Below are 57,671 nucleotides of genomic sequence, written 5' to 3' on the forward strand. Positions count from 1 at the left end.
ATGGATGCTTGGCCCCGCTGTCTGGAACGTCTCGAAGCTGAATTCCCGCCCGAAGACGTCCACACCTGGTTGAAACCCCTGCAAGCCGAAGACCGCGGCGACAGCATCGTGCTGTACGCGCCGAATGCCTTCATCGTCGACCAGGTCCGTGAGCGCTATCTGCCGCGCATCCGTGAACTGGTGGCGTACTTCGTCGGCAATGGCGAAGTAGCGCTGGCGGTCGGCTCGCGTCCCCGTGCGCCAGACCCGTTGCCGGCGCCGATGGCCGCGCCCAGTGCACCGGCTGCCGCACCGATCGTGCCATTTGCCGGCAACCTGGATTCGCACTACACCTTCGCCAATTTCGTCGAAGGCCGCAGCAATCAGCTCGGTCTTGCCGCGGCCATCCAGGCCGCGCAGAAGCCAGGCGACCGTGCGCACAACCCGCTGTTGCTGTACGGCAGCACCGGCCTGGGCAAGACCCACCTGATGTTCGCTGCCGGCAATGCGCTGCGCCAGGCCAATCCGGCTGCCAAGGTGATGTATCTGCGCTCGGAACAGTTCTTCAGCGCGATGATCCGGGCGCTGCAGGACAAGGCGATGGACCAGTTCAAGCGCCAGTTCCAGCAGATCGATGCGCTGTTGATCGACGACATCCAGTTTTTCGCCGGCAAGGACCGCACGCAGGAGGAGTTTTTCCACACCTTCAACGCGCTGTTCGATGGTCGCCAGCAGATCATCCTCACCTGCGATCGCTATCCGCGCGAAGTCGAGGGCCTGGAGCCACGTCTGAAGTCGCGCCTGGCCTGGGGCCTGTCGGTGGCCATCGATCCGCCCGATTTCGAGACCCGCGCGGCGATCGTGCTGGCCAAGGCGCGCGAGCGCGGCGCCGACATCCCGGACGACGTGGCGTTTTTGATCGCCAAGAAGATGCGCTCCAACGTGCGCGACCTGGAAGGCGCGCTCAACACCCTGGTGGCGCGTGCCAACTTCACCGGGCGCTCGATCACCGTGGAATTCGCCCAGGAGACGCTTCGCGACCTGCTGCGCGCCCAGCAGCAGGCGATCGGCATCCCCAACATCCAGAAGACCGTGGCGGACTACTACGGCCTGCAGATGAAGGATCTGCTCTCCAAGCGGCGCACCCGCTCGCTGGCGCGTCCGCGCCAGGTGGCGATGGCGCTGGCCAAGGAGCTCACCGAACACAGCCTGCCGGAGATCGGCGACGCCTTTGCCGGCCGCGACCACACCACCGTGCTGCATGCCTGCCGGCAGATCCGCACGCTGATGGAAGCCGACGGCAAGCTGCGCGAGGACTGGGAAAAGCTGATTCGCAAGCTCAGCGAGTGAGCCGTTGCGTCCCTTGACGGCCCGCTTGGAGAAAAGCGTGGAAACGTTGGGGTCAAATGCGGGAGAATCTGTGGATAACGTTGCGTCGCGGTTCGAGCGAAAAACTATCCACAGGTTTTACCGCTAGACCAGGGGCACTAGTCCAACGACTTTCAAGCGCTGAAATGTCTTTGGAAACAAACAGTTATGGTGGTTATCCGCTGAAAACGGCCCTACCATCACCACCAAGCTTTTGATTTATTCCATTATCTTTTAAAGCATAGGGGCACGGAACCACATGCGTTTTACACTGCAGCGCGAAGCCTTCCTCAAACCGTTGGCCCAAGTGGTCAATGTGGTCGAACGCCGTCAAACCCTGCCTGTTCTGGCCAACCTGCTGGTGCAGGTCAAGGACGGGCAGGTCTCGTTGACCGGCACGGACCTGGAAGTGGAAATGATCTCGCGCACGATGGTGGAAGACGCGCAGGACGGCGAAACCACCATCCCGGCCCGCAAGTTGTTCGACATCCTGCGCGCCCTGCCCGACGGCAGCCGCGTCACCATCTCGCAGACTGGCGACAAGGTCACCGTGCAGGCTGGGCGTAGCCGCTTCACGCTAGCTACGCTGCCTGCCAATGACTTTCCGTCGGTGGATGAAGTCGAGGCTACCGAGCGTGTGGTGGTGCCGGAAGCTGGGTTGAAGGAGCTGATCGAGCGCACCGCGTTCGCCATGGCCCAGCAGGACGTGCGCTATTACCTAAACGGCCTGCTGTTCGATTTGCGCGACGGCCTGCTGCGTTGTGTGGCCACCGATGGCCACCGTCTGGCGCTGTGCGAAATGGAGCTGGAGAAGGCCGGCGGCGCCAAGCGCCAGATCATCGTGCCGCGCAAGGGCGTCACCGAATTGCTGCGCTTGCTGGAGGCGGCGGATCGCGAAGTCGAGCTGGAAGTTGGTCGCAGCCATATCCGGGTCAAGCGCGGCGATGTGACCTTCACCTCCAAGCTGATCGATGGCCGCTTTCCGGATTACGAGGCAGTGATTCCGATTGGCGCCGATCGTGAGGTCAAGGTTGACCGTGAAGCGCTGCGTGCCTCGCTGCAGCGTGCTGCAATTCTGTCGAACGAGAAGTACCGCGGCGTGCGTGTGGAAGTCTCTCCCGGTCAGCTCAAGATCAGCGCGCACAACCCCGAGCAGGAAGAAGCGCAGGAAGAGATCGAGGCCGATACCAAGGTCGACGACCTGGCGATTGGCTTCAACGTCAACTACCTGCTCGACGCCCTCTCCGCGTTGCGCGACGAGCATGTAGTGATCCAGCTGCGCGATGCGAACTCGTCTGCATTGGTGCGTGAAGCCAGCAGCGAGAAGTCGCGTCATGTGGTGATGCCGCTGCGTCTTTGACGTCGTTCCACGTGGAACACGAGAGGCCCGGCAATGCCGGGCTTTTTTTGTTTTGAGGACAGCACGCCTGAAGCCGGTGCTGTATCGGACTATCGAAAACAAAGGGATCCTGGTCTGCAGCGACTCTCGTTTCATTGCCGCGTCGCAGTTGGGTGCCTGTCCGATGTCGGTGGTGCACCGCATTCTGAAGCGAGGCTGCCAACGGTGAGGGTTAGGTCGTGCTTAAGGAGTTAGTGCTCGGCCTGTAACAGCGCGCCGTCGGCCAATCGCGGTTAAGAGCAAGATGACATCTGCGCCTTAAATCTGAACAAGTTCACTTTCGGGCTATCAGGAACATCGGCGGCTGAGGCGAACCGGTGTCTTCCATCGTCCGATCTTGTGGGCATTTCAAGTACGTTTTTGACTTATGCACATCTGGCTTTGCTTTTAAATCTAGAAATAACTTAAGAGCTTGGTGGTGATGGTAGGGCCAGATTTCGCCGAAAACTACCTTAAGTTATTGTTTCAATGAGATTTTTAGGTCTCGAAACCCTGTGTTTTCAGCCCTATTTACCGGTCTGTAACCTGTGGATAAGCTAAAGGGCGCTCCTGAGCCTCGAACTTATCCACACGTTATCCCCTGCCTGTCCTTGCCCGGCTTTCACAGGCGTTTGCACGGAATCGGCAGCGATCACGTATCCTGCGCCCCGACCGGGACGCCGGATTAGCTCAGAGCAAACCGATCGATGCACGTTGTGCGGTTGTCCATTCATCGACTTCGTCGTTTCCAGACCGTCGAGCTTCATCCCGCCAGTTCCTTGAACTTGTTTACCGGCGATAACGGCGCCGGCAAAACCAGTGTGCTCGAGGCGCTGCATTTGATGGCCTATGGCCGCAGTTTCCGTGGGCGGGTGCGCGATGGGCTGATCCAGCAAGGCGCCGAAGATCTGGAACTGTTCGTGGAATGGCGCGAGCGCAGCGGCGAGACCAGCGAACGCTCGCGTCGCGCAGGTCTGCGCCATAGCGGCCAGGAATGGACCGGCCGGCTGGATGGGGAAGATGTCGCGCAGTTGGGCTCGTTATGTGCCGCTCTGGCGGTGGTGACGTTTGAGCCGGGCAGCCATGTCTTGATCAGCGGCGGTGGCGAACCACGCCGACGCTTCCTTGACTGGGGCTTGTTCCACGTGGAACCTGACTTCCTGGCGCTATGGCGGCGTTATGCACGTGCGCTCAAGCAGCGCAACGCCTTACTCAAGCAGGGCGCACCGCCGCGCATGCTCGATGCCTGGGATCACGAGCTCGCCGAATCCGGTGAAACCCTGACGTCGCGGCGCCTTCGCTACCTGGATCGCCTGCAGGAACGTCTGATTCCCGTTGCAACCGCGATCGCCCCCTCGCTAGGGCTGTCTGCGCTGACGTTCGCGCCGGGGTGGAAGCGCCATGAGGTCTCGCTCGCCGACGCGTTGCTGTTGGCACGGGAGCGCGACCGCCAGAATGGCTATACCTCGCAAGGGCCGCACCGCGCCGACTGGACGCCTGCATTCGACGCGCTGCCGGGAAAGGATGCACTTTCGCGTGGCCAGGCCAAGCTGACTGCCCTCGCCTGTCTGCTGGCGCAGGCGGAAGATTTCGCCCACGAACGGGGCGAATGGCCGGTGATTGCATTGGACGATCTGGGTTCTGAGCTGGATCGACACCACCAGGCGCGCGTCTTGCAGCGGCTCGCCTCGGCGCCTGCGCAGGTACTCATCACCGCGACCGAAATGCCGCCGGGGCTTGCAGACGCAGGCGAACTGCTCCATCGGTTCCACGTGGAACACGGGCAAATCGCCGTTCAAGCCGCGTCGGCGTAAGCAACCACGGCACACGTGGGCCGACTGGTATAATTTGTGCGCTATCCCCCTTTTCCCACGGCGCGAAGCGGCTCCTGCCGCCCTCGCCCGTGTTGTGGAGCTAACGGCACGCGCATGACCGAAGATCAAAACACCCCGACCACACCCAACAGCACCTACGATTCCAGCAAGATCACCGTGCTGCGTGGCCTGGAAGCCGTCCGCAAGCGCCCCGGCATGTACATCGGCGATGTCCATGACGGCACCGGCCTGCATCACATGGTGTTCGAGGTGGTCGACAACTCGGTCGACGAGGCCCTGGCCGGCCATGCCGACGACATCGTGGTCAAGATCCTGGTCGATGGCTCGGTCGCCGTGTCGGACAACGGCCGCGGCGTACCGGTCGATATCCACAAGGAAGAAGGCGTGTCGGCGGCCGAGGTCATCCTCACCGTGCTGCATGCCGGCGGCAAGTTCGACGACAACAGCTACAAGGTTTCCGGCGGCCTGCATGGCGTGGGCGTGTCGGTGGTCAATGCGCTGTCCGAGCACCTGTGGCTGGACATCTGGCGCGACGGCTTCCACTACCAGCAGGAATACGCGCTGGGTGAGCCGCAGTACCCGCTCAAGCAGTTGGAAGCCTCGACCAAGCGCGGCACCACGCTGCGCTTCAAGCCGGCCGTGGCGATCTTCAGCGATGTCGAGTTCCATTACGACATCCTGGCGCGGCGTCTGCGCGAGCTGTCGTTCCTCAATTCCGGCGTCAAGATCGCGCTGATCGACGAACGTGGCGAAGGCCGTCGCGACGATTTCCATTACGAAGGCGGCATTCGCAGCTTCGTCGAGCATCTGGCGCAGCTCAAGTCGCCGCTGCACCCGAATGTGATCTCGGTGACCGGCGAGCACAACGGCATCGTGGTAGACGTGGCCCTGCAGTGGACTGACGCCTACCAGGAAACCATGTACTGCTTCACCAACAACATCCCGCAGAAGGATGGCGGTACCCATCTGGCCGGTTTCCGCGCCGCGCTGACGCGCGTGCTCAGCAACTACATCGAGCAGAACGGCATCGCCAAGCAAGCCAAGGTCGCGCTGACCGGCGACGACATGCGCGAAGGCATGATCGCGGTGCTGTCGGTGAAGGTGCCCGACCCCAGCTTCTCCTCGCAAACCAAGGAAAAGCTGGTCAGCTCTGACGTGCGTCCGGCGGTGGAAAACGCCTTCGGTGCGCGTCTGCAGGAGTTCCTGCAGGAGAACCCGAACGAAGCCAAGGCCATCACCGGCAAGATCGTCGACGCCGCGCGTGCTCGCGAAGCCGCGCGCAAGGCGCGCGATCTGACCCGCCGCAAGGGCGCCCTGGACATCGCCGGTCTGCCGGGCAAGCTGGCCGACTGCCAGGAAAAGGACCCGGCGCTGTCAGAACTGTTCATCGTCGAGGGTGACTCGGCAGGTGGCTCGGCCAAGCAGGGCCGTAACCGCAAGAACCAGGCGGTGTTGCCGTTGCGCGGCAAGATCCTCAACGTCGAGCGCGCGCGTTTCGACCGCATGCTGGCCTCCGACCAGGTTGGCACGCTGATCACCGCGCTCGGCACCGGTATCGGTCGCGACGAGTACAACCCGGACAAGCTGCGCTACCACCGCATCATCCTGATGACCGACGCCGACGTCGACGGCTCGCACATCCGTACCCTGCTGCTCACGTTCTTCTACCGGCAGATGCCGGAGCTGATCGAGCGCGGCTATATCTACATCGGCCTGCCGCCGCTGTACAAACTCAAGCAGGGCAAGAGCGAGCTGTATCTCAAGGACGACGCGGCGCTCAACGCCTACCTGGCCAGCAACGCGGTCGAGGGCGCGGCGCTGATCCCCGCCACCGATGAGCCGCCGATCACCGGCGAGGCGCTGGAAAAATTGCTGATGTTGTTCACCGGTGCCAACGAAGCGATCGCGCGCAATGCGCACCGCTACGACCCGGCGCTGATGACCGCCTTGATCGACCTGCCGCCGCTGGATGTGGCAAAGCTGCAGGCCGAAGGCGACCAGCACCCCACCCTGGACAAGCTGCAGGCGGTGCTCAACCGCGGCACCCTAGGCACGGCGCGCTACCAGCTGCGCTTCGACCCGGCCACCGACAGCACCTCCGCCACGCTGGTGGCGGTGCGCAAGCACATGGGCGAGGAATTCACCCAGGTGCTGCCGATGGGCGCATTCGAAAGCGGCGAACTGCGTCCGTTGCGCGAGGTGGCGCTGGCGCTGGATGGTCTGGTGCGCGAAGGCGCGCAGATCGTGCGTGGCAACAAGACCCACCCGATCACCAGCTTCGCGCAGGCGCATGCCTGGTTGCTTGAAGAGGCCAAGAAGGGCCGCCAGGTGCAGCGCTTCAAGGGCCTGGGCGAAATGAACGCCGAGCAGCTGTGGGAAACCACGGTCAACCCGGATACGCGTCGCTTGCTGCAGGTACGCATCGAAGACGCGGTGGCCGCCGATCAGATCTTCAGCACCTTGATGGGCGATGTGGTCGAACCGCGCCGCGATTTCATCGAGGACAACGCGCTGAAGGTGTCCAACCTGGATATCTGAGCCTTCCGTCGTACGCGCGCGCGTCGCCTTGGCGATGCGCGCGCGGGCGCGGTTTTTCGCAGGACGACGATGAGCGCAGATTCTCCAACGACCCCGGTTCCGGCCTCCGCTGCCGGCAAGTCCCGGTTGTTTCCCGCACTGCTCGGCTTCTGGATCGACGTGCTGATCGCCACCGGCCTGCTGCTGACGCTCAGCGTGGCCGGCTTTGCGCTGTGGGGGGCGGTACGCGGCTTCAGCCATGTGCAGGCGGCCAAAGCGCAGGGCCTGACGCCCTCCTCTGCGCAGATCATGGCCGCGATCGGTCAACCCGGCGTGCTGGTGCAGTTGCTCACTGCACTGGTCAGCACCGCCACGCCAGCGATGCTGCTGTACTACTGGCGTCGCCGGGCCACCGCCGGCGAACAGGCCGCCTCGCGTGCCGCCACGCGGCGTGCCTCGACCTGGGGCTGGACCGGCCTGATCGCCGTCTCCGTGTTCGTGCTGAGCAATCTGGTCAGCGTCGCGGCATCGGCGCTGGGCATCAAACCGGTGCCGACCAACCTGCCGCTGATGGAAGAAGCGATCAAGCAATGGCCGTTGGCGCTGGTGGTGTTCGCCGTGGTCATCGCCCCGGCGTATGAGGAATTGCTGTTCCGGCGCGTGCTGTTCGGCCGCCTGCTGGCCGCCGGGCGCCCGTGGCTGGGCATTGCGCTGAGCAGCGCGATCTTCGCGCTGGTGCATGAAGTGCCCGGCATCAGCGGCAACGGCCCGGCCGCCATCGCCCAGTTGTGGCTGATCTACGGCAGCATGGGTGCGGCATTCGCGTGGCTGTATTGGCGTACCGGCACCCTGTGGGCACCCATCGCCGCGCACGGCATCAACAACGCAACAGCCCTGGCCGCGCTGTACTTTTTCGGGGTCGGCTGACCCGTTTGACGAAAAGTTAAGACGAGCCTGCCAAAATGCCCCCAGGGTTCCAGGGGGATTGAATGAAAGCCAGGCTGTTGATCGTTGTTGCCGTCCTTACGTTGACGGCATGTGCCACCACAACTTCGCCGACCGGCCGCCGACAGGTGGTGGGAGGCGTCACGCAAGACCAACTCGACAAACTTGGCGCGGAGTCGTTTGCGCAGACCAAGGCCAAGGAAAAGGTCAGCACCGACGGCAAGCAGAACGCCTACGTGCAGTGCGTGGTCAATGCGCTGGTGGCGCAATTGCCGCCGCAATGGCGAGAAACCCGGTGGGAAACCGCGCTGTTCGTCGACGATGAAGCCAATGCGTTCGCGCTGCCCGGCGGCAAGGTCGGCGTGAACACCGGTATCTTCACCGTCGCCAAGACCCAGGATCAGCTGGCCGCCGTGCTCGGTCATGAAATCGGGCATGTGATCTCGCGCCACCATGAAGAGCGCATCACCCGCCAGCTCGGTGCGCAGACCGGCCTGGGCATCATCGGCGCGCTGGCGGGCGCGGCCTACGGCGATGGCGCAGCCAGCGCGGTGAACCAGGTCGGCGGGATGACCGCGCAGACGGTGTTCCTGCTGCCTGGCTCGCGCACCCAGGAGAGCGAGGCCGACGTGGTCGGACAACGCCTGATGGCGCAGGCCGGCTTCGACCCTGCCCAGGCGGTCACGCTGTGGCAGAACATGATGGCCGCCAGTGGCAACCGCCAGCCGCAATGGCTGTCCACTCACCCCGATCCGGCCAATCGCATCCGCGAACTGCAGGCCGACGTCAATCAGCTCGAGCCGGTCTACAAGCAGGCGCGACAAGACGGCCGAGCGCCACGCTGTGGCTGAAACCGCCCCTGATACGTACCGAATATCGCAACACAGCATGGAAACCGTTTTCGGGAACTGAGACTTTCTGCTAAGTTTGCCGGCTCAGATTTTTCGTACAGCTTCCATTCCGCTTTTCGTACCGCCCGACGGCGGCTCGTCCGAGGTGAATCATGAAACTGCTCAAGCGCAAGCAAGCCCTGTTGTCCCTGTTCATCGCCGCGTCGCTGGGCGGGGCTGTCGTCGCCGATGCGGTCGCGCAGTCGGACCGCTCGTCCGAGCGTGCCAGCCGCAAGTCCAAGAGCAGCGGCAAGGCCGAAGAGCTGTACCCGCAGTCCACCCGCGCCGCGCCGACGATCAAGCCCTCGTCCAAGCTGGGCAGCAAGCTGCAGAAGTTGATCGAAACCTTCAACAAGGGTGAGGACTACCCTGGCGTGCGCACCCAGGCCGATGAAATCCTGGCCAATTCCGCCGCCAATGAAGCCGACAAGGCGCTGGCCGCGCAGCTTGCTGCACAGGCCGCGTACAACACCGACGACACCGCCGCTGCCAAGAAATACCTGCAGCAGGCGATCGGTCTGAATGCGCTGGACAACAACGGCCAGTTCCAGTCGATGCTGATGCTGGCGCAGTTGCAGATGCAGGACGACCAGCAGGCCGAAGGTCTGGCCACGCTGGACAAGTACCTGGACGAGAGCAAGTCGCAGCGCCCGGAAGATCTGATCCTCAAGGGCCAGGCGCTGTATCAGGCCGAGCGGTACAAGGAGGCGATTCCGGTGCTGAAGCAGGCCATCGCCGCTTCGCCCGAGCCGAAGGACACGTGGAACCAGTTGTTGATGGCTGCCTACGCCGAGGCCGGCCAGACCGGTGAGGCCGTCGCGACCGCCGAGGCGATCGCCGCCAAGACGCCGAACGACAAAAAGGCCCAGCTCAATCTGGCCAGCATGTATATGCAGGCCGACCAGATGGACAAGGCCGCAGCCGTCATGGACAAGCTGCGCGCTGCCGGGCAGTTGACCGAGGAGAAGGAGTACAAGCAGCTGTACTCGATCTACGCCAACACCGAGAACAAGGAAAAGGACGTCATCGCTGTCATCAACGAAGGTATGCAAAAAGGCATCCTCAAGCCTGATTATCAGACATACCTCGCGTTGGCGCAGTCGTATTACTACAGCGAGGACGTGCCCAAAGCAGTCGAGAATTGGCAGAAAGCCGCACCACTTTCCAAGGACGGCGAGACCTATCTGAATCTGGCCAAGGTGCTGCATTCGGAAGGGCGTATCCCCGAAGCCAAGCAGGCTGCCCAGCAGGCGATCGCCAAAGGCGTCAAAAAACCTGAAGACGCAAAGAAGATCATCAACCTGAAGTAAAAAAGAAAATAAACCCCCGAAATCCCTGTGTTTTTAGTGGTTACAGGACTCGGGATTGGTATAAGCTTGGGAGTTCCTGCGGTGTCAAAGCCGTCCGAAAACCTGGGGATCATCACCGTGATCCGGGGCCCCCACTGAAAGAGCCATTGGCGCATGACGGAACAACTCGTTATCCACAGGCATGACTATGATGCCGGGAACCAGGGTCTGAGCTGGGCCCGCATTATCGGCATCGCGTTTGTAATTGCTTTGCACCTCACTGCACTGATGATGTTGCTGATCCCTGCAGTGGCGCCGAAGGCTCCGGCTGAGAAGGAGCGCACCACCATGGTCACCTTGGTGGATGCACCGCCTCCTCCCCCGCCGCCGCCGCCGCCGCCGCCGCCGGAAGACAAGCCGCCGCCGCCGGTCAAGAATCTGTCGCCGCCGAAGCCGTCACCGGTTCCGCCGCCGCCGGAAGCTCCGGTAGTCGACGTTCCCGAACCCCGTCCTAGCGATATCGTCACGCCGCCGAGCCCACCGTCTCCGCCGCAACCGCCGAATGACATCGGCGCCAGTGTCGATATCTCGTCCAAGAACATGAACCCGCCGAAGTATCCGCCGGCTGCATTCCGTGCCGGTGTACAAGGTGAGGTCATCCTGATCGTGGATGTGGATGCAAGCGGCAACGTGACCAATGTGTCGGTCGAAAAGTCCAGCCGCAACCGCGACCTTGACCGTGCCGCGATGGACGCAGCACGCAAGTGGAAGTTCAATGCTTCCACCGTCAACGGGCAGAAAGCCGCCGGACGTGTCCGCGTCCCGGTCAACTTTGCTCTGAACTGATCCACGGGCCGGCTACGGCCGGCCCAGGATCCTGTCTTCCTTTCGCTCCACCCTTCATCACCACACACAACAAAGGTAAGCGTCATGCTGCAGGAATTCTTTATCGCCGCCGCTGCAGGGGGCTCCAATCCGTCGGCCGCTCTTTCGCAGATGGGCTTCGAGCATCTGATCACCGAAATGACCTCTCAGCCCGGCGACTTCGCCGTGTCCTGGGTCGTTCTGATCACCCTGATCGCCATGTCCGCTGCCTCCTGGTACTGGACCGTCATCAACATTTTCCGCGCCACCCGTCTGAAGAGCGCGGCTGACCGCGTCACCACCGCGTTCTGGGATGCCCCGAATGCACAGGACGCCATCCGCGCCATGGAAGAGCAGCCCGCTTCCGAGCCGTTCTCCAAGATCGCGCTGGACGCAGCCCAGGCTGCCGCTCACCACCAGCGTGCCGAAGGCACCAGCGCCGGCGGTCTGGGCGAGAGCCTGAGCCGTTCCGAGTTCGTCGATCGCGCCCTGCGTCAGGCCGTGACCCGCGAAAGCACCCGTCTGCAGTCCGGCATGACCCTGCTCGCCACCGTCGGTGCGACTGCACCGTTCGTCGGTCTGCTCGGTACCGTGTGGGGCATCTACGGCGCGCTGATTAAGATCGGTGCAACCGGTTCGGCTTCCATCGACGCCGTTGCCGGCCCGGTGGGTGAAGCGCTGATCATGACCGCGATCGGTCTGTTCGTCGCCATCCCGGCGGTGTTCGCGTTCAACTTCTTCTCCAAGGTCAACAGCTCGGTGATCGCCAAGTTCGACACCTTCGCTCACGACCTGCACGACTTCTTCGCCACTGGTTCGCGCGTTCGCTAATCCGTAGTAAAGAACGACTTCGCAACGATTTAGACGGAGCCCGTTATGGCCTTCAGTAGTGGAAACAGCGGTGGCCCGATGGCCGACATCAATGTGACGCCCCTCGTGGACGTGATGTTGGTGCTGCTGATCATCTTCATCATTACGGCACCGCTGATGTCCCATAAGGTCAAGGTGGAGCTGCCCGAGGCCAACCTGGTCCAGAAGGAAGAGCCGGAGAAACGTGCCGCGCCGATCACCCTGGCCGTCAAGGAAGACGGGTCGCTGTACTGGAACGACGAGCCGGTCTCCAAGGAAGCCTTGGAGTCGCGCCTGTCCACCGCCGCACAGCAGACACCGCAACCGCCGCTCAACCTGCGTGGCGACCGCACGACCAAGATGCGTACGATCAACGAGATCACCAAGATCGCGCAGGGTCAGGGCATGTTGGACATCGGCTTCGTCGCGACCAAAGAGAAGGGGCAGTAAGCCATGGCATTCAGTACCGGTGGAAACCGTGGCCCGATGGCCGATATCAACGTCACGCCCCTGGTGGACGTGATGTTGGTGCTGCTGATCATCTTCATCGTGACCGCGCCGATCATGACCTACCCGATCGCCGTGGATCTGCCGCAGCGGGTACTCAACCCGCCACCGCAGACGACCGAACCGCCGCCGCCGATCGAGTTGCGGATCGACGCCAGCAACCAGGTGTTCTGGAACAACAGTCCAGTGCCGGTGGCTCAGTTGCAGCAGAAGATGGAAGAAGTGATCGCCAGCGATCCGACCAACCAGCCGGAACTGCGCATCGATGCGAACCAGGACGCGGAGTACGAGGTGATGGCCAAAGTCCTGGCTGCGGCAAAGAACTCGCAGATGAAGAAAATCGGCTTCATGCAGTAAGACATCGCAAGACGCAACACAACAGTCATGACGCGACTGCAAACGCCACCGGAAACGGTGGCGTTTTTTTATGCGTGATCGATTCGCAGCGCGACGCTTCGGCTCGGGGGTCGAGGAGCGTGTTGCCTGCCGCCGCCCTACCCTTCTGTCATATCCGGCCAGGTGTATGCTCGATCGTGCTGCACCCACGCTCACAGCACAGGAGGCATGCCATGGCTTTCAGTACAACAGGTAATCGGGGACCGCTTGCGGAGATCAATGTCACGCCGCTGGTGGATGTCATGTTGGTGTTGTTGATTATCTTCATCGTCACCGCGCCGATGCTGACGCGAACGATCACGGTGGATCTGCCACAGCGCAGCGATCAACCGCAGCGACAGTTGGAGCCGCCTGCGCCGATCGCATTGCGTGTGGATGCGGACGGCCAGGTATTCTGGAATGCCAGCCCGGTGACGCTGCAGGAGTTGCAGCCCCGGTTAATTGAACAGATGCGCGAAACAGCTGGAAATCAGCCGGAACTGCGGATTACCGTCAGTGCAGATGCGGAATATGCAGTGATGGCCAAGGTATTGGCTGCGGCAAAGAACGCGCAGGCCGATCGCATCAGCTTTATGCAGTAAATAATGGGGTGAATCGTGCATCGGGGCAGAGAAACTCTGCTCCGATGCAGATAATGGTCTTCATAATGTGCAGCAGCTTTAGAGCTACTGACAAAATGTAGCTAGCGGTCATCAGCCGTCAAGACGGCGCGCAGGAGTCGCGTGTGATCTGCAGCCTCAAGCACCGCTCGCACCCAGATTCGCGGTAAGCGGATTGATTTCGACAAAAGCGCTTATTCGATTGAATCTCTCAAGCGCCAATCGACGAATTGCGCAGTATCTCCAGATACGCACGCACAGTCGCATCCAGACCTCTATACAAGGCTTCGCCGATCAGCGCGTGGCCGATCGAGACTTCGAGCACGCCGGGGACAGCCTTGAGAAAATCGCCAAGGTTGTTCTGCGACAGATCATGCCCGGCATTGATGCCCAGACCTGCGGCGCTGGCACGTTGCGCGGCTCCGGCAAACAGCCCGAATGCAGCGTCTGGCTGCCCGCTCAGATGCGCCTGCGCATATGGGCCGGTGTACAACTCGATGCGGTCTGCACCGAGCACCGCCGCCTGCGCGATCTCGGCATTACCGGCATCCACGAACAGACTGACGCGCGCACCAATCGCCTTGAATGAGGCAATCAGCGCAGCGAGCTGTGCGGGGTCCTGTGAAAAGTCGAAACCGTGGTCGGAGGTTAGTTGCCCGTCGCCATCGGGCACCAGGGTGACCTGCTCGGGGCGCGTGAGGCGACACAGCTCCAGCAGCCCCGGATAACCGTCGCGCGGTGGCGCGAACGGATTGCCTTCGATATTGAATTCGACCGCGTGCTCGCGTGTCAGCGCGCTCAGTGCCAGCACGTCGTCGGCGCGGATATGCCGCTGGTCCGGGCGCGGGTGCACGGTGATGCCGTGCGCGCCGGCCGCGATGCAGATGCGTGCGGCCTGCACGACATCGGGGTCGTGCCCGCCGCGCGAATTGCGCAGCACCGCGATCTTGTTGACGTTGACGCTGAGCTGGGTAGTCACAACATCGCTCTCAGACCTGCGGCTCGCCATCGCGCGTGGCGGTGAGTGCGGCCGCCTTGCGGGCCTCGGCGATCTCGCGCAGGCGGCGCAGTTCTGCCGGGTCGATCATGCTGCTGGTATCGCGCTGGGTATCGTCCATGCGCGATGCGAACCAGCCGCGCGTCCACAGCAGCAGCAGCAGCAATGCCACCAGCAGCGAGACCACCAGCAACCATACGTGCGGCGTGCTGAAAGCCAGCACCAGCGCACCCAGTGCCATAAGCAGAAACAGCCAGTGCATGACGAGCTCCCCAATGAGTGGCGGCAGTGTAGCGCCGCGCCCGGTGCGGTTCCACGTGGGCGCGGTGTGTGCGATTCAGAGCAGCGGCGACAGCAGCCGTGCGAAGGCTTCGGGAAGGCGCGAGCGCCACAGGGGGCGGCGGCGTACGAAGCGCACCTCCTGGGCTTTTTCCAGGTCGCTGCCGATCAGCCCCGCCAGTTCTGCCGCCACCGCCTGGTCGCGGAACAGCATCGACAACTCGAAATTCAGGCGGAAGCTGCGGCTATCGAAATTGGCGCTGCCGACGATACTGATCTCATCGTCGACCAGCAGCGCCTTGGTGTGCAGCATGCGCGGGCCGTATTCGTAGATGCGCACGCCGGCTTCGAGCAGTTCGTCGAAATACGAGCGCGCCGCGTAGGTGACCAGGCGCGAATCGCTGACGCGCGGCACCAGCAGGCGCACGTCCAGGCCGCCCAATGCGGCCGAGGTCAGCGCCATGCGCGCGGCTTCGCCGGGAACGAAGTACGGCGTCACCAGCCAAACCCGATGTCTGGCTTCGTGGATCGCGGCGACCATCAGCCGGTGGATCGCCTCCCACGACGAATCCGGCCCCGACACCAGCACCTGCGCATCGACATCGCCTTGCGCGCGGGTTGGCACATCCTCCGGCCACAGCTGTTGACCGTGGAAGGCCGGGCGGCCCTGCCGGGTGGCGTAGAGCCAGTCTTCCAGGAACACCAGCTGCAGGCTGCGCACCACGTGGCCTTGCAGACGCACGTGCAGATCGCGGTAGGCGTCGCTGCGCACCTGCTCGTTCTCGTCGTCGGTGACGTTGATGCCGCCGGTGAAACCGATCCGCCCATCGATGACGATCACCTTGCGGTGGGTGCGCAGGTTCAGCCACGGCCGCTTGAACGGCTTGAGCAGCTGCGAGGGATGGAACCAGGCGGTCTCCACCCCGGCCTCGCGCAGCGTGCGCAGGCTGCGCCGCGTCATCGCTGAAGAGCCCACCGCATCCAGCAACAAGCGCACCTTGACGCCGGCGCGCGCGCGTTCCATCAAAGCCTCGCAGATCGCGGTGCCGCTGCGGTCCGGCTGGAAGATGTAGTACTCCAGATGGATGTGGTCGCGCGCGTGACCGATCGCTTCGATGATGGCGGCGTAGGTGGCCGCGCCGTCGACCAGCCAATGCACTTCGGTGGCGCTGCTGGGCGCCAGGCCGGTGGTGGACTGGGCGATCTTGGCCAGCTCGGTGCAGTCGGCATCGGGTGGGCAGACGCTGTCGTAGCTTTCCATGCCCGAGCGCGAACGGCCGCGGCGCAGGCGCTGGCGTTTGACCTTCTGCGGGCCGAGCCAGTAATAGATCAGCAGGCCCAGATACGGCAGCGCGGCCAGCGACAGCACCCAGCTCAGCGTGGCCACCGGCTCGCGCTTCTGCAGCACGATCCAGCTGGCGATCCACAGCAGGTACAGCACGTAGGCGGCGAGGAGAAGCGCTTCGAGGTGGGGAATGGTGGCCAGCCAGTCCCACGCGCCCTGTGCAGATGCGAGCATGCGCGGATTCTACGGCCCGCACGCTTTACTGCGATGACCAAGCGGCCAACGCAATGGCGGAGCACGGGTCTGAACGCCGCATCGTGTTGCTTGCGTCGTCGCGGCATGTGAGATCTGCCGGACGTACGATGGCGCGATGGCAACTGCAATCAAGGGTCGGGGTGCAACCGGCCACCTGCCCGGACGCTTCGAAACTACCACCCAGCAGGCGGTGGACGATGGTTGGTACGCGGACGACAGCGAGGAGTTTGCCGCGCCGGCATTGCGTACGCAGGTCACCGAGGAAACCGCGCGCAGCATCATCAGCCGCAATCAATCGCCGGATATCGGGTTCTCGCAATCGGTGAATCCGTATCGAGGCTGCGAGCATGGGTGCAGCTACTGCTTTGCGCGGCCCTCGCATGCGTATCTCAATCTCTCGCCCGGACTGGATTTCGAGACAAAGTTGTTCGCCAAGACCAATGCGCCGGAGGTGTTGCGGCGCGAGTTGTCGCGGCCCAGCTATGTACCCAGCCCGATCGCATTGGGCATCAACACCGATGCGTATCAGCCGATCGAACATAAGCACGCGCTGACGCGGCAATTGATCGAAGTGCTGTGGGAGGCGCGGCATCCGTTCACGCTGATCACCAAGAACGCATTGGTGACGCGCGATCTGGATCTGCTTGCGCCGCTGGCGCGCGAGGGGCTGGTCAACGTGTATTTTTCGGTGACCACGCTCGACCCGCACGTGTCGGCCAAGCTCGAACCGCGCGCGTCCGCGCCGCATGCACGCCTGCGCGCGATGCGTGCATTGCACGAGGCCGGCGTGCCGGTCGGGGTGATGGCCGCGCCGGTGATTCCGTGGATCAACGATCACGAACTGGAAGCGATCCTGCAGGCCGCCGCCGATGCTGGCGCGGACAGTGCCGGCTACGTATTGCTGCGGCTACCGCACGAAGTGGCGCCGCTGTTCCGCGACTGGTTGCAGACCCATCATCCACAACGCGCCGAGCATGTGATGAGCACGATCCAGCAGCTGCGCGGCGGCAAGGATTACGACAGCGCCTTCGGCACGCGCATGCGCGGACAAGGCGTGTATGCGGATCTGCTGGCGAGACGCTTCGCGCTGGCCCACCGCCGCGCCGGTTTCGATGCACGCCAGATGCCGCCGTTGGACACAGGGAAGTTTCGGCGCCCTGCTCCGCCGGTCAAGCCGGTCAAGGAGTCGCCGCAGGGGCAGTTGTTTTAGGGGCGGGGATTTGTGATTCGGGATTGGGGATTTGTAAGAGCAGCTGTGATTCGGCAGTTGGGATTAGGGATGCGTAACAGCAGCAGCACTTCAGTGCCCGCTCTTGCGAATCCCGAATCCCCAATCACGCATCCCCGCCGTACAGCGCCTGCGCCGACTGAAACAAAATCCAGCTCGTCGCAATGAACTTGTCGCCGCCGACCGGGCGGTTGCCGCGGTGGGTGTGGGTGAATGCGGTGGGAGCGATCAGCAGGCTGCCGGTGCGTGGGCGGGCCTTGCGCTGTTGGAACAGGAATTCGGTTTCGCCTTGCTCGAACTCCTCGTTGAGGTAGAGCGTCCACAGCAAATGGCGGTGCAGCGTTTCGGCGCTGGCATCGCGCGGATACAGCTCGCAATGCCAGTACGGATAACCGCCCTGGTCGGCGGCGTACCACTGCAGATTGATCGCTGCCGGGCGCAGGCAGGTGCGCGCCAGATCGCCCAACGCCTGATCGCTCATCTGCACGATGTCTTCGGCAACCAGGCGATGCGGGCTGCCGTCCTCGGTGGTGACCTGCAGCATCAGCGGCGAGATCAACGCTTGCGGATAGCGCCGCAGATAGCTGAGCAGGCCTTCGAATACTGCTTGTTGCAAGCGGTTTTCCACCTCCGTCCACTCGGACATGCCGCTGATGCGCAGATCGCGGCTGTGTTTGAGTTCGGGAAACACGCCGCTGCCGACGCGCCCGGGTTGCAGCTGCTGGCTGTCGCGCATGCGTTGCACGATGGCGGCGCAATCCTGCCGCGACACCGCATTGTCGGTGATCTGGATGAAGTCAGGTTGGTCCATGCCATGACGATAGCAACCTCGACATCGGCCTGCACAGTTGGTGCCTCGATCGCACCCCCACTTGAATCGTTTCGCCGCGCCACATGGCAGATTCAAGAGCTTCGGTTCGATGCAATGGTTCGAAGCAACTCGCTAGCCTTGCGTGTTTGGCTGATCAGCAGGATGAGTGGATGCCAAGGCCAAGCGTGGAAATTCCGCACGGCGCTGTTCCCCCGTCGCTGTCCCTATCCCTGTCGATGACGAATGACGATGCTGCGCTCCGACAAGGCACTGTATGCGGCTGCAGTGCATGCACGACCGCAAAAGAAAAACCCCGCCGAAGCGGGGTTTTCATCACGCGTACCGGGAAGCGTCGATCAGAACTTGTAGTTGATCGAAGCGGCCAGCACGTCGCCCTTCACCTTGTAGCTACCAACCAGACGGTCGCCGGTGGCGCTGCGTGTGTCGCTGGTCGGGTCACTGGTGAACAGGTGGGTGTAACCGAAGTTGTATTCGGCCTGCTGCGACGGACGCCAGCTCAGACCCAGCGAAACCCACTTGCGGCTCGCATCCGGCACGCGCACGTCACGGTGCTCGGCGGTGGTCGGGGTCTGGTCGTACGCCACACCGCCACGCAGGGTCAGCGTGTCGCTCATGCGGTAGTCGGCACCGATCGAGGCGAAGGTGGTATCGCGGTAGGAGAAGTCCAGCACGCTGTCGGGCTGGTTGGAGGCGAAGTCCACCGTCACCTGGTCGAACTTGCTCCAGGCGGTGCGGGTGACGTCGGCCATGATCGACCACTGCTCGTTCACGTTGTGGGTGAAGCTGGCGGTGGCGCTGGCCGGCAGCTTGACGGTGGCGCGGCCCTTGGTGTCGACGAAGGTGCCCGGTGCGGCGACGCCCAGCACCGCAGCAGCATTAGGCGGGGTGGTGAAGTCGGCATCGCCGTCGGTGATCTTGTGCTCCACTTCCGAGCGGTAGCTGAAGCCGATGTGGGTGTTTTCGTCGATGCTGAACAAGCCGCCGAGGGTGAAGCCCACTTCGGTGCTGTCGCCCTTGATGCGCGAGTAACCGTCGGCGCTACCCGGGGCGAAGCCCGGCACGCGACGCGCAGCTAGCACGCTGCCGAAATCCACCGCGTTGGCCAGGTCGATATCCAGACGCTCGGCGAACACCGAGGCGCCGAAGGACACGTAAGGATTCACGTCGTAGGAGAAGGCGACGTTGAAGTCGATCGCCTGCAACTCGGTCTTGGTGCCGTGGTAACGGCCGACCCAGTCGCGGTCGTATTCGGTCTTGAAGCCGAACGGCACGGTCAGCGAGGTACCCAGGTGCATGTTGTCGTTCTCGCCGAACGGCACATGGAAGTACATCGCCGGGACCGGCGCGATCATGCCGGCGTCGCCGCCATTGCCGCCGGAGACCGGGGCGCCGTTGGCGTAGTTGCCGCTTTCAGGCTGGAACTTGGCCGAGAAGCTGATGGCGCTGACGTCGGCCTGGAACAGGCGACCGTCGAGCTGACGCATGCCGGCCGGGTTGTTGGCGATGATCGAGGCGTCATCGGGGGCGCTGCCGGAACCGGCGAAGGCGCGGCCAAGACCCTTGGCGCTGTTTTCCTTCAGCTGGAACGCGGCGCCGTGGGCCTGGCCAACGGCCAGCACACCGGCGATACCAACGGCCAACAGGGTGGCGCGGCTGAGAGTGGAAGCGGTAGACATAAGTTGTTGCTCTCCGGATAAAGACTGCAGTGGTTGGTACAGCGCCCGCGCCCAGCGCCAAACAGCGGCTGGAGCGCGCCGGAGACCCCCCCCCGACATACGACGCCGTACGCAGTATAACCACGACGATTAACCGAACAATAACGAAGTGCGTTTTGGCTGGCTGGACAGGTTGGGGATGGGTTCAGGAGCGTGAACCCGCTAGAGTGCCACTCCGATGTTCGTCTCTCTCCCCTCCCGCAAGAAACCTACCCCCCGCTGGGCGGTGCCGTTGCTGTTCGCAACCGTCTGGCTGGCCTACCTGTGGTCGATCAGCCGGCCGGGCGAGGCGCGCAACACGCTGTGGCTGGACTGGGGCGCGCTGTCCAGCGGCGTCTCCAACCTGGGCGATTGGTGGGCGACCCTGCGCGACGGCAGCGTGCTGCGGCTGTTCACCGCGCTGTTCCTGCATGCGGACTGGTCGCACCTGCTCGGCAACCTGGTGTTCTTGCTGATCTTCGGGCTGCCGGCTGAGCGCATTCTGGGGCCGTGGCGGTTGCTGCTGCTGTTTCTGGTCGGCGGCGCGGCCTCCAACCTGGCGGCGATCTTTGCGATCGGCACGCCGGACCGGGTGATCATCGGCGCCTCGGGCGCGGTGTCGGCATTGATCGGCACCTATCTGGCGCTGTTTCCCGGCGCCAAGCTGGGCGTGGTGCTGCCGCTGGGAGTGTTTCTGGAATTCATCCGGGTGCCGGCGCCGTTGCTGATCGGGGTGTGGGCGATGCTGCAGGTGGTGTTCGCCTATATCGGCCCGGCGTTCGGCATGGTGGCGTGGTCGGCGCATATCGCCGGTTTTGTGTTCGGCATCGTCTATGGCCTGTACGTGCGCGCGGCGATCGCACGGCGGCTGCGCAAGCGCCACGGGTTCTAACGCGGCGAGCGACGCGTGGTGGACAGCCCCACGACGCTGACGCAGGCGTTGCGTTCTGGCAGTGACCGGTTGCGCTGCCTCGGCCGTGCTGGCGCGCCTATAATCGCCGGCATGGTCAAGCCTTTGTACAAAGTCACCTTCCTCAATCATGGCAAGGTGTACGAGCTTTACGCGCGTGAGGTCACCAGCAGCCATCTGTGGGGCTTCAACCAGATCGGCGAGCTGGTGTTCGACGTGCACGACGGGTTGGTGGTGGATCCCACCGAAGAACGGTTGCGCGAAGAGTTCGGCAATACCAAGACGCTGCACCTGCCGATGCAGAGCATCGTGCGCATCGAAGAGGTCGAGAAGAAAGGCCAGTCGGTGATCCGCGATGCCACCACCGGCGACAAGGTGGTCACGCCGTTCCCGCTGCCGACCAAACCGCGCTGATGCGGATCCTGGTGCCCGACGATTACCAGGGCGCCGTCCGCCAGCTGCCCTGTTTGCAGCGGTTGCAAGGGCACGATGTACAGGTGCTGGGTGCGCTGGCTACCGATCCCAACGAATGGGCCGAGCGGCTGGTGGAAGCCGATGCGTTGGTGCTGATTCGCGAGCGTACCCGCGCGGACGCCACGCTGCTGCGGCGTTTGCCGCGGCTCAAGTTGATCAGCCAGACCGGGCGGGTGGGCGCACATGTGGATGTGGCCGCGTGCACCGAGTTCGGGGTGGCAGTGGCCGAAGGCGTCGGCTCGCCGGTGGCGCCGGCCGAGCTGACCTGGGCCTTGATCCTGTCGGCCAGCCGGCGGCTGACCGAGTACCAGCGCGCGCTGCATCAGGGCCGCTGGCAGGCGCTGGGTGATCCCGGGTTGGGACGCGTGCTGCACGGGCGCACCTTGGGCATCTGGAGTTATGGGCGGATCGGCCAGCGCGTGGCCGGCTTCGGGCGTGCGTTCGGCATGCAGGTGCTGGTGTGGGGCGGCGAAGCCTCTTGCGCGCAGGCCGCGCGCGATGGGTTCGAGATCGCCGCCAGCCGCGAGGACCTGTTCGAACGCAGCGATGTGCTGTCGCTGCATCGGCGCCTGAGCGCGCAGACACGCCATCAGGTGACCGTGGACGATCTGGCGCGCATGCGCCGCGATGCCTTGCTGGTCAACACCAGCCGCGCCGAATTGATTGCGCCAGGTGCGCTGTTGGCCGCGTTGGACGCCGGCCGTCCGGCGCAGGCGGCGATGGATGTGTTCGAACGTGAGCCGGTGCTGGATGCGCGCGATGCGTTGCTGCAGCACCCGCGCGTGTTGGCGACGCCGCATTTGGGCTATGTGGAACGCGACAGCTACGCGCTGTACTTCGAAGCGGCATTCGACAATGTGCTGGCGTTTGCCGCAGGCACGCCGCGCAATCTGGTCAATCCCGAGGCGTTGGCGATTGCGCGATAGCGGTTGTTTGAGTGGTGATCGCGTTCGGGAAGGCTTCTCGCGACCAAGGTCGCTCCTACAAAAGCATTCGCGCTGCGGCACGGCTTGTTGCGTGACGTTACATCCGGTCAGCGCTACGGTTGCCGGGTGATCGAGGTGTGCGGGCAGATGGCGTTGCAGTGCCAGCGCACACCGATCGCGCCGAGTGCGCAGCGGGTGTAGCTCACCCGCTGCGCCGTGTCCGGATCACTTGACCGGTTCGGCCGGTTTGGGTTTTTCCGCAGGCGCGGTCGGTTCGGCTGGCGCCGCTGGCTTGGCTTTTTCAGCCGGTTCGGTGGGCTTGTCGGTGGCCTTGGGCTTGTCGCCGGTCGCCGGACGCGCTGCTGCCGGCTTGGGTTCGGCTGCTGTCTTGGCGGCCTTGGCCTTCTGTGCTGCCTGCGCCTTGGCTTTGAGCGCGGCTTGGGCCTTGGCGGCCGAGCCGGGCTGCTTGAGTTCGGCCAATGCGGCGGCGATCGGGCCATCGCCCGGCAGTACGTCGCCGGCGCTATAGCCCTCTTCGCCCTCGGCATCGCCACGCAGATGGCCGGGCAAGGTGGCTTCGCTGTAGTCGGTCAGGCTGGCCGGCAGGTCGGCGTCGCCCGGTTGCGGTTCCGGGGTGAGCAGCACTTCCGGCACGATGCCGCTGGCCTGGATCGACTTGCCGCTGGGCGTGTAATAGCGCGCGGTGGTGAGCTTGACCGAGTCGCCGTTATCCAGCGGCAGCACGGTCTGCACCGAGCCCTTGCCGAAGGTGCGGCTGCCGATGATGCGCGCGCGCTGGTTGTCGCGCAGCGCGCCGGCCAGCACTTCTGAGGCGCTGGCCGAGCCGGCGTCCACCAGCACGATGACCGGCACGCCGCCGAGCAGATCGCCCGGGGTGGCGTCGAACTTGGCATCGCTGATCGAAATACGTCCACGGGTGCTGACGATGTTGCCCTTGTCGAGCAGATCGTCGGCCACCTGCACTGCGGCGGTCAGCAGGCCGCCCGGATTGCTGCGCAGATCCAGCACCAGGCCGCGCAACTTGCCGCCGGCCTGCAGTTGCTTGAGGTTCTTCTGGAAGTCGGCACCGGTGTCGGCCTGGAAGGTGCTGATGCGGATATAGCCGTAGCCCGGTTCCAGCAGCTTGCTGCGCACGCTGGCCACGCGGATGGTCTCGCGCTGCAGGGTGACGTCGAACGGCTTGGGCGTCTTGTCGCGCACGATGGTCAGCACGACCTTGCTGCCGGATTCGCCACGCAACGGCTCCATCGCCTTGCTGGCGTCGATCGGCTTGCCGTCGATGGCCACGATCACATCGCCGGCGCGGATGCCGGCGCGCGCGGCCGGAGTGTCGTCGATCGGCGCGATCACCTTGAGCGTATTGTCCTGTTGCTGCAGCAATTCCACCCCGATGCCGTCGTAGGCGCCAGTGGCCTGTTCGTCGAAGGCCTCGGCGTCTTCCTTGTCGAAATAGGTGCTGTGTGGGTCCAGATCCGAGAGCAGGCCACGTACGGCGGCATGCATCAGCTTCTTGTCTTCGACCGGATCCACATACGCCTGCTTGACCGCGTTGTAGACCGCCACGAAACGGCGGATCTCTTCCAGCGGCACCTTGGACACGGCGGCTTCATTGGCTTCCGGATCGTCCGCAGTCGCCTGGGCGGCGGCGGTGCCGGCCTTCTGTGCCCAACCGGGCGACGCGAACAAGGCCAGCGACAGGGCAACGGACAGGACAGCTACGCGCATGAAGCACTCCGGAAGAGAGAAGACGCCCCACAACGTGGCGCCGCCTGGATTATGCGCGAAGCAGCGATAAATCCGCGTTGAATTGCCGTTGCCTGCTGCAACTGCGCAGATGCATGCGCGGTGGCGTCGCCGTGCGGTGCGCATCGTGCTGGCAATGACGCGGCCAGACGCGCTGCCGGGCATTGGCACACTACACCGGGAGCGCCCGCCCGATGGCTGCGCAAGCAGCTTGTCCCGGTTCCCTGAGTGGTCGCCTCAATGGTCGCTTCAACGCGATGCACGTCTGGTCACTGGGACGCGGCAGCGCGCGACTCACCGCACCTGCACTCAGCGCCGCTGCAACCAGCTCGACGGATCCACCGGCTGCCCATTGCGACGCAGTTCGAAGTACAACGCCGGCACGCCCTGCCCGCCCGAGCTGCCGACCTTGGCCACCGCCTCGCCGCGCTTGATCGAGGCGCCGGCATCGCGCAACAGCGTGTCGTTGTGCGCGTACAGGCTCATGTAGCCGTTGCCGTGGTCCACGATCAGGATCATGCCGTAGCCGGTCATCCAGTCGGAGAACACCACTGTGCCATCGGCCACGGCGCTGACGGTGCTGCCCTTGGGCGCGCCGATCAGCACGCCCTTGCTGGTGTGGCCATCCGGCAAGGTGGCGTTGAAGCGGGCCAGCAGGTTGCCCGACACCGGCCAGCTCAGCCCACCGACCTTGGGGGCCGGCGCGCTGGCGATGACCTTGGGCGGCGTCTTGCCCGGCCGGTCGGGGCGATCGGGACGATCGGTTTTAGCGCGCTTTGCCTGCGCGGCGGCCTCGGCTGCGGCGCGCTTGGCGGCCGCGCGGCGTTCGGCTTCGGCCTTGGCGGCGGCCGCGCGCAGATTGGCGAGCAACTGTTCCAGCGACTTGGCGTCCTGGCCCAGGGCTTTTTCGCGTTCGGCGCGCTGTTTGTAGCGGTCGTCCAGCTGGGCGACGGTGACCGCCTGCTGCGAGCGATCCTTCTGCAGCGAAGAGGCCTGCGCTTTTTGCTGCGCGCGCGCGCTATCCAGTGCCTGGCGCCGGCTGGCGATGTCCTGTTCTACCTTCGCCAAGGCCTCCAGCTGCGTGGTCAGCGCCTGGATGCGCTGTGCGCGCGCGTTCTGCACGTAGCGATGGTCGGCCAGCCGGCGCGTGGCATCGCCCACTGTGTCTTGCGACAACAACACCTTCAACGGCGCGTTGCGGCCGAGCTGATCGGCGGCGCGCAACAGCGCTGCCAGCTGCGCGCGCTGGGTCTGCAGGCCGCGCTGCAACTGCGCGCGATCCTGCTGCAGTTTGCTCAGATGCTGCTCCTGCTCGCGCATCGCCGATTCGGTTTCGCTCAATGCACGTGCGGTCTTGGCCACCTTTTCATCGGCCTGGCGCAGCTGCTGGGCGGCGGTGCCGCGCTTGCCTTCCAGTTCGCGCCGGTCGGCAGTGATGGTCTTCAATTCATCGCGCAACTGCTGCAGCTTGCGCTCGGCCTCGCGCTGGCTTTGCGCGCTTGCACCGGCGCTGCCGAGCACTGTGCAAGCCAGCAGCGCGCAAGCCAGCATGGCCGCCGCCAGCCACGCGCGTGAGCGGCCGGTGGCGGGGGCAAGCGGCAGGCGCGAGCGCGGTGCGGGCGAAGGGAGCAACGAACGGTCCAGTGACTTCAGGCAGGTGCGCGATTGTATCCAAGCATGGTGTGATCGCCGCCACGCCCCAGATAGCCGCCGCCGCGCGAGGTTCAGCATGAAGTCCCAGCATCTTCTCCTGATGGTGTCCCTGGTCTGCACGAGCGCCTGGGCCAACGAGGACATCAGCAAGGTCAACGGCCGCATCAGCGCCGAGGCCGGCCAATCGTATGGCGCCCTGGACACCGTCAACGGCTCCATCGAAATCGGTGCCGGTGCGCAGACCAAGAGCGTGGAAACCGTCAACGGCAGCATCCAGATCGGCGAGCGCGCGCGCACCGGTGGCGTCTCCACCGTCAATGGCGCGATCACGCTGGGCCAGAAAGTGGTGGTGTCCGGCGGGTTGGAGACGGTCAACGGCAGCATTCTGGTGGAGCGCGGCAGCCAGATCAGCGGCGGCGTGGAAACCGTCAACGGCAGCATCGGTCTGGTGGAAACCGAGCTCGGCAAGGGCATCGAGACCGTCAATGGCGATATCACCGTGGGGGTGGGCTCGCATGTGCATGGCGGGATCGAGGTCACCAAGCCCAATTTCAGTTTTTCGTTCAAGCCATCGCGCAAGCCGCGGGTGGTGATCGGCCCCAATGCGGTGGTGGATGGGCAGCTGCAGTTCGAGCGCGAGGTCAGCCTGTATGTGCATCGCACCGCCAGGATCGGCGTGGTCACCGGCGCCACTGCGCGCAGTTTCGACAGCGACGTGGCGCCCAAGGACTGACGCGCTCACCACAGTCAGCGCCTAGAATCGGGGGACCTTCGCCGCACGAGGAGTCCCGATGCCCCGCAAGATCCTGTTGTGCCTGGCCGCGACGCTGGCCCTGGCCGGCTGCAAACGTGAGCCCGCCGACGCACCTGCCGCGCCCAGCGCGCAGACCCCGGCCGATACCGCACCCAGCGCACCGGTCAGCCGGCATGCGTTCTCGCCAGAGATGACGACCGGCGACTTCGCCGAGTTGGTCAAGACACTGGCCTCGGACGACTTCGAAGGGCGCGGTCCGGGCACCGCGGGCGAAGAGAAGACCGTTACCTATATCCGCGACCAGATGCAGCGCATCGGGCTGCAACCGGGCAATGGCGATAGCTGGTTCCAGGACGTGCCGATGGTGGAAACCACCGCCGATGCAGCCACCGCACCCAGCCTGCGCAGCGGCGATCAGACCCGCGCGCTGGCCTTCGGCACCGACATCGTGGTGGGCACGCGCACCGGCCAGGCCGAGGTCAAGCTGGACAACAGCGAGCTGGTGTTCGTCGGCTACGGCGTGGATGCGCCCGAGCAGCAGTGGAACGATTACGCCGGCCAGGATTGGAAAGGCAAGACGGTGGTGATGTTCGTCAACGACCCGGGCTTTCACACCGGCGATGCCAAGCTGTTCGACGGCAAGCGCATGACCTACTACGGGCGCTGGACCTACAAGTTCGAAGAGGCCGCGCGCAAGGGCGCCGCCGCCGCGCTGATCGTGCACGACACGCCCGGCGCCAGCTACGGCTGGGATGTGGTGAAGAATTCCTGGGCCGGCCCGCAATACGACCTGCCGGCCAAGGATGACACCGACCCGCGCCTGCCGGTGCAGGGCTGGATCAGCGCCGAGACCGCCAAGCAGTTGTTCGCCAACGCCGGGCTGGACCTGGCGCAGGCCTACAAGGACGCCAGCAAGCGCGGCTTCAAGCCGGTGCCGTTGAAGGCCAGCTGGTCGGTGGACCTGAAGAGCACCATCGCCGAAAAGACCTCACGCAATGTGGTCGGCGTGCTGCCGGGCAGCAGTCACGCCGATGAGGCGGTGCTGTACATGGCGCATTGGGATCACCTGGGCAAGCATCCGGGCGAGAGCGGCGACAACATCTACAACGGCGCGGTGGACAACGCGACCGGCGTGGCCGGCATTCTGGAAATCGCCGATGCGTTCGCGCATCAGGATCCCAAGCCGGCGCGCTCGGTGGTGTTTGTGGCGGTGACGCTGGAAGAATCCGGTTTGCTCGGGTCCAAGTATTACGTGGCCAACCCGAGTTTCCCGCTGGACAAGATTGCCGCGGTGATCAACCTGGATGCGATGTCGGTGGCCGGGCGCGCGCGCGATGTCACCGTGGTGGGCATGGGCAGCTCGGAGCTGGAAGACATTCTCAAGCCGATCGCCGCGATGCAGGGCCGCACGCTGCACGCCGAGGCGACGCCGCAGAGCGGCTCGTATTTCCGCTCGGATCATTTCAACTTCGCCAAGGCGGGGGTGCCGGCGCTGTACGCCGATGGCGGCGAGGATCTGCGCGAGGGCGGCACCGCTGCCGGACGTGCAGCCGCCGAAGACTATGGGCGCAATCGCTACCATGCCCCTGGTGATCAGTACGATGCGGCCACGTGGAAACTCGATGGCACCCTCGAAGATCTGCAGGCGGTGTATGGCGTGGGCAAGGAAGTCGCCGCTGGCGAGCATTGGCCCAACTGGTATGCGGGCAACCCATTCAAGGCCGCGCGCGACCGCATGATGGTCGGCAAGCCGGGTGCGGGTGCAGTAGCGGATCCGCAGGCACCTGCCTCTGCTGAGGGCAAACAGGCCGATGGCAAGCAGGTAGCGCCGGCGCGTTGAGTACACCGAGTGCGCGCATGGCCTCTCAAGCACGCATGTGTGGAGTCGTGTTGCGATCGATCGAGTTGCGGCAGTGCGGGTGACAACTAGGCCGTACTGCCTGCGGTGTCAATAAACAGGGCCTCCAGTTGGAGGCCCTGTTCAGTGCTGCAGTGCTGCCTGGCAAACGTGCTCAAACACCACACGCGATTGCGTCAGTGATGGATCAGTCGTTGTCCGCGCTGACCACGTGCCCATCTTCTGGATCGATGTGCAGGTCGACCTTCTGCCCGCCACGTTGCTCGGCGTCGGCCTTCCACAGGCCGTCCTTGAACTTGAGGTCGTGCACGTTGGAATAGCCGTTGGTCGACAACGCCGCGCGGATGTCGGCCTCGCTCAACTTGGAGGTGGTCTGGTCGCCGTACACGCGCCCGGTCACCGGGTCGATACGCACATCCACATCCTTGCCATCGCCGCTGCGCGCATCGGCGGTCCACACTCCGTGCTCGAACTTGACGTCGTGCACCTTGGTGTAACCCTTGCTGGTGAGCATGCTGGTGATTTCGGCGGACGTCAGCGCCTTGGCCGGCTTATCGGCAGCGGCCTGCGCAAATGCGCCATGCGATGCCAGCGCGAGTGCGCCGATCAGCGCGGTCTTCATCAATCGATGTGCCATGAGACTGCTCCTGCAGTGAAGTGTGCCCATGCTGGACGCGCTGTCATGGCCATCGGGTGAAAAAACCGACGTCGCGGTAGCACGAGTTCAGGCAGCTGAAATGCTCGCACTGGTCTTCATTCGCCTTGCACGTGATGTTTACCTTCCGCAAGACGTGGCTGCAGTGGTAGCGCAAGGTCATCGATGACGCGATCGGGATGATTGCGCTGCGATACGCACCGGAGTCAGAACGATGCACAGCCCGGACGGACGCATAAAAATCGAGCCGCCTTGCGGCGGCTCGACCCGATTACATCAAGGTGTGACGCGTGTGATGCCCGCTGCCCACGGAGACAGGATCGACATCTGTGGCCGGTCGGTGCCGTCCTTGTTCGGCTGTAAGGTATACGCGTAGGAGCCCCACCAAGCGCCTGCGGCCCACCACGTCCAGCCCAACCAGACATCGTCGTTTCTCTGCATATACTTGAGCATGCCATACAGCGCACTATTACAGGTCTTATTGCTGGCACTGCCGAATTCGCCAAGGAAACCGCGCTTGTGATTGGCGCGTAGCCACTCGGTGAAGCTGCGCAAACGATCGGCACCGATGCTGGAATTGACGCACACGTTGGTCGTGCCGCTGGAATCTGCGTCCAGATACTGATGCACCTCGAACGCGTAGTTGTTGAGGGGATCGTAGATGGACGCCAGCGCGGTGGCATTGGAATAGCCATCGCTTGTGAGCGAGGACCAACTGTGCGCACCGGTCCAGAGAACGCCTGGGACCAGGATCAAATTGTTCGCACCGGTGGCGCGGATGGCGTCGATCGCCGCCTGGGCGCTACCGGCCCATCCGCTGGCAGATACGCCATTGGGCTCGTTCATCAGGCCGAAGATCACGGCATTGTCGTTGCGGAACACCAGCGCAAGACGCCGCCATAAATCGGCGAACGTGGCGTTTTGCACCTCGCTGCTACCGATCTTGTAGCCGTTGTATTTGGCGTAGTTGTGGATGTCCAACACCAGATACATGCCCGATGCCTTGGCGCGTGCCACCGCCTGTTGCACCAATGCCAGTTGCGCCGGATCCAATTCGCCGCGCGCACTCGGTTGCAGGCGCTCCCACAGGATGGGAAGACGGATGGTATTCATGCCTACACCTGCGAAATAGGTGTAATCGCTGGTTGCCGGATACATATAGTCCTTGTTGAGGACTCCCGGCTTTTTGGAAGACGCGAATTCTGCGCCTGAGAGATTGACGCCGGCGTATTTCAGTACGCGCGTTCTTGCGTGGGCGAGCGGCAACGTGCCGATCAGGAGGAACAGCAGGGCGCAACGAACAAGGTTGCGAAGCGAGTGAGAAACGGCGGACATAAAGCAACTCCTTAGACGACGGGGAAGATGCGTCACAGCACCCTTTGTGCTTGCGATCTGCGCGAAATACGCCGCATCCGTCGTCTTTAATGCATCTGTCGTACCGAATTTCTGGTTGCATTAACTGCGAAGTAAATGTGTCGAATGGAGCGCAGTCACATATCGCACAGGTCACTTTTCGAATCAGCGCGTTATAACGTGGGCATGGAATATGCGGAAACGCAGGCTTTTCAAGCCGCGACAGATACATCGCTGTGTCGAAATACCATCGTATGGACGCGCTCGCTGTCAACGGTCCGGCGTCGGATCACTGACGTCACAATGCAGTAGCACGTGCAGCGAACGCATAAGCGTTTGCCGTCGTCGTCTATGTTTATCGCAGGCGTTTATTAACTAAGCGATGCGCTTTGCACGGCTTTGTGACTGACGCGCCGGGCAGGACCATCCGGATGCATGCATGCGAGCTTGGCAGCAAGCTGCTGGGGCAACCAGCGCCATAGCACCAGAGGATCACGCACCAACTGAAACACCGCCGTCCCCGGCGTCAGTCAGGTGGCGATAGCTTTTCAACTGCAATGAGGGTGTTGCACATGGATATCGAGTCCAAGCTATGTGACCGCACGTTGCGATGACGCACACAAAAGAGCCGCCTTGCGGCGGCTCGATCGGATCATGGCGAGATCACATCACATCACATCACATCAAGGGCTGAAGCGTGTCGCATGGGTCGCCTGTGGCGACAGGATCGACATCTGCGGCTTGTCGGTTCCGTCCTTGTTGGGATGTACGCTGTATTCGTAACTGATGTTCCACCATGAACCAGCGGCCCACCAGGTCCAGCCCAGCCAGACATCTGCATTGGTTTCCATATACCCGAGCATGCCCTGCAGCGCTGCATTGCAACCGGCGTTGTTGCCGGTGCCGAATTCGCCCAGGAAACCGCGTTTTTGATTGAGGCGCAACCACTCGGTGAAACTGCGTAGACGATCGGCGCCGACGGTGGCACTGACGCAGACATTGCTGGTGCCGCTGGAATCGGCATCCAGGTACTGATGCACTTCGAACGCGTAGTGGTTGAGTGGGTCGTAGATGGAGGTCAGCGCGGTGGCGTTGGAATACCCATCGCTGGTGGGCGAGTACCAACTATGCGCGCCGGTCCATAACACGCCGGGGACCAGAATCAAATTGTTTGCACCGGTGGCCCGAATGCTGTCGATGCCTGCCTGTGCAGCGGCAGCCCAGCCACCTGCCGATACCCCATTGGGCTCGTTCATCAGCCCGAAAATCACCGCGTTATCGTTTTTGAACACCAGCGCAAGACGGCGCCATAAATCACTGAAGGTCGCAATCGGCGCTTCAGGAGTGCCTATTTTATAACCGTAGTATTTGGCATAGTTATGGATATCCAGCACCAGATACATGCCCGATGCCTTGGCGCGAGCCACTGCCTGCTGCACCAATGCCAATTGCGCCGGATCCAGTTCGCCACGTGCGCTGGGTTGCAGACGCTCCCACAAAATGGGCAGGCGGATCGTATTCATGCCAACGCCGGCGAAATAGGTGTAATCGCTGGCAGGTGCGTACATGTAGTCTTTGTTGAGCACTCCCGGCTTTTTCGACGATGCAAACTCGGCACCGGAAAGATTGACTCCGGCGTAGGTGAGTGCGCGTGTCTGCGCATGAACCTGCGGCAAGACGCCAAGCAGGATGAGAAGCAGTGCACAGCGAACAACGCTGCGCAGCGAGCAGGAAACAGAAGACATAAAGCAACTCCTTGAACGACGGGGACGATGCGTCGCAGCCGGTTGCGTGCGATTTGCGCCAAGCGCGCTGCATCGGTAGGACTTAATGCATTGGTTGTGCCCGATCGCGCATCACACTGAGCGTTAAGTAAATGTGCGAGCTCACTCCCAGTCACAATTCGCCGGGGTCACATTCCGCACCAGCACGCTGTAACGCGCGGCAGAAAAAAGCGGCCGCGCACGCTTCGGCACACGGTCAGCGCGGACGGTGTGCTGTCGAAAGAACGTCGTATGGATGCGTCTGCTGCCAACTGCATGACGCCGATTCATTGGCGCCGTGCACGGTTGCGCCTGCATGCTCAGCGCATGCGAGGCGTGGTTTGCAGACGAATGCGAGGTGTCGCTGTTAGCGGGCGATACGCTGCGCGCGGGCACTCAGGATCGTCATCTGTGGCTTGTCGCGTCCCTGCGCATCGGGCTGCACGTTGAATGGATAGGTCCGGTTCCACCATGCACCGGCCGCCCACCAGGTCCAGCCGATCCACACATCGCTGTTGGTTTCCATGTAACCCAACATGTTGTTGAGTGCGCTGTTGCAGGTCGCGTTGTTGCCAGTGCCGAATTCGCCCAGAAATCCACGCTTGTGATTCAGGCGTAGCCACTGGGTAAAACTGCGCAGGCGTTCGGCACCGACGGTGCTGCTGACGCAACCGGCGCTGGTACCGCTGGAGTCGGTATCCAGGTATTGATGCACTTCGATGGCGTAGCGATTGAGCGGGTCGCGAATGGATGCCAGTGCCACGGCATTGGATTGCCCGGCAACGGTGGAATACCAACTGTGCGCGCCGCTCCACAGCGCTCCGGGAACCAGAATCAGATTATTGGCGCCGGTTTTGCGGATGGTGTCGATCGAGGCTTGTGCCGCGCTGGCCCAGGATTGCGGATTGATGTCATAAGGCTCATTCATCAGCCCGAAGATCACCGCGTTGTCGTTCTTGAAGGCGATCGCCAGGCGACGCCACAAATCGGTAAAGGTGCTGATCGGCACGCGGCTGCTGCCGATCTTGTTGCCGTAGTACTTGGCGTAGTTGTGCACATCCAGAATCAGATAGACCTTGGCGACCTTTGCATTGGCGACTGCCTGGCGGATCAGTGCCAATTGCGCCGCATCCAGTTCACCGCCAGCCTTGGGTTGCAGGCGCTCCCACAGGATGGGTAATCGAATGGTGTTCATGTGTTTGCCGGCGAAGTAGCGGTAATCGCTGGCGGCCGGATACAGGTAGTCGACGTTGAGCACGCCGGGTTTTTGCGAGGATTTGATTTCTGCGCCAGAGAGATTGACGCCGGCATACTTCAGGCGATTGCCGCTCTGTGCATGTGCAAGCGGCATGATGACAAGCAGCAGCAATGAGAACGCGCAGCTAAGCAGCCGGCGTGTCCGGGGGGGAGAGGGCAACATGGGTGACTCCTGAAGCATTCGCGGGGGGAGATGCATCGCACTGGCGTGGACCTGCCACGTGCATGACGACAATGCAACGCCTACACCCTAGGCGCATCCGTACATTCAAACTACGAATGCGAGATATCACTTAATTGGAGCTGTGAGCGACTTGGCACTTATTGCCAAACATACACGTGCTTTGATGTGGTAAAGCGCACATCGCGCGATCGTCATCGCCGCACACAGGTCGCACTCTGCGCGGCAGCACTGCATCGACTGCTGCGCATTCGAGATGGAGTGACGTTGCAGGTTGTCTTGCGGTTACAACACTGCACGTCGATACAGTGGCGTGCCTTGCATCAACGCAGATCGCAATTGCACGCATAAAAACTCACCTGGTGCGCGAACGGGACGTCGGCACTTGCGATGTATTGCACGTGAGGTTTGTGTGCTGCGTCGTGACTGCGGCAACACTCCATCACTGCGGATCCTGCAAGACGCGTCGCGCGATTGCGGGGCCACCGCGCATTTGCGCGTGGCGCTGTGATGCCACCGCCCGCACATCCGATGCTTCGGCATGGCGCATGTCATACATGCACGACAAAAAAAACGGTGGCCGCAGCATCTTGCTGCGACCACCGCATTCGAACAGATCGGCGTGTGTTACTTGGTGGCGCGGCGTGCGTACTTGCTCAGGATCGAGATCTGCGGCTTGTCGCTGCCATCCTTGCCCGGCTGCACGGTGAAGAAGTACTCCGGCTTCCACCATGCGCCGGCGGCCCACCAGGTCCAGCCCAGCCACACGTCGCTGTTCTTTTCCATGTAGGTCAGCATGCCTTCCAGCGCCTGGTCGCAGACCGGATTGTTGGCAGTGCCGAATTCACCCAGAAAGCCTTTCTGCTTGTTCTCGCGCAGCCATGCGGTGAAGCCGCGCAATTTCTCTTCGCCAACCGTGGCGCTGGTGCAGACCGGCTTGGTGCCGCTGTAGTCGCTGTCCAGATATTGATGCGCTTCGAAGGCCAGGTTGTTGCCCGGGTCCTTGACGATCTCCAGCGCCTTGGCATTGGAACCGCCATAGTTGGCGCTGCGCCAGCTGTGCGCGCCGCTGTAGGCGGTGCCCGGCACCAGGATCAGGTTCTTGGCGCCGGTCTTGCGGATCGCGTTGATTGCGCCTTGCGCCGCTGCAGCCCAGTCGGTTGCGGAAATCCCGTTGGGCTCATTCATCAGCCCGAAAATCACCGATGTGTCGTCCTTGAATTCCAGCGCCAGCCGGCGCCACAGATCCGCCACTGCGGCGGCGGGTACATCGCTGGTGCCGATGCGCTTGCCGTTGTACTTGGCGTAGTTGTGCACATCCAGGATCAGGTATTGCTTGTTGGCCTTGGCCGCAGCCACCGATTTCTTCAGTAGCGCCAATTGCGCCGGATCCAACTCGCCGCTGAGCTGTGGTTGCAGGCGTTCCCACAGGAACGGCAGGCGGATCGTATTCATGCCTTTGCCGGCGAAATAACTGAAATCCGACGCGGCCGGATAGGTGTAGTCCTTGTACAAGGTGCCCGGCTTCTTGCGCGAGTTGAACTCGGCGCCGGAGAGATTGACACCGACATATTTCAGGCCGGCAGATTCCTTTTTTGCAGCGGCGGGCTCTTTTGCCTGTGCCAACGGCATTGCAGCGAGCAAGGTCAGTGCGAGTGCGGCACTGCGTAACGAGGGGAAATGTGCGTGAGAGCGAAACATGAAGCCTCCTTCGGCATCGACGTGAGTGGCCGCAGGGGGAGGGCACGGCCAGCAGGGATGGTGCAGGGCAGGATGGTGGTTGGTCAGCGTAGAAGCTTTGGCGTTAGTGCGCCATTCACGCCTACTGCAGCGATTTGATCGCGCAAACGCCTGCAAGACGCACTTCGCCGCTGCGGTGGCGTTCGCAACCCGACAGGCAAGACGCACTGTCGCAGGAGTGCGACAGGCGCCTGTTTTAAGCTAGAGGCTGCTTACTTTTGTCTCCTGCACCATCGCGGGGGACGTGACGCCCGGAGCCCCCTCATGAGCAAAGCTCACGCTTACGCCGCCCAGACCGCCGATCAACCGCTTGCACCGTTCGTGTTCGAACGGCGCGCACCCGGCCCCGACGATGTACAGATCGACATCGCCTATTGCGGTGTGTGTCACTCCGATCTGCATACCGCACGCAACGAATGGCACAACACGCTGTACCCGTCGGTGCCCGGCCACGAGATCGTCGGCCGTGTGACGGCGGTTGGCGATGCGGTCACTGGTTTCAAGGTCGGCGACCTGGCCGGTGTCGGCTGCATGGTCGACAGCTGTCGCAGCTGCGCGTCCTGCCAGGAAGGCGAAGAACAGTATTGCGAGCAGGGCTTTACCGGCACCTATAACGGGCCGATGTTTGGCGGCGAGAACACCTACGGCGGGTACTCCGACCACATCGTGGTCGATCAGAAATACGTGCTGCGCATCTCGCACAGCGACAACCTGGCGGCCGTGGCGCCGCTGCTGTGCGCCGGCATCACCACTTATTCGCCGCTGGCGCATTGGAAGGTCGGTCCCGGCCAGAAGGTGGGTGTGGTGGGCCTGGGTGGCCTGGGCCACATGGCAGTGAAGATCGCCAAGGCGATGGGCGCCACCGTGGTGTTGTTCACCACCTCCGAGAGCAAGCGCGCCGATGCGTTGCGTCTGGGTGCCAGCGAAGTGGTGATCTCCAAGGACGAGGCGCAGATGGCCGCGCAAGCCAACACACTGGACTTCATCCTCAACACCGTGGCCGCGCCGCACAACCTGGACCCGTTCCTGGCTGCGCTCAAGCGCGACGGGGCGATGGTGCTGGTCGGCGTGCCCGAGCACTCGCACCCTTCGCCGAGCGTGTTCAATCTGATCATGAAGCGCCGCACGCTGGCCGGTTCGTTGATCGGCGGTATCCGCCAGACCCAGGAGATGCTGGATTTCTGCGCCAAGCACAACATCGTCTCGGACATCGAAACGATTCGCGCCGACCAGATCAACGAGGCCTACGAGCGCATGCTCAAGAGCGACGTGAAGTATCGCTTCGTGATCGATATGGCCACGCTGGACAAGGCGGCCTGATCGCTCAGCGCGCCCGGCAATCGATGCAGCCCTGCAACAGGGCTGCACATCAGGTGCCTGCGCGAACGACAGCAGCGTGGACCCGGCAGTGACCGCGTCCACGCTGCTGCCGGATGACACCGGCCACCGGCTGCAAGCATCGCCGGACCGCGACGCGATCAACCAGGTCAGGCGCCCTGCGCAGCGGCCACTCTGCCGTCCTGCGCCGGATAGGGCGACACCAGCGGCGTCGCGGGACGTGCAAGCATGGGTGCGGAGAACAGCAGGTTCAGCGCGGGCAGGCGGCCCGGTGTGCGCAGCAGGCACAGCAGGGTCGGCGCCAGTACGCCGGTGCCCAACAAGGCGAAGAACAGCAGCGACCCATCGTGGATCCAGCGCGGCAGCAGATAGGCCAGCACGATGAACGGCGGGAAGTGGGTCAGATAGAACACCACCGAGTTGCGGCCCACATAGCGGATCGCCTGTGCGGCCGGTTGCTGGTTTGCCCAGATTGCTGCAGCGATCACCAGCGGCAGCGCGATCACCACCAGCGGCAGGTAGCCGATCCAGATACCGTGCAACGCGGTGAGATTGGCGATCAGCACGATGGCGCACAGGCTCAGGCACGACAGTGGCCAGATCCAGCGCGGTGCCTGCTGTAGCAGTGCCGGCACGCGACCGGCCAGCAGCGTGCCGATGTAGAAGAACGCGAAGTAATAGAACGGGTCGGCTCCCTGGCGCAGCAATGGACCCAGGCACACCGAACCGAGCAGGGTGGCAGCCAGCACCAATGGGGCCGGCAGCCGACGCAGCAGTGGGATCACTGCAAGAAACACGAACAGGTAGAACAGAAACCAGGTCAGTGCCACGTTGCCGACTGCGATCCTGCCCAGGTCCAGCCAGGCAATGGGTTCGGCCTTGGCCAGCACCGAGCCTGCCTCGCGCAACCCGAAGATCAGCAGCGACCAGATCAGATAGGGATACAACACGTGCCGCAGCTTGCCGCTGAAGTAGGTCGCGATCCCCTTGTCCAGCCCACGCGCCACGAACAAGCCCGAGAGCAGGAACATCAGCTGCATGCGCAATGGGGCCAGCGAGCGGTTGATACGCTCGATCGACAGCATCAGCGTGCTGCTTTCTCCGGCTGCGCCGCTGCGTAGCTCGGGATAGGCGTCGAAAGCGAAGCCATAGGCGTGCAGGACGATCACCATCAGTACGCTGGCACCGCGCAGCCAGTCCACCCAATCATCGCGTTTCTGGTTGCCGGTAATGGTTTGGTACGTCATGAGGTTGCTCCTTCGGTGGGGGCCCACGGCTTTGCCGCCGCGGTGTGCGACGACACGAATCAGGTCTGGATTCCACGGCGGTGTTGTCCACGCGTGGGAGGAGGCGGATACCGTCGTTGCCGAGGACATCCGGGTAAGCGCAGAGCGTTCCGCGTGTCAGTGAGGGTGGCTGGGCTGCGTGATGCGGGGACGGCTTATATGTGACTTAGATCACACTTGTTTGGCGCGTGCAATCGTCGAGGCTGCAGATAGATGCAGGCCTGTGTGTGCGCTGATGGCAAGGTCATGCGTGGGTGCGGGCGCCTTGCACAGTCGATGGCCGCTTGAGTCTGCAGTTGCCGAGATGCGGTGGAGCGCGTGCTCAGCGGTAGGCGGCGTTGCGGCGTTGCGTTGTGGTCTACGCGCGCTGCCAGCGTCAGCCTGATCGGCGGCAGGACAAATCACCGCACGCAGCAGCAAACGCTGCACGATCGCTGTGAGCGAAGTGCCGGTCGCGAAAGACAGGGTGATTGTTCGTGGAGCGTTCCGGGTCGGGCGAGGCGCGACCTTGCGGGATGCGATGTCCGTTGCCTGTCGCCGTGGATGCATTGCGTTGCATCGCGGTGCGTCACGCGGGCGTAGCCGCTCACGCAGCGTGCGGGTTGCCCGCACGCGAGCCCGCACGCGAGCCCGCACCAACGGTGGGCGCATCGCCCACCGCTGGCAATCACTCAGGCCGCAGCGGGTTCCTTGACCTGCGCCTTGACGCCGAGCAGCTGCACGATGCTGCCCGCCGCATCGCGGCCTTCGGCCACGGCGGTCACCACCAAGTCGGCGCCGCGCACGCAGTCGCCACCGGCGAACAGGCGTGGGTTGCTGGTCTGGTAGGGCAGGCGGCCGTTGTCGTCGGCAGGGGCGACGATGCGGCCGTTACTGCCGGCTTCCACGCCTTGCGAGGCCAGCCAGTCCGGTACGGTCGGCGAGAAGCCGAAGGCGATGATCACCACGTCCGCTTCCAGCAGCGATTCGCTGCCTTCCACCGGTACTGCATTGCGACGGCCGCTGGCATCAGGCTCACCGAGCCTGGTCTCCACCACGGTGACGCCAATGGCTTCGTCGTCGGCGCCGGATTCGATCGACAGCGGCTGACGGTTGAACAGGAAGCGCACGCCTTCCTCGCGCGCGTTGGCCACTTCGCGCGCCGAGCCCGGCATGCTGGCCTCGTCGCGGCGGTAGGCGCAGGTGACCTTGGCCGCACCCAGGCGGATGGCGCTGCGCACGCAGTCCATACCGGTGTCGCCACCGCCCAGCACCACCACGCGCTTGCCGTTGAGATCGGGCAGCGCCATCTGGTCTTCCCAGCCGGCGATCGGCCGGCCGTGCGGGTCGTTGCCGCTTACGATGCGGCTGTTCTGCACCAGGAACGGCAGCGCCGGCAGCACGTTCTTCAGATCCTGGCCGGGCAGCCCGCCATCGGTGTAGCGGTAAGCACCGGTGCCCAGGAACACCGCATCGAACTCGCCCAGCAACTGCTCGATGCTGACGTCGCGGCCGACTTCCACGCCCAGGCGGAACTGCACGCCCATGCCTTCGAGGATCTCGCGGCGCTTGCCGATCACCGACTTGTCCAGCTTGAAGCTGGGAATGCCGAACTGCAGCAACCCGCCGATCTGCTCGTAGCGGTCGTAGACAACCGCTTCGATGCCGGCACGCACCAGCCTGTCCGCACACGACAGGCCGGCCGGGCCGGCGCCGATCACCGCCACCCGCCAGCCGGTCGGCTGCACGTTGCCCAGGTCAGGGCGCCAGCCCATCTTGAAGGCGGTATCGACGATGTATTTTTCCACCGCACCGATGGTGACCGCGCCGAATTCCTCCAGCGTGCAGCTGCCTTCGCACAGGCGGTCCTGCGGACACACCCGCCCGCACACTTCCGGCAGCGGGTTGGTGGAATGGCACAGCGCGGCGGCTTCCTCGATGCGGTTTTCCTGCACCAGCTGCAGCCACTGCGGGATCGCGTTGTGCACCGGGCACTTCCAGCTGCAATACGGATTACCGCAGTCCAGGCAACGGCCGGACTGATACTGCGCGTCGGCCTTGTCGAACTTGCCGTACAGCTCGCCCCAGTCACCGGACGTACGCAGCTCCACCGGAATGCGCGTGGGCATGGTCCGGGGCAGGTCGAGGAATTGGAAGGCTTGCTTGCGGCTCATAAGAAAATCCGTGGCTGATTCCCTTCTCCCACCGGGAGAAGGTGCCCCGAAGGGGCGGATGAGGGTACGGAGCGTCAGCGCCCGCATCCCCAAACCCTCTCCCGTTGCAGGGAGAGGGAAGCACTCAGGCGGCGCGCCGCAGCGACTCTGTCAGCGACTCGATACTGGCGGCCTTGGGTTTGACCAGCCAGAACTTGCCGATGTAGTCGCGGAACTCGTCCAGGATCTGCTGCGCCCAGATGCTGCCGGTCAGCTCGCGGTGGCGGCTGATCAGGGTGTGCAGGTGCTGGCGATGGTTTTCGAAACCCTCGGCGGAGACGCGGTGGATGTCGATCAGCTCGTGGTTGTAGCGATCCACGAAGTCGCGTTCGATATCCAGCACGTAGGCCAGGCCGCCGGTGAAGCCGGCGCCGAAGTTCAGGCCGACCTTGCCCAGCACCAGCACCACGCCGTCGGTCATGTATTCGCAGCAGTGGTCGCCTGCGCCTTCCACCACCGCCAGTGCGCCGGAATTGCGCACCGCAAAGCGCTCGCCCGCGCGGCCGGCCGCGAACAGTTCGCCACCGGTGGCGCCGTACAGGCAGGTGTTGCCCACGATCGGCGTGCTGCGCGCCTCGAAACGCGCGCCGCGCGGCGGACGCACCACCAGCCGGCCGCCGGCCATGCCCTTGCCGACGTAGTCGTTGGCTTCGCCTTCCAATTCCAGCTGCAGGCCGCCGGCGTTGAACGCGCCGAAGCTCTGCCCGGCGGTGCCGCGGAAGCGCAGGTTCAACGGCGCATCGCTCATGCCGTGGTTGCCGTGCGCACGCGCGATGGCGCCGGACAGGCGCGCGCCGATCGAGCGGTCGGTGTTGTGGATCAGGAAGCGATGGTCGCCGCCGGTCTTGTTGGCGATCGCATTGGCCAGCAGGCCATCCATTTGCGTGGCCAGGCTGTCCGGCGACTCGTACAGGCGCTGGGCCGCGCAATGGCTGCCGTCGTACTGCGCATGCGTGAGCAAGCGCGAGAGATCGACCTTGACCCCGGCGCGTGGCGACACCTCCAGCTGTTCGAGCAGGTCGGTGCGGCCGACGATCTCGTCCAGCGAGCGCACGCCCAGGTACGACAGCCACTGGCGCACTTCTTCGGCCAGCAGGCGGAAGAAATGCTCCACGCGCTCCGGCAAGCCGGTGAAGTAGTTCGCACGCAGGCGCTCGTCCTGGGTGGCCACGCCGGTGGCGCAGTTGTTGAGGTGGCAGATGCGCAGGTACTTGCAGCCCAGCACGATCATCGGCGCGGTGCCGAAGCCGAAACTGTCGGCGCCCAGCAACGCGGCCTTGACCACGTCCAGGCCGGTCTTCAGGCCGCCGTCGGTCTGCAGGATGGTGCGGTCGCGCAGGTCGTTGGCCACCAGCGCCTGGTGCGACTCGGCCACGCCCAGTTCCCACGGCACGCCGGCGTAACGGATCGAGCTGATCGGGCTGGCGCCGGTGCCGCCGTCGTGGCCGGACACGGTGATCAGATCGGCGCCGGCCTTGACCACGCCGGCGGCAATCGTGCCGACGCCGGCATGCGCCACTAGCTTCACCGACACCAGTGCGGTGGGGTTGACCTGCTTGAGGTCGTAGATCAGCTGGGCCAGGTCTTCGATCGAGTAGATGTCGTGATGCGGCGGCGGGCTGATCAGGCCGATGCCGGGCTTGGCGTAACGCAGCCGGGCGATCAGTTCGTTGACCTTGTGGCCGGGCAGCTGGCCGCCTTCGCCGGGCTTGGCGCCCTGGGCGACCTTGATCTGCAGCACCTCGGCATTGACCAGGTACTCCGGGGTCACGCCGAAGCGGCCGGAGGCCACCTGCTTGATCTTGGAGCGCTTCTCGGTGCCGTAGCGGGCCGGGTCTTCGCCGCCTTCGCCGGAGTTGCTGCGCCCGCCCAGGCGGTTCATCGCAATGGCCAGTGCTTCGTGCGCCTCGGGCGACAACGCGCCCAGGCTGATCGCAGCGGTGTCGAAGCGACGCAGCACATCGGCCGCCGGGGCGACCTCGTCCAGCGGGGTCGGGGTCTCGGCACGCTTGAGCTGGACCAGGTCGCGCAGCGTGGAGGCCGGGCGCGAATGCACCGCATCCACGTACTTCTGCCAGTCGCCGGCATCGCCGGTGCGGGTGGCGCGCTGCAGCGTCATGACCACGTCGGGGTTGTACATGTGGTACTCGCCGCCGTGCACGTACTTGAGCAGGCCGCCCACTTCCGGCTTGAGCTGGTCGTTCCAGGCGCGCGCGGTGAGCTCGCGCGCCTCGGTGTCCAGCCGCGCCAGATTGACGCCGCCGATGCGTGCGGGCGTCTCGGCAAAGCACAGCTCCACCACGTCCGGGTCCAGCCCCACGATCTCGAACAACTGCGCGCCGCGATAACTGGCGATGGTGCAGATGCCCATCTTGGAGATGATCTTGGACAGGCCCTTGTAGATGCCCTTGCGATAGCGGCGGCCGATCTGCGACTGCTCGCCGCCCTTGCTCAGCTTCAGGATGCCGCGCCGGCCCAGATCGAACAGCGTCTGGTAGGCCAGATACGGGTACACCGCGGTGGCGCCGAAGCCGAGCAGGCAGGCCATGTGGTGCGGGTCGCGCGCGGTGCCGGTTTCGATGATCAGGTTGGCGTCGCAGCGCAGGCCCACCTTGCACAGGTGGTGATGCACCGCGCCGGTGGCCAGCAGCGCATGCGCCATCGGCCGGTCCGGCACCGGGTAGCGGTCGGACAGCAGCAACATCACCGCACCGGCGCGCGCGGCGGCCTCGGCTTCCTGGCAGATGCGTTCCAGCCCGGCCTTGAGGCCTTCTTCCACGCTGTAGGACAGGTCGATCAGGCGATTGCGCTCGACGTACTGCTCCATCTTCAGCAACTGGCGCAGCTTGCGCTGGCTGAGCACCGGCGAGTTGAGGATGACGTGATTCACGGTCTCGGCGCCGGCATGGAAGATGTTGGTCTCCTTGCCGAGCTGGGTGGTGAGCGACATCGCGATGCCTTCGCGCAGCGGGTCGATCGGCGGGTTGGTGACCTGCGCGAACGCCTGGCGGAAGTAGTCATACAGCGGCCGGGTCTGGCGGCTGAGCACCGCCATCGGGGTGTCGTCGCCCATCGAGCCGGTGGCTTCCTGCTCGGTCTCGGCCAGCGGGCGCAGGATCTGCTCCACTTCCTCGGTGCTGAGCTGGAACAGCTTGTGGTAGCTGCGCAGGGTCTGCTCGCTGAAGGGTTCTTCCACCAGCGAGGGGTCGATCAATTCGGTCTGCAGATAGGTCACGCCCTGCTGCAGCCATTGCTTGTACGGCGCGCGCGCACGGTTGATGCGGTCGATGGCGTCCGAGTCCAGCAGGTCGCCGCGCTTCAAATCGATGGCCATCATCTCGCCCGGGCCCAGCTTGCCCTTGCGGGTGATGCGCTCGGCCGGCAGTTCCCACACACCGGCCTCGGAGGCCACCAGGAAATGGCGGTCGGAGGTCAGCATCCAGCGCGCCGGGCGCAGCCCGTTGCGGTCGAGCATGCAGGCCGCATAGCGGCTGTCGCAGGCCACGATGCCGGCCGGGCCGTCCCATGGCTCGGTGTTCAAACCGTAGAACTCGTAGAACGCAGCCAGGTCGGCGTCCTTGAATTCCAGCGACTGGGTGGCCGGCGGCACCAGGATGCGCAGCGCCTGCAGCAGGTCCATGCCACCGGCGACCAGCAGCTCGAGCATGTTGTCCAGGCTCTGCGAATCGGAGCCATGCATGGAGATCACCGGGTCGAACTCGGCGATGTCGAAGCGCGGGGTCTGCCACACCTTGCTGCGCGCCTGCGCCCAGCGGCGGTTGCCTTCGATGGTGTTGATTTCGCCGTTATGCGCGAGCAGGCGGAACGGGTGCGCCAGCGGCCAGCGCGGCAGCGTGTTGGTGGAAAACCGCTGGTGAAAGACAATTGCGCTGGAGGACAGATCGCTGCGCTGCAGGTCTGGATAGAACGTGCTCAGCTTGTCCGGCAGCACCATGCCCTTGTAGCTGATGCCATTGGGCGACAAGGTGGTGACGTAGAAATTGTCCACCTCGCGCAACGCCTGCTCGGCGCGCCGGCGCGCCAGGAACAGCGCCAGGGTGAAGCCGTCTTCGGTCTGCTCCGCGCCGGCATCGACGAATAACTGCTCGATACGCGGCAAGGTGTCGCGCGCCAGTTGCCCGCACACGCTGTCGTCGGTGGGCACCACGCGCCAACCGCGAAAGTGCACGCCGGCGGTGTGCAACTGGGTTTCCAGTTCGGCACGACATCGCGCGGCATCGGCCTCGTCCAGCGGCAGGAACACCACACCGGCCGCGTAACGCGTGCCCAGGGTGATACCGGCATCGCGCGCCAGCCCGCGCAGGAACGCATCGGGTTTGCGGATCAGCAAGCCGCAGCCATCGCCGGTAAGTCCGTCGGCCGCCACGCCGCCGCGGTGGGTCATGCGCGAGAGCGCCGCAATCGCGGTGTCCACCAGCGAACGGGAAGGTTGGTCGTCCAACTGGGCGACCATGCCAAAACCACAGGCGTCGCGTTCGTCGCGCGCGCTGTTGTAGAGACCGTAGTCGTTGAGCCCTTGGCGAGTGCGGGGGGCCATGTCTGCCTCTTTGCGATCTGGGAGAGCGGCGACGACGTTGCAGCGCTCGATCCGTGGAGCGTTTCGAAGAGGTCACCGGATGATCGACTAGACCACAGTTGATGCGGTGCCGCAATACACCGTTACAGCTGCAACGAGGGCGGCTGCAAGGCCCTGTGCCAGCTGGCTTGGCGCCCGTTCGCCAACAGGCGCCAGGCGGTGCTCAGCCGCAGCGCACCGAGGCAATCAGGTTCTTGGCATCCACTTCGAGATTGAGCCGTTCGCCGTTGAACTCCATGGTGACCATCTGCCCGGGTTTGAGCACGCGCACCGACTTGGCGCCGGCATCGCTGCGGGCCTGTTCGCTCACTGCATCGGTCAAGGCCTGGCCGACCAGCGACTGCACCTGGGTGGCATCGCAGCTGCCAATCGGCGGGGCCTCGGGAGCGGCGGCCGGTGCGGGGGCTGCGGCTTGTTCGGCCGCTTGCTGCGCCTTGGCGGTGACGGCTTCCTGCTCGTCCGGTTGCGGCGAGCCGCAGGCACTCAAGGCCGCCAGCACGACCAAGGAACAGGCCAGGCGGGCGGTAGGCAGGACAGAGCGCATCGATGACTCCAGCACAGTGGGGGAGGCCCAAGCATAAGCAGAAAATCTGCTGACGGGCATCGCTTGCGCACATGGCGTTGTCGCAGCGTTGACGCTGCCTAGTCCTGCCCGGCTCAACAATCGGCGCCTGTCCTTCGATCCGTGCGCAATGAAAGCCAAACGTGTTCTTCGCAATGCCGCAGCCACCGCCAGCGCTGCCGGCAAGCTGGCTACCGTGGCCGCCAGTGCCGCCACTGCCGCGGCGGCGAGCGTGGCAGCGGTCGCGCAGGCCAGGGCCACCGCGCGCGCGGCCGGGCTCACCTATGTCAACGATCAACAGCCCGGCATCAGCCGCCGCAAGGCCGGCAAGAGCTTCAGTTATCGCAGTGCCGACGGGCAGCGCGTGGCCGATGCCGATACCTTGCAGCGCATCCGCGCACTGGCCATTCCGCCGGCGTATACCGAGGTGTGGATCTGCGCCAAGCCCAATGGCCATCTGCAGGCCACCGGCCGTGATGCGCGCAGGCGCAAGCAATACCGCTATCACGCCGAGTGGGCGCAGGTGCGTGGCGAAGGCAAGTTCGAACGGGTGATCGCCTTCGGGCAGGCGCTGCCCAAATTGCGCCGACGCTTGCGCCGCGATCTGGTATTGCCGGGATTTCCGCGCGAGAAGGTGCTGGCAATCGTGGTGGCGTTGTTGGCCGACACCCTGGTGCGTGTGGGCAACGCCGAATATGCACGCAGCAATCGTTCCTATGGCCTCACCACCTTGCGCAACCGGCATATGGAATTTCTGCGTGGCGGACGTGCGCGGCTGAAGTTCCGCGGCAAGAGCGGCCAGGATCACGAGATCGAAGTGGACGACAAGCAGCTGGTCAAACTGATCCGGCAATGTCAGCAATTGCCTGGGCAATCGCTGTTTCAATACCGCGACGACAACGGCCAGCTGCAGCCGGTGGATTCGGGTGAGGTCAACGACTATCTGCGCGAGGCGATGGGCGAGGATTTCACTGCCAAGGATTTCCGCACCTGGGGCGGTACGCTGGCCGCACTGCAACGTCTGGCGCGGTTGCCGTTACCCGAGCGCATGAGCGAACGCGCGCTGACCCAGGTGCAGAACGATGTCATCCGCGAAGTGGCCGATGCGCTGGGCAACACGCCCTCGGTGTGTCGCAAGGCCTATATCGACCCGTGCGTGTTCGAAGGCTGGCGCGCCGGCGAACTGCAGGCCATGGCCACCGGCGTGCGCGGCGAGCGCCAATGGGAAGCGGCCACGTTGCGCTTTTTGACCGACTCGCGCAGCAAGCAAGGCAAGGCGGCCAAGACGACCAAGGCCACCAAGGCCACCAAGGCCACCAAGGCCACCAAGGCCACCAAGGCTACCAAGACGAAGCTCAGCCGCAGCAGAAAATCTGCGTGATGCTGTTGTTCGGCGAGATCTCGATGGTTCGCTGATTGATACCGCGGTCTGCGGGCCTGCGCCACGCCTACGGTGCTGTTTGGAGTCTTGATCATTAACCGCGCGCACTACGTGGTCGCGCATGCGTGTGCGGGAAGCGATCACTCGTCCGCGATCTGCTTCTGGCGGCGTTGCGCCCAGGCATCGCGCACGAAGGTGTAATCGTCCACGGCATCGCGGCGTGCGGCATCCATCGGCAACATGCGCGCGCGGCCGTCGGCCAGTTGCAGGCCTATCAGCGAATTGGCGATGCGTGCGCTATCTATGTAATTGATGGGCGTCAGCTGTTGATCGCCAAAACGCCCAACCGTGTCACGCACGGTGCCGGGTCCCAGGATCGGCATCACCAAGTAGCGCGAGTTGTCCCAACCCCATGTGGCGAACACCTGTCCCACATCTTCGTTGTACCTGGGCATGCCGAAGCGGGTGGCCGGATCGAACAACCCGGCAACCCCGATGGTGCTGTTGACCACAAAGCGTCCAAGCGACTGCGCCGCTTTGACCGGGTGGCCCTGCATCACCTGAGTGACTGCGGTTCCTGGCTGGCCGAGGTTTCCAAACAGGTTCCTGATACCGGTCTTGACGGGTTTGGGGGTGACCTTGTCGTAAGCCACCGCAACGGGGCGGAACAGCACCTTGTCGGCGCCGCGATTGAAGCCGTGGATCTTGCGGTTATAGGCCTCCCACGGATCGCGCACCGGTGTGGTGGTGTAGAGCGCCTGGGCATCCTGTTCGGCGCGTGCGCTGGCGTCCGCCGAAGCTTGCGTGGTCGCGGTGGACTGCCCTGATTGCGGTGCTGCCGGCAAGGCGATGCCAGCGGTGTCTTGCGCAGCAGGAGCGCCGGCAACGTGCTGTTGCGCATGCGGATCGAGCGTCGATTGCGATGACGGTGGCGCAACCAGCGTCGAGCCAATGGGCGGGCCGATCGTGGTGGGTGCCGATGCCTGTGTGGCGGCAGGCCGGCTTGCGCAGGCCGATAGCAACAGCAAGGCGCCAACCGCAGCAAGGGAACGGGGAATCGTCATCGCAGGATCCTTCAGAGTGAGGTGAGGCATTGAGTGGGCAACCAACACAACTGCTACGACGTTCGCGGTTCTCTACGCGCTGAAGCGACTTAGCCACGACCACACCAGTGGGCAACCCCACAACGCCGCCACTCCCGCGCTGGCGATGCTCGCCATCCAGCGCAGCTGACTCAGCCGCTGGCGTCGGGAATGGTGCTGCTGCAGATCCGGCAAGTCGTGCCACGCCTGGCGATTGCTGGCGGTGGACGACTGCCGTGGTGTCACGAAGGGGCGGTGGAAAGACATGGCGCGGTCCAGAAACCTAAGACGGGTGTATTGATTCGCATCACCACAGGCTCGTTTGCGAGAGGGCGGGCAAACAGCGTGGCAAGGTGGCTGTCGTGCAGCCATCGGTTGCTGAAGGCGATGCTATGGAGGAAGCGCGCATCACGTTTTAAGAGTTTTTTGATTGCTCCCGGGTGGTAGGGATGCGTTCACGAAACGGCATCGGTGCACGCTTAGCCGGATGCGGCAACGGCAATCCCAGCAAGCCGTCGACGCAGGTGTCGCTGTGATCGCCTCGCCCCGTCGTGGGCTGCGGCGGGCTGCTGTATGCGTTGCATAGCGCAAGGCTGATACATGGCGGTGGGCGTCACGCCAGACCAGCCGAGCGGTTGCGTGGATAAGCGATACGCTGACGCCCCATAGCGGCAGCAGCGCCCGGATGCTAGCGGACGGTCATGCCGACGACCATCAGCATCAGCTAGGACGGCACGACGGGAATGAGCTTTCCAGGTAGGACATGACCGGCACGCCCGGGAGGCCTTAGCTCACGACAAGCGTAAGCAGAGCACTGGTCTGCATCGTGTTCTACCTTGTGTAGCTGCGACGCTGGATGCGATAGGTCGTTGCAGGCGGAACGTTGCGATATGTGCGCCCGATCCTGACGGCCTCCAGATCGAGCGCATCGAGAATATGCGCCGGAACCGAGCATTTGAATCCATAGGTAAACAGATACAGCCGGCCGCCAGGCTTCAGCTGCAGGAAGGCGCCGCGCAGAATCGCAGCCACCTGGTGTGCCGGCATGTTCAACAAGCCAAGACCGCAGACCACGGCATCGACGTACGCGCCATCGATGCGAGGCAGCGATTCAAGATCGCAGACATCCATCTGCAGCAAGCTTGCGCGCGGGAAGCGCTGCGTGAGCAAGGCAGAAAAGGTGGCGTTGTACTCGAGCAGAACGAGGTTCTTTTCCTGCACGCCTTTGTCGATCATCGCCTGGGTAAACACACCGGTCCCCGGCCCGAGTTCGAGAACCCGACCGGTACGCTCCGACAGCTCGGAGGTGATGATGGAGGCGAGGGCGCGTCCGGAGGGGAGTATCGCTGCAACGGAGCAGGGTGCGGTGATCCATTCGCGAAAAAACGACGTCATATACGAACGTGCCATCTATCCTCACAACGTTGAAAGAGTTCGGCCAAGCTGCATCGGCGCGCATCACTGCAGGATGCGCGATGGTGCAAAAACAAGGCTAAAGCAAGAGTCTGTCCTGAACCTCTTTTGGCTGCAGATCGGTGGTGATAGTTCAGGCTTTTATCAGCATTGGCGACGCAGTGACTCCAAGACATCGCTGCAATGCGGATGTCATGTGCAGAGCTTTTTTGAGTGATCGTTGAACCAGTGGATCCACTGAATGCAAGACGCGGCCGTTGTACAAACGGCGGCCGCAAACGGGTGAGATGATGGGCTGGACTGTCTCTTAATGCAGAATTAAACCGACTCGGGAATGCTATGCGCCCACTTTGCTCGCAGACCAGGACGATGCAGACCAGGACCCAATGAAGCTACTGCTTGTCGAGGATGACGTCATGCTGGGCGACACCATCTGCGATGGTGCGCGGCAGGGTGGTTGGGAGGTGGACCATGTGGTCGATGCACATGCGGCCAACGGGGTGCTGGTCGAGCATCCGTATTCTGCGGTGCTGCTGGATCTGGGGCTTCCTGGCGAATCCGGCCTATCGGTATTGCGCGGTATGCGTGCGCGCTGCGATGCCACGCCGGTGTTGATCCTCACCGCACGCGGCCAACTGAGCGAGCGCATTGTGGGTCTGGATGCAGGCGCCGACGACTATCTGGTCAAGCCGTTCCAGTTCGATGAGTTGTGGGCGCGGGTGCGCTCGGTGATCCGGCGCAGCCAGGGCAGTGTGGTGCCGATCTTCACCTACGGCGAGGTCAAGGTCGACCGTAGCCGCCGCGCGGTGAGCAAGGGCGGCGTAGATGTGGTGCTGAGTGCGCACGAGTACCGCACGTTGCTGGCACTGATCGAACGGCCCGGCCACGTGCTCACCCGCGACCGCTTGCAGGATCTGGTTTACGGGCCCTCCAGCGAGTTGGAAAGCAACACCATCGCGGTGTTCATCCATCAACTACGCCGCAAGCTGGGCGAAGACCTGATCAGAACCGTGCATGGCCTGGGCTATGTGGTGGGAAAGCCGGGCGCATGAGGCCCAGATCGATCACGGCGCAGCTGTTCCTGGTGATCGTCAGCGTGATCGCGGTGTGCTGGGTCGCGGTCATCGCCATCGTGCTCAGCCTGCTGTCGCTCAACCTGGAAAGCACCTGGGATGAAAAGCTCGAAGCGATCGCCACGCAGATGCTGATCACCATTCCGGCCAAGAGCAAATTCGACCGCAGGGCCGGCCCAGGTCTGCAATTGCCGGACAGCTTCACCAGTGCGCGCGAACAGCTGGTGTTTCAAGTCTGGATTGATCGCTCCAGGATGGTGGCACGTACGCCCGGCGCACCCGATTCGGCGCTGCAACCGTCCTTCACCGACGGGGCGGCAACCACCATCGTCAACGGCGCGCAGTGGCGCGTGTATGCCATCACCGACAAGACCGGCCGGGTGAGCGTACAGGTCGGCAACCCGCAGAGTGTGGTCGATGCGGACATGCGGCACCAAGCCTGGCATGCGCTCGCACTGGCCACGTTGTTGGTGATCGTGGCGGGCATGGTGATGTGGGTCGTGGTGCGGCGCTCGCTGCAGCCGGTCAGAGCGCTGGGCAGAGCCTTGTGGCACCGCAAGCAGTTCGACCTCACGCCGTTGCCGCTGTCGAAACTTCCGCGCGAAATCCATGTGCTGGTCGCCTCGTTCAACCATATGCTTGAGCGGTTGGATGCGGCCATCGAAGGCGAGCGCCGGTTCATCGGCGATGCCGCGCATGAACTGCGTACGCCGCTGTCGGCCTTGCAGGCCCAGGCCGAGATCGCGCTGAGCGCCGAAGACGTGGACAGCAAGAATCGGGCGTTGGTGAAGTTGCTATGCGTGGCAAAGCGCAGCACGCGCCTGTCAGAGCAGTTGCTGGATCTGGCGCGATTGAATGCCGCCAGCAGCGCACCGATGCATGCGATCACCGAACTCAGCGTGCTGGTACAGCACGTGGCGCAGGAATTCGAGGTGCATGCCAGTCAGAACGCGCGCGCGCTGTATCTGGATATCCACAGCTGCAGCATCGCGTGCAATGTGGACGAAATCGGCATCCTGCTGCGTAATCTGGTCGACAACGCGATGCGCTACACGCCCGAAGGCGGCAACATCCTGGTCAGTTGCGGATACGTGCCCGATGCGACGCGTGCAGACGGCAACCAGCACACCAACGACGACCGAAAGGTGTTTCTGCAGGTGGCCGACGACGGGCCGGGCGTGCCGGAGTCCGAGCGCGACGCCATCTTTGTGCGCTTCCACCGCGTGGCCGGCACGCCTGTGCGCGGCAGCGGCATCGGGCTGTCATTGGTGGCCGGCATCGTGGATCTGCACCACGCAAGTATCGAGACCGGGCCGGGTTTGAGCGGGCGCGGCTTCAGTGTGCGGATCGTGTTTCCCGGGACGCCGGGTCGTGCACCACACGTTTGAGGCCGGCGCATCGGCAGCGTCATTGGCAGTGTCTGGGCGCTCGCTCTGGCGGCATAGACTGAACGGTGCGCTCCGCGCTGGGCACACGCTTAAACAATTCCGAAAATACCTAAAAATTCTTTAATGACCGCTTGAAACGATGGCGCTCAGCCACGGACCACTGGCGACTTGAGTTTCGATATCCATTTGCTCGCATCGTAAAAAGCGTACCCAACGCTGTCGGTGCATCGCGCCGGGCTGGCCTTGCGCAATGCCTCAGCAGAGCATGCAGCGTGTGCGCCGCAGGGCGAGACGTGCACCAGGCCATCGTGCAGGCCGATGTCATCTGCATGAACTTCCGCATCCTTCGAGTCGTGCGCTTGCACGCTTGCCATGTCGCTTATCTCAGGCCACCTGCCGTACACCGCGATGATCACTCAATCAACCAAGACACCATCCCACGCGCACACTGCCGCCGATACACAGAAAGGCGCACCGCGACGTCTGGCGCTTCCAGTGGCATGTTGCTTGCTGGCCGTTGCAGTCATCGCCGCCGGTTGGTGGTGGTCCGCGCGTGCGCAGCCCAAACGCGTGGATCTTCCGATCACCGCCTTGTCGGTGACGGCGGTGTTGCCGCGGCAGGTGGAATGGCCCAGCAGCCTGCAGGCGAGCGGCATCGTTGCGCCCTGGCAGGAAGCGGTGATCAGTTCGCAGAGCACTGGCTTGCGCATTGCCACGCTCAACGTGGCGGTCGGCGATGTGGTCAAACAGGGCCAGCTGCTGGCCCGCTTCGATACCGCGACCTTGCTGGCCGCACGTGCAGAAATGAGTGCGGGCCTGGCCAAGGCGCAGGCGTCTGCCAGCCAGGCCGATACCAATCGCGGGCGTGCGTTGCGCGTGCAAACCGCAGGCGCGATGAGCGATCAGGAAGTACAGCGTTACGTGACCGAGGCGGTGACAGCCAGGACCCAGATCGCGGTGGCGCGCGCGCAGCTGGATGCCAACCGCCTGCAGCTGCGGCAGGCCGAGATTCTGGCGCCCGACGATGGGCTCATCAGCGCGCAGAGCGCGACGCTGGGCGCAGTGGCCAATAGCGGGCAGGAGCTGTTCCGTCTGGTGCGCCAGGGCCGCCTGGAATGGCGCGGCGAGTTCGGCCCCGAGCAGATCGCGCGGATCGCGCTGGGCCAGCAGGTCAAACTGAGGCTGCCTGATGGAAGCGCAGCGACGGCGCGCGTACGCCAGATCGCGCCACTGCTGGATGCGCGCTCGCGGCTCGGTCTGGTCTATGCGGACATCGACGCCGGTAGCTTGTTGCGCGGCGGCATGTACGTTGACGGTGCAGTTGCGTTGCCGGCCAGCCATGCGTTGGTGGTGCCGGCGTCGAGCGTGGTGGTGCGCGATGGCCGCAGCACCGTGTTCCGCCTGCTCGGCAGCGGCGGCCAGTCCAAGGTGCGCGCGCAGCAGGTGGTGGTCGGGCGCCGGGTCGGTGCCGATGTCGAGATCCTCGAGCCGCTGGCGGTGGGCGAGCGCATCGTGGCGCAAGGCGCCGGGTTGCTGGCCGATGGCGACACCGTACTGGTCAAGTCGACACCGACCGGCGCGGTCGTCGGCATGCAGCTGATTCCACGTGGGTCGCGATGAATTTTGCAACCTGGTCGCTGCGCAACCCGATCCCCGCAGTGTTGTTGTTCCTGCTGCTGTCGCTGGCAGGTGTGTACGGGTTCAAACAGTTGTCCATCCAGGCATTGCCGGATCTGGAATTGCCCACCGTCAATGTCACGCTGACACAGCCGGGCGCGGCGCCGGCGCAGATGGAAACCGAGGTGGCGCGCAAGGTCGAGGACTCGATCGCAACGGTCAGCGGCCTGCGTCATCTGCGCACCACCATCAGCGATGGACAGGTGCAGATCGTTGCCGAGTTCCGCCTGGAAAAATCGCTCTCCGATGCCTTGATCGAAACCAAGGATGCAGTGGATCGGGTGCGCTCGACACTGCCGCCGGAACTGCTGCAACCGGCCGTCAGCGCGGTGACCGAGAACGCCACCCCGATCCTCACCTACGCGGTGACTTCGACAACGCTGGATGAAACCCAGCTGTCCTGGTATGTGGACGACAGCTTGACCAAGGCGCTGGCGAAAGTGCCAGGTGTAGGCCGTGTGCAACGCCTGGGCGGTGTGCAGCGCGAGATCCGGGTCGAAGTCGATCCGGTGCAGATGACCGCGCTCGGCGCCACTACCTCCGATGTGTCGCGTGCGCTGCAACAGATGCAGCAGGATTCTTCGGGCGGGCGCACCCAGGTGAGCGGCGCCGAGCAGTCGGTGCGCACCGTGGCGAGCGTGCGGCAAGCCGCGCAGTTGCCCGGGATGTGGATTGCGCTGAGCAACGGCGACAGCGTGCGCCTGGATCAGATCGCCACGGTGCGCGATACCTACGCCGAGCGCCGGCAGGCAGCGCTGCTGGATGGCGCGCCGGTGATCGGCTTCAGCATCTACCGTACCAAGGGCTTCGACGAAACCCGAATTGCCAAGGGTGTGGCGCAGGCACTGCAGCACCTGCAGCATACCGATCCGCATCTGCGCATCACCCCGGTCTCCGGCACGGTGGCCTACACGCAGGAACAGTTCGAAGGCTCGATGTCGATGCTCTACGAGGGCGCGCTGCTGGCGGTGCTGGTGGTGTGGCTGTTCCTGCGCGACTGGCGCGCCACCCTGATTGCCGCCTCGGCGCTGCCGCTGTCCATCCTGCCCGCGTTCGCGGTGATGTGGTGGCTGGACTACTCACTCAACACGCTCACCTTGCTGGCGTTGGCGGTGGTGGTCGGCATTCTGGTGGACGATGCCATCGTGGAGATCGAGAACATCGAACGCCACCGGCGCATGGGCAAGACGGCCTTTCAGGCCACCGCCGATGCGGTCAACGAAATCGCCCTGGTGGTGATGGCGACCACTGCGACGTTGGTGGTGGTGTTCGTACCGACCACGCTGATGGGTGGCATCCCCGGATTGTTCTTCAAGCAGTTCGGGTGGACGGCAGTGATTGCGGTGGTGGCCTCGTTGATGGTGGCGCGCCTGATCACCCCGATCATGGCGGCCAAATTTCTGACCTCCCGTCACACCGGTGATCCGGAACCGGCTACCGGCAAACTGACCGCAGGCTACTTGCGGCTGGTGCAATGGAGCCTGCGCCATCGCGCGGCAACCCTGGGCGCGGCTGGCGTGTTTTTGCTGTGTTCGTTGGCGTTGTTGCCACTGCTTGCCAAGGGACTGGTGCCACCGAGTGACCGCGGCTCTATCACCGTCATGGTGGAGCTCGGGCCGGAGAGCGACATCGATCAGACAAGGTTGATCACCGAGCGTGTGCGCAGGGCGGTGGGGCATATTGCCGGCGTCGGGGCGGTGTTCACCAGCATCGGCAGCAGCAGTGGCGGGCGTGATGCGCAGGTCTCGCAGGTGCGCAAGGCCGAGATGACGCTGGTGCTATCCGAGCGCAACGCGCGTGCGCCGCAAGCGGAGATCGAGCATGCGGTGCGGCGGGTGTTGCTCAACGTCACCGGCGCACGCTTTACGGTGGGCGGCGTCGGGTCTGGCGAACGCTTGTCGATGATTCTGACCAGCGATTCGGAAGACGCGCTCACCACCGCTGCGACTGCGTTCGCAGGCGAACTGCGCGCAGCGGGGTTATCCGGCGTGCGCACCACCGCCAGCCTGGAACGGCCGGAAATCGTGGCACGTCCGATCGACAGCCAGACCGCGCGCTACGGCGTGAGCAGCGCGGACATCAGCCAGACCTTGCGCACCGCCACCAGCGGCGATTTCGAACCGCAACTTGCCAAGCTCACGCTGGACAACCGGCAACTCAACATCCGCGTGCAGGTGCCCGATCGCATCCGTGCCGATCTCACGGCGCTGTCCAATCTGCGCGTGCAATCGCGCGATGGCCTGGTGCCGTTATCCAGTGTGGCGGTGCTGGCGATGGAAAGCGGCCCCAGCGAAATCAGTCGTTACGACCGGCAGCGCTATGTCACGGTGAGCGCCGATCTTGGCGAGCTGCCGTTGAGCGAGGCGCTGGCATTGGCCAATTCACGTGCGTCCATCCGGCACTTGCCGGCGAACGTCTCGCTGATCCAGTCCGGCGATGCGGAAGTGGCGGCGGAGTTGTCTTCCGGCCTGGTGCTGGCGATCGTGATTGCGATCGCCTGCATGTTTTGCGTGCTGATCCTGCTGTTCAACGACTTCTTCCAGCCGCTGACCATCCTGTCGGCGATTCCGCTCTCGCTTGGCGGTGCCTTCGTCGCGCTGTTGCTGTTCGGCAGCGAGCTCGATGTGCCGTCGATGATCGGCCTGGTGATGTTGATGGGCATCGTCACCAAGAACTCGATCCTGTTGGTGGAATACGCGGTGATCGCATTACGCGACGGGACCAATGACGTGGACGCGGCCTTGATCGACGCCTGCCACAAGCGCGCCCGCCCGATCGTGATGACGACCGTGGCGATGATTGCCGGCATGTTGCCGATCGCGCTGGGATTCGGGGCCGATGCCAGTTTCCGCCAGCCGATGGCCATTGCGGTGATCGGCGGGTTGATCAGTTCGACGGTGTTGTGTCTGGTCGTGGTCCCTGCGGTGTTCAGCTGCATTTATGCGTTCGAGCTGTGGTTGCATCGACGTTGGCGCGGCGTGTTTGGCGCACGGGTCGATGCGGACGCCGTAGCTGATTCGGCGAATCCGCAAGGCCAGGGCTGACCTGCCTTGAACGTAGCGCAGCGCAGTCCGCGCACCGCGGATGTGGCGCTTATCGCGACAAACAACACCCCTTAATACAGCGACCGACCACCTCTTTGGTGCGGTGCCCTGATCGCTTGCGGGACCGTGTGGCGGCAGGGATGCCGCCACACGGTCCCGCAAGCGATGGATTCACGGCGTGTCCCGTGAGCGGTGAGGACACCGTGCCCTCGGCTGACCAGCTGACGGCGGCTTGCTACGGTTTGTCAGTCGCTCCAAGACAACGGCAACGCTCAGCCGCAATAAATCGCGGTGATGTTGTTGTTCGGGCCGGTCTCGACGGTGAGGTGATCGCCACCGCTTTCGCTGGCGCCCTGGGCCGGATCGGCCAGGCCGCTGGCGGTGGTGCCACCGGTAGCGCGCTCGCCGCGGCGCACGCTGACCTGCAGACTGTCGCTGTCCACGCGCGCACGTTCGATGGTCTGTGCCGCCGCGGCCAGGCCCACCGCGCCACGCACCTTGTCGATATGGCACTGGCCGGAGATGACCCCGTCGATGGGCTGCACCTGCACGAGCTGGTTGGAGGCACAGGCCGAGAGCAGCAACACGGCAGCGAGCGGGGCGAGGGTGCGAATCATCGAGGAGCTCCAGCGGAAGAATGCCGCAAGCGTGAAGAAAGCGTTGTTGGCGTGGCATGAAGACTGCCGGCCGCACGCATCGCGATGCCAGGCGTGGCATGCCCTGCCGCGGTCCGGGACGCAGGGCCGAGGCCCTCTTGCGTGACGCAGATGGTTCAGTAGCGTGCGATTACTTCTAAATCTGGACGACTCCACTACAAATCTTCCGGCTAGTCGATCAATGGGCGCGTCTCTACTCTTTGCATCACCGGGGCAGCTTGCTCCACCACCGCAAAGGGATCCGTCATGAACGCACAACTGGCCACCGTCTACGCCGACCAGCAGCCGCAGCGCGAGCCCGGCGTGCAGGCCATTGCCCCGCCGCGTCCGGTGGTGTTTCGCACCCACGGCACCACCCGCGGTCCGATCACCCGGTTGATGAGCCCGGGCGACCTGGGCCAGCTGGTCAAGCCGTTCGTGTTCCTGGACCTGTTCACCGTCAAGCCGTCGATCGGCGGCGCGCCGATGGGCATGCATCCGCATTCGGGCATCGCCACGCTGACCTATCTGATGGAAGGCGAAGTCGGCTACGAAGACAGCACCGGCAAGCAGGGCACCCTGCCCACCGGCGGTGTGGAATGGATGCGCGCCGGCAATGGCGTCTGGCACGACGGCATGCCGGTGGGCCAGTCCTCGGCCAAGGGCTTCCAGCTGTGGGTTGCGCTGCCGGCGGCCGAAGAAAACGCCCCGGCGCAGAGCCTGTATCTG

Annotated in this window: 45 protein-coding genes (1 of these 45 running past the window's edge); 25 read left to right on the forward strand and 20 right to left on the reverse strand. The window is 63.9% G+C overall.

From position 1 onward, the window contains the following. From dnaA to AC1PLU_RS00060, 12 genes are all read left to right on the forward strand, one after another. The gene (gene dnaA, locus AC1PLU_RS00005) at nucleotides 1-1,329 is read left to right on the forward strand and encodes a chromosomal replication initiator protein DnaA (protein ID WP_006451790.1); all 1,329 of its coding nucleotides are present in this window, start codon (nucleotides 1-3) and stop codon (nucleotides 1,327-1,329) included. Between the two features lie 277 nt (nucleotides 1,330-1,606). Beyond that, the gene (gene dnaN / locus AC1PLU_RS00010; protein ID WP_006451791.1) at nucleotides 1,607-2,707 is read left to right on the forward strand and encodes a DNA polymerase III subunit beta; all 1,101 of its coding nucleotides are present in this window, start codon (nucleotides 1,607-1,609) and stop codon (nucleotides 2,705-2,707) included. A gap of 725 nt (nucleotides 2,708-3,432) precedes the next feature. Beyond that, complete coding sequence (recF, locus tag AC1PLU_RS00015) at nucleotides 3,433-4,539, forward strand: DNA replication/repair protein RecF (RefSeq protein ID WP_481107319.1); 1,107 nt, start codon at nucleotides 3,433-3,435, stop codon at nucleotides 4,537-4,539. 114 nt (nucleotides 4,540-4,653) lie between these two features. Next, nucleotides 4,654-7,098, forward strand: a complete 2,445-nt coding sequence (gyrB, locus tag AC1PLU_RS00020; RefSeq protein WP_006451793.1) for a DNA topoisomerase (ATP-hydrolyzing) subunit B — start codon at nucleotides 4,654-4,656, stop codon at nucleotides 7,096-7,098. 69 nt (nucleotides 7,099-7,167) lie between these two features. Beyond that, nucleotides 7,168-8,004, forward strand: a complete 837-nt coding sequence (locus AC1PLU_RS00025) for a CPBP family intramembrane glutamic endopeptidase (protein WP_481094693.1) — start codon at nucleotides 7,168-7,170, stop codon at nucleotides 8,002-8,004. 62 nt (nucleotides 8,005-8,066) lie between these two features. After that, a complete protein-coding gene (locus AC1PLU_RS00030) occupies nucleotides 8,067-8,873 on the forward strand; it encodes a M48 family metallopeptidase (RefSeq protein ID WP_006451795.1) in 807 nt (268 codons plus the stop codon). Between the two features lie 152 nt (nucleotides 8,874-9,025). Further along, nucleotides 9,026-10,222, forward strand: a complete 1,197-nt coding sequence (locus AC1PLU_RS00035) for a tetratricopeptide repeat protein (RefSeq protein ID WP_023901931.1) — start codon at nucleotides 9,026-9,028, stop codon at nucleotides 10,220-10,222. A 153-nt stretch (nucleotides 10,223-10,375) separates the two neighbouring features. Further along, the gene (locus AC1PLU_RS00040; RefSeq protein WP_006451797.1) at nucleotides 10,376-11,047 is read left to right on the forward strand and encodes an energy transducer TonB; all 672 of its coding nucleotides are present in this window, start codon (nucleotides 10,376-10,378) and stop codon (nucleotides 11,045-11,047) included. Between the two features lie 84 nt (nucleotides 11,048-11,131). Beyond that, nucleotides 11,132-11,896: a TonB-system energizer ExbB gene (gene exbB, locus AC1PLU_RS00045; protein ID WP_006451798.1), complete on the forward strand. Its 765-nt coding sequence runs from the start codon at nucleotides 11,132-11,134 to the stop codon at nucleotides 11,894-11,896. 45 nt (nucleotides 11,897-11,941) lie between these two features. Beyond that, on the forward strand, nucleotides 11,942-12,364 hold the full coding sequence (locus AC1PLU_RS00050) for an ExbD/TolR family protein (RefSeq protein WP_023901932.1): 423 nt from the start codon (nucleotides 11,942-11,944) through the stop codon (nucleotides 12,362-12,364). 3 nt (nucleotides 12,365-12,367) lie between these two features. After that, complete coding sequence (locus tag AC1PLU_RS00055) at nucleotides 12,368-12,778, forward strand: ExbD/TolR family protein (RefSeq protein WP_023901933.1); 411 nt, start codon at nucleotides 12,368-12,370, stop codon at nucleotides 12,776-12,778. A gap of 212 nt (nucleotides 12,779-12,990) precedes the next feature. Then, the gene (locus tag AC1PLU_RS00060; protein WP_481094692.1) at nucleotides 12,991-13,398 is read left to right on the forward strand and encodes an ExbD/TolR family protein; all 408 of its coding nucleotides are present in this window, start codon (nucleotides 12,991-12,993) and stop codon (nucleotides 13,396-13,398) included. Nucleotides 13,399-13,627: 229 nt separating this feature from the next. On the opposite strand, the gene AC1PLU_RS00065 is transcribed toward AC1PLU_RS00060, so the two are convergent. From AC1PLU_RS00065 to cls, 3 genes are all read right to left on the reverse strand, one after another. Continuing rightward, nucleotides 13,628-14,395: a pyridoxine 5'-phosphate synthase gene (locus tag AC1PLU_RS00065; RefSeq protein ID WP_481107320.1), complete on the reverse strand. Its 768-nt coding sequence runs from the start codon at nucleotides 14,393-14,395 to the stop codon at nucleotides 13,628-13,630. Nucleotides 14,396-14,405: 10 nt separating this feature from the next. Continuing rightward, nucleotides 14,406-14,675 (reverse strand): hypothetical protein, encoded by a 270-nt coding sequence (locus AC1PLU_RS00070; protein ID WP_481107321.1) that lies wholly within the window; start codon nucleotides 14,673-14,675, stop codon nucleotides 14,406-14,408. Between the two features lie 75 nt (nucleotides 14,676-14,750). Then, the gene (gene cls / locus AC1PLU_RS00075; protein ID WP_205393100.1) at nucleotides 14,751-16,211 is read right to left on the reverse strand and encodes a cardiolipin synthase; all 1,461 of its coding nucleotides are present in this window, start codon (nucleotides 16,209-16,211) and stop codon (nucleotides 14,751-14,753) included. Between the two features lie 136 nt (nucleotides 16,212-16,347). On the opposite strand from cls, the gene AC1PLU_RS00080 reads away from it, so the two are divergent. Then, the gene (locus AC1PLU_RS00080; protein ID WP_481107322.1) at nucleotides 16,348-17,442 is read left to right on the forward strand and encodes a PA0069 family radical SAM protein; all 1,095 of its coding nucleotides are present in this window, start codon (nucleotides 16,348-16,350) and stop codon (nucleotides 17,440-17,442) included. Nucleotides 17,443-17,566: 124 nt separating this feature from the next. Here AC1PLU_RS00080 and AC1PLU_RS00085 read toward each other — a convergent pair whose 3' ends face one another. Both AC1PLU_RS00085 and AC1PLU_RS00090 read right to left on the reverse strand, forming a co-directional pair. Beyond that, nucleotides 17,567-18,271 carry a 2OG-Fe(II) oxygenase gene (locus tag AC1PLU_RS00085; RefSeq protein ID WP_481107323.1) on the reverse strand — a complete coding sequence of 235 codons (705 nt, stop codon included), beginning with the start codon at nucleotides 18,269-18,271 and terminating at the stop codon, nucleotides 17,567-17,569. Nucleotides 18,272-18,627: 356 nt separating this feature from the next. After that, the gene (locus AC1PLU_RS00090) at nucleotides 18,628-19,968 is read right to left on the reverse strand and encodes an outer membrane protein transport protein (protein ID WP_481107324.1); all 1,341 of its coding nucleotides are present in this window, start codon (nucleotides 19,966-19,968) and stop codon (nucleotides 18,628-18,630) included. Between the two features lie 217 nt (nucleotides 19,969-20,185). Between AC1PLU_RS00090 and AC1PLU_RS00095 the strand changes: the two genes are divergently transcribed. The 3 genes from AC1PLU_RS00095 (at nucleotide 20,186) to AC1PLU_RS00105 (ending at nucleotide 22,296) form a co-directional block, all read left to right on the forward strand. Beyond that, nucleotides 20,186-20,878: a rhomboid family intramembrane serine protease gene (locus AC1PLU_RS00095; protein ID WP_023901941.1), complete on the forward strand. Its 693-nt coding sequence runs from the start codon at nucleotides 20,186-20,188 to the stop codon at nucleotides 20,876-20,878. 111 nt (nucleotides 20,879-20,989) lie between these two features. Further along, nucleotides 20,990-21,310, forward strand: coding sequence for a DUF1820 family protein (locus AC1PLU_RS00100; RefSeq protein ID WP_006452242.1), 321 nt, complete (start codon nucleotides 20,990-20,992; stop codon nucleotides 21,308-21,310). Beyond that, a complete protein-coding gene (locus tag AC1PLU_RS00105; RefSeq protein WP_481107325.1) occupies nucleotides 21,310-22,296 on the forward strand; it encodes a D-2-hydroxyacid dehydrogenase family protein in 987 nt (328 codons plus the stop codon). The genes AC1PLU_RS00100 and AC1PLU_RS00105 overlap by 1 nt, the downstream gene beginning before the upstream one ends. Nucleotides 22,297-22,521: 225 nt before the next feature. On the opposite strand, the gene AC1PLU_RS00110 is transcribed toward AC1PLU_RS00105, so the two are convergent. After that, nucleotides 22,522-24,042, reverse strand: coding sequence for a S41 family peptidase (locus AC1PLU_RS00110; protein ID WP_176340407.1), 1,521 nt, complete (start codon nucleotides 24,040-24,042; stop codon nucleotides 22,522-22,524). A 327-nt stretch (nucleotides 24,043-24,369) separates the two neighbouring features. Next, nucleotides 24,370-25,692, reverse strand: a complete 1,323-nt coding sequence (locus AC1PLU_RS00115; protein ID WP_481107326.1) for a murein hydrolase activator EnvC family protein — start codon at nucleotides 25,690-25,692, stop codon at nucleotides 24,370-24,372. Between the two features lie 97 nt (nucleotides 25,693-25,789). Here AC1PLU_RS00115 and AC1PLU_RS00120 point away from each other — a divergent pair, with 97 nt between their 5' ends. Next, the gene (locus AC1PLU_RS00120; protein WP_481107327.1) at nucleotides 25,790-26,446 is read left to right on the forward strand and encodes a DUF4097 family beta strand repeat-containing protein; all 657 of its coding nucleotides are present in this window, start codon (nucleotides 25,790-25,792) and stop codon (nucleotides 26,444-26,446) included. A gap of 58 nt (nucleotides 26,447-26,504) precedes the next feature. Next, nucleotides 26,505-28,307, forward strand: coding sequence for a M28 family metallopeptidase (locus AC1PLU_RS00125; RefSeq protein ID WP_481107328.1), 1,803 nt, complete (start codon nucleotides 26,505-26,507; stop codon nucleotides 28,305-28,307). A gap of 205 nt (nucleotides 28,308-28,512) precedes the next feature. Here the strand turns inward: AC1PLU_RS00125 and AC1PLU_RS00130 are convergent, their stop codons facing one another. The 5 genes from AC1PLU_RS00130 to AC1PLU_RS00150 all read right to left on the reverse strand — a co-directional run bounded on the left by AC1PLU_RS00130 (nucleotide 28,513) and on the right by AC1PLU_RS00150 (nucleotide 35,235). Next, on the reverse strand, nucleotides 28,513-28,962 hold the full coding sequence (locus tag AC1PLU_RS00130; protein WP_023901948.1) for a PepSY domain-containing protein: 450 nt from the start codon (nucleotides 28,960-28,962) through the stop codon (nucleotides 28,513-28,515). A 294-nt stretch (nucleotides 28,963-29,256) separates the two neighbouring features. After that, a complete protein-coding gene (locus AC1PLU_RS00135; protein ID WP_104551605.1) occupies nucleotides 29,257-30,315 on the reverse strand; it encodes a glycoside hydrolase family 5 protein in 1,059 nt (352 codons plus the stop codon). Nucleotides 30,316-31,016: 701 nt separating this feature from the next. Then, a complete protein-coding gene (locus AC1PLU_RS00140; protein WP_481107329.1) occupies nucleotides 31,017-32,078 on the reverse strand; it encodes a glycoside hydrolase family 5 protein in 1,062 nt (353 codons plus the stop codon). Nucleotides 32,079-32,463: 385 nt separating this feature from the next. Further along, entirely contained in the window at nucleotides 32,464-33,459 is a 996-nt protein-coding gene (locus tag AC1PLU_RS00145; RefSeq protein ID WP_481108576.1) for a glycoside hydrolase family 5 protein, read from the reverse strand. Nucleotides 33,460-34,161: 702 nt separating this feature from the next. Next, nucleotides 34,162-35,235 (reverse strand): glycoside hydrolase family 5 protein, encoded by a 1,074-nt coding sequence (locus AC1PLU_RS00150; RefSeq protein ID WP_481107330.1) that lies wholly within the window; start codon nucleotides 35,233-35,235, stop codon nucleotides 34,162-34,164. 303 nt (nucleotides 35,236-35,538) lie between these two features. On the opposite strand from AC1PLU_RS00150, the gene AC1PLU_RS00155 reads away from it, so the two are divergent. After that, on the forward strand, nucleotides 35,539-36,594 hold the full coding sequence (locus tag AC1PLU_RS00155) for an NAD(P)-dependent alcohol dehydrogenase (protein WP_006452229.1): 1,056 nt from the start codon (nucleotides 35,539-35,541) through the stop codon (nucleotides 36,592-36,594). A 167-nt stretch (nucleotides 36,595-36,761) separates the two neighbouring features. Here AC1PLU_RS00155 and AC1PLU_RS00160 read toward each other — a convergent pair whose 3' ends face one another. The 4 genes from AC1PLU_RS00160 to AC1PLU_RS00175 all read right to left on the reverse strand — a co-directional run bounded on the left by AC1PLU_RS00160 (nucleotide 36,762) and on the right by AC1PLU_RS00175 (nucleotide 45,231). Next, complete coding sequence (locus tag AC1PLU_RS00160; protein ID WP_481107331.1) at nucleotides 36,762-37,859, reverse strand: acyltransferase family protein; 1,098 nt, start codon at nucleotides 37,857-37,859, stop codon at nucleotides 36,762-36,764. Between the two features lie 710 nt (nucleotides 37,860-38,569). Continuing rightward, nucleotides 38,570-40,051 carry an FAD-dependent oxidoreductase gene (locus tag AC1PLU_RS00165; protein WP_006452227.1) on the reverse strand — a complete coding sequence of 494 codons (1,482 nt, stop codon included), beginning with the start codon at nucleotides 40,049-40,051 and terminating at the stop codon, nucleotides 38,570-38,572. 124 nt (nucleotides 40,052-40,175) lie between these two features. After that, nucleotides 40,176-44,648 (reverse strand): glutamate synthase large subunit, encoded by a 4,473-nt coding sequence (gene gltB, locus AC1PLU_RS00170; RefSeq protein ID WP_481107332.1) that lies wholly within the window; start codon nucleotides 44,646-44,648, stop codon nucleotides 40,176-40,178. 202 nt (nucleotides 44,649-44,850) lie between these two features. Beyond that, complete coding sequence (locus AC1PLU_RS00175; RefSeq protein WP_104550498.1) at nucleotides 44,851-45,231, reverse strand: I78 family peptidase inhibitor; 381 nt, start codon at nucleotides 45,229-45,231, stop codon at nucleotides 44,851-44,853. Nucleotides 45,232-45,289: 58 nt separating this feature from the next. Here AC1PLU_RS00175 and AC1PLU_RS00180 point away from each other — a divergent pair, with 58 nt between their 5' ends. After that, nucleotides 45,290-46,630 (forward strand): DNA topoisomerase IB, encoded by a 1,341-nt coding sequence (locus AC1PLU_RS00180; RefSeq protein ID WP_481108577.1) that lies wholly within the window; start codon nucleotides 45,290-45,292, stop codon nucleotides 46,628-46,630. A gap of 140 nt (nucleotides 46,631-46,770) precedes the next feature. Here AC1PLU_RS00180 and AC1PLU_RS00185 read toward each other — a convergent pair whose 3' ends face one another. The 3 genes from AC1PLU_RS00185 to AC1PLU_RS00195 form a co-directional block, all read right to left on the reverse strand. After that, nucleotides 46,771-47,694 (reverse strand): MlaA family lipoprotein, encoded by a 924-nt coding sequence (locus tag AC1PLU_RS00185; RefSeq protein ID WP_481107333.1) that lies wholly within the window; start codon nucleotides 47,692-47,694, stop codon nucleotides 46,771-46,773. 72 nt (nucleotides 47,695-47,766) lie between these two features. Continuing rightward, nucleotides 47,767-47,979: a hypothetical protein gene (locus AC1PLU_RS00190; protein WP_481107334.1), complete on the reverse strand. Its 213-nt coding sequence runs from the start codon at nucleotides 47,977-47,979 to the stop codon at nucleotides 47,767-47,769. Nucleotides 47,980-48,543: 564 nt separating this feature from the next. Continuing rightward, the gene (locus AC1PLU_RS00195; protein ID WP_268213488.1) at nucleotides 48,544-49,122 is read right to left on the reverse strand and encodes a class I SAM-dependent methyltransferase; all 579 of its coding nucleotides are present in this window, start codon (nucleotides 49,120-49,122) and stop codon (nucleotides 48,544-48,546) included. A gap of 389 nt (nucleotides 49,123-49,511) precedes the next feature. On the opposite strand from AC1PLU_RS00195, the gene AC1PLU_RS00200 reads away from it, so the two are divergent. From AC1PLU_RS00200 to AC1PLU_RS00215, 4 genes are all read left to right on the forward strand, one after another. Further along, complete coding sequence (locus tag AC1PLU_RS00200) at nucleotides 49,512-50,177, forward strand: response regulator (RefSeq protein WP_268213490.1); 666 nt, start codon at nucleotides 49,512-49,514, stop codon at nucleotides 50,175-50,177. After that, nucleotides 50,174-51,586 (forward strand): sensor histidine kinase, encoded by a 1,413-nt coding sequence (locus AC1PLU_RS00205; RefSeq protein ID WP_481107335.1) that lies wholly within the window; start codon nucleotides 50,174-50,176, stop codon nucleotides 51,584-51,586. The genes AC1PLU_RS00200 and AC1PLU_RS00205 overlap by 4 nt, the downstream gene beginning before the upstream one ends. A 507-nt stretch (nucleotides 51,587-52,093) precedes the next feature. After that, on the forward strand, nucleotides 52,094-53,206 hold the full coding sequence (locus AC1PLU_RS00210) for an efflux RND transporter periplasmic adaptor subunit (protein WP_481107336.1): 1,113 nt from the start codon (nucleotides 52,094-52,096) through the stop codon (nucleotides 53,204-53,206). Beyond that, nucleotides 53,203-56,307 (forward strand): efflux RND transporter permease subunit, encoded by a 3,105-nt coding sequence (locus AC1PLU_RS00215; protein ID WP_481107337.1) that lies wholly within the window; start codon nucleotides 53,203-53,205, stop codon nucleotides 56,305-56,307. Before AC1PLU_RS00210 ends, AC1PLU_RS00215 begins: the two co-directional genes overlap by 4 nt. A 272-nt stretch (nucleotides 56,308-56,579) precedes the next feature. Here the strand turns inward: AC1PLU_RS00215 and AC1PLU_RS00220 are convergent, their stop codons facing one another. Continuing rightward, entirely contained in the window at nucleotides 56,580-56,924 is a 345-nt protein-coding gene (locus AC1PLU_RS00220; protein ID WP_006452222.1) for a hypothetical protein, read from the reverse strand. A 285-nt stretch (nucleotides 56,925-57,209) separates the two neighbouring features. On the opposite strand from AC1PLU_RS00220, the gene AC1PLU_RS00225 reads away from it, so the two are divergent. After that, on the forward strand, nucleotides 57,210-57,671 hold the 5' portion of the coding sequence (locus AC1PLU_RS00225) for a pirin family protein (RefSeq protein WP_481107338.1). Its footprint extends 429 nt past the window's final position; 462 of the gene's 891 nt are visible here — the first part of the coding sequence; its start codon is at nucleotides 57,210-57,212; its stop codon lies beyond the right edge, outside the window.

It is taken from the genome of Xanthomonas sp. NCPPB 2933 (genome assembly GCF_056725225.1).

Excerpts from the sequence above, each read along its gene's own strand:
- AC1PLU_RS00035 (WP_023901931.1), top strand. The coding sequence starts at position 9,026 with ATGAAACTGCTCAAGCGCAAGCAAGCCCTGTTGTCCCTGTTCATCGCC.
- AC1PLU_RS00040 (WP_006451797.1), top strand. The coding sequence starts at position 10,376 with ATGACGGAACAACTCGTTATCCACAGGCATGACTATGATGCCGGGAAC.
- AC1PLU_RS00055 (WP_023901933.1), top strand. The coding sequence starts at position 12,368 with ATGGCATTCAGTACCGGTGGAAACCGTGGCCCGATGGCCGATATCAAC.
- dnaA (WP_006451790.1), top strand. The coding sequence starts at position 1 with ATGGATGCTTGGCCCCGCTGTCTGGAACGTCTCGAAGCTGAATTCCCG.
- AC1PLU_RS00025 (WP_481094693.1), top strand. The coding sequence starts at position 7,168 with ATGAGCGCAGATTCTCCAACGACCCCGGTTCCGGCCTCCGCTGCCGGC.
- AC1PLU_RS00030 (WP_006451795.1), top strand. The coding sequence starts at position 8,067 with ATGAAAGCCAGGCTGTTGATCGTTGTTGCCGTCCTTACGTTGACGGCA.
- AC1PLU_RS00105 (WP_481107325.1), top strand. The coding sequence starts at position 21,310 with ATGCGGATCCTGGTGCCCGACGATTACCAGGGCGCCGTCCGCCAGCTG.
- AC1PLU_RS00110 (WP_176340407.1), bottom strand. The coding sequence starts at position 24,042 with ATGCGCGTAGCTGTCCTGTCCGTTGCCCTGTCGCTGGCCTTGTTCGCG.
- AC1PLU_RS00150 (WP_481107330.1), bottom strand. The coding sequence starts at position 35,235 with ATGTTTCGCTCTCACGCACATTTCCCCTCGTTACGCAGTGCCGCACTC.
- AC1PLU_RS00070 (WP_481107321.1), bottom strand. The coding sequence starts at position 14,675 with ATGCACTGGCTGTTTCTGCTTATGGCACTGGGTGCGCTGGTGCTGGCT.
- AC1PLU_RS00100 (WP_006452242.1), top strand. The coding sequence starts at position 20,990 with ATGGTCAAGCCTTTGTACAAAGTCACCTTCCTCAATCATGGCAAGGTG.
- AC1PLU_RS00060 (WP_481094692.1), top strand. The coding sequence starts at position 12,991 with ATGGCTTTCAGTACAACAGGTAATCGGGGACCGCTTGCGGAGATCAAT.
- AC1PLU_RS00220 (WP_006452222.1), bottom strand. The coding sequence starts at position 56,924 with ATGATTCGCACCCTCGCCCCGCTCGCTGCCGTGTTGCTGCTCTCGGCC.
- AC1PLU_RS00165 (WP_006452227.1), bottom strand. The coding sequence starts at position 40,051 with ATGAGCCGCAAGCAAGCCTTCCAATTCCTCGACCTGCCCCGGACCATG.
- AC1PLU_RS00130 (WP_023901948.1), bottom strand. The coding sequence starts at position 28,962 with ATGGCACATCGATTGATGAAGACCGCGCTGATCGGCGCACTCGCGCTG.
- AC1PLU_RS00160 (WP_481107331.1), bottom strand. The coding sequence starts at position 37,859 with ATGACGTACCAAACCATTACCGGCAACCAGAAACGCGATGATTGGGTG.
- exbB (WP_006451798.1), top strand. The coding sequence starts at position 11,132 with ATGCTGCAGGAATTCTTTATCGCCGCCGCTGCAGGGGGCTCCAATCCG.
- AC1PLU_RS00190 (WP_481107334.1), bottom strand. The coding sequence starts at position 47,979 with ATGTCTTTCCACCGCCCCTTCGTGACACCACGGCAGTCGTCCACCGCC.
- AC1PLU_RS00185 (WP_481107333.1), bottom strand. The coding sequence starts at position 47,694 with ATGACGATTCCCCGTTCCCTTGCTGCGGTTGGCGCCTTGCTGTTGCTA.
- AC1PLU_RS00090 (WP_481107324.1), bottom strand. The coding sequence starts at position 19,968 with ATGTCTACCGCTTCCACTCTCAGCCGCGCCACCCTGTTGGCCGTTGGT.
- AC1PLU_RS00140 (WP_481107329.1), bottom strand. The coding sequence starts at position 32,078 with ATGTCTTCTGTTTCCTGCTCGCTGCGCAGCGTTGTTCGCTGTGCACTG.
- AC1PLU_RS00125 (WP_481107328.1), top strand. The coding sequence starts at position 26,505 with ATGCCCCGCAAGATCCTGTTGTGCCTGGCCGCGACGCTGGCCCTGGCC.
- AC1PLU_RS00155 (WP_006452229.1), top strand. The coding sequence starts at position 35,539 with ATGAGCAAAGCTCACGCTTACGCCGCCCAGACCGCCGATCAACCGCTT.
- AC1PLU_RS00205 (WP_481107335.1), top strand. The coding sequence starts at position 50,174 with ATGAGGCCCAGATCGATCACGGCGCAGCTGTTCCTGGTGATCGTCAGC.
- AC1PLU_RS00120 (WP_481107327.1), top strand. The coding sequence starts at position 25,790 with ATGAAGTCCCAGCATCTTCTCCTGATGGTGTCCCTGGTCTGCACGAGC.
- gyrB (WP_006451793.1), top strand. The coding sequence starts at position 4,654 with ATGACCGAAGATCAAAACACCCCGACCACACCCAACAGCACCTACGAT.
- AC1PLU_RS00175 (WP_104550498.1), bottom strand. The coding sequence starts at position 45,231 with ATGCGCTCTGTCCTGCCTACCGCCCGCCTGGCCTGTTCCTTGGTCGTG.
- AC1PLU_RS00215 (WP_481107337.1), top strand. The coding sequence starts at position 53,203 with ATGAATTTTGCAACCTGGTCGCTGCGCAACCCGATCCCCGCAGTGTTG.
- AC1PLU_RS00195 (WP_268213488.1), bottom strand. The coding sequence starts at position 49,122 with ATGGCACGTTCGTATATGACGTCGTTTTTTCGCGAATGGATCACCGCA.
- AC1PLU_RS00095 (WP_023901941.1), top strand. The coding sequence starts at position 20,186 with ATGTTCGTCTCTCTCCCCTCCCGCAAGAAACCTACCCCCCGCTGGGCG.
- recF (WP_481107319.1), top strand. The coding sequence starts at position 3,433 with ATGCACGTTGTGCGGTTGTCCATTCATCGACTTCGTCGTTTCCAGACC.
- dnaN (WP_006451791.1), top strand. The coding sequence starts at position 1,607 with ATGCGTTTTACACTGCAGCGCGAAGCCTTCCTCAAACCGTTGGCCCAA.
- AC1PLU_RS00050 (WP_023901932.1), top strand. The coding sequence starts at position 11,942 with ATGGCCTTCAGTAGTGGAAACAGCGGTGGCCCGATGGCCGACATCAAT.
- AC1PLU_RS00135 (WP_104551605.1), bottom strand. The coding sequence starts at position 30,315 with ATGTCCGCCGTTTCTCACTCGCTTCGCAACCTTGTTCGTTGCGCCCTG.
- gltB (WP_481107332.1), bottom strand. The coding sequence starts at position 44,648 with ATGGCCCCCCGCACTCGCCAAGGGCTCAACGACTACGGTCTCTACAAC.
- AC1PLU_RS00200 (WP_268213490.1), top strand. The coding sequence starts at position 49,512 with ATGAAGCTACTGCTTGTCGAGGATGACGTCATGCTGGGCGACACCATC.
- AC1PLU_RS00085 (WP_481107323.1), bottom strand. The coding sequence starts at position 18,271 with ATGGACCAACCTGACTTCATCCAGATCACCGACAATGCGGTGTCGCGG.
- cls (WP_205393100.1), bottom strand. The coding sequence starts at position 16,211 with ATGCTCGCATCTGCACAGGGCGCGTGGGACTGGCTGGCCACCATTCCC.
- AC1PLU_RS00080 (WP_481107322.1), top strand. The coding sequence starts at position 16,348 with ATGGCAACTGCAATCAAGGGTCGGGGTGCAACCGGCCACCTGCCCGGA.